Annotated in this window: 71 protein-coding genes and 2 tRNA genes (2 of these 73 only partly in view); 27 read left to right on the forward strand and 46 right to left on the reverse strand. The window is 65.2% G+C overall.

The genetic code is table 11. From position 1 onward, the window contains the following. The 7 genes in view from ACO05N_RS14070 to ACO05N_RS14100 are tightly spaced (at most 50 nt apart) and all read right to left on the reverse strand, a layout consistent with a single transcriptional unit that may run on beyond the window. Positions 1-35, reverse strand: the 5' end (the start) of a protein-coding gene (locus ACO05N_RS14070; protein WP_422057698.1) for a hypothetical protein. The gene continues 313 nt to the left of window position 1, outside the view; only the first 35 of its 348 coding nucleotides appear in the window; its start codon is at positions 33-35; its stop codon lies beyond the left edge, outside the window. Further along, complete coding sequence (locus ACO05N_RS14075; RefSeq protein WP_422057699.1) at positions 25-717, reverse strand: hypothetical protein; 693 nt, start codon at positions 715-717, stop codon at positions 25-27. The genes ACO05N_RS14070 and ACO05N_RS14075 overlap by 11 nt, the downstream gene beginning before the upstream one ends. Positions 718-764: 47 nt before the next feature. Further along, positions 765-2135 (reverse strand): hypothetical protein, encoded by a 1371-nt coding sequence (locus ACO05N_RS14080; protein ID WP_422057700.1) that lies wholly within the window; start codon positions 2133-2135, stop codon positions 765-767. Then, entirely contained in the window at positions 2132-3937 is a 1806-nt protein-coding gene (locus ACO05N_RS14085; RefSeq protein WP_422057701.1) for a hypothetical protein, read from the reverse strand. Before ACO05N_RS14085 ends, ACO05N_RS14080 begins: the two co-directional genes overlap by 4 nt. Beyond that, positions 3925-4314 (reverse strand): DUF6950 family protein, encoded by a 390-nt coding sequence (locus ACO05N_RS14090; protein ID WP_422057702.1) that lies wholly within the window; start codon positions 4312-4314, stop codon positions 3925-3927. The genes ACO05N_RS14085 and ACO05N_RS14090 overlap by 13 nt, the downstream gene beginning before the upstream one ends. Before the next feature lie 2 nt (positions 4315-4316). Continuing rightward, the gene (locus ACO05N_RS14095) at positions 4317-4877 is read right to left on the reverse strand and encodes a hypothetical protein (protein WP_422057703.1); all 561 of its coding nucleotides are present in this window, start codon (positions 4875-4877) and stop codon (positions 4317-4319) included. A gap of 50 nt (positions 4878-4927) precedes the next feature. After that, on the reverse strand, positions 4928-7825 hold the full coding sequence (locus tag ACO05N_RS14100; RefSeq protein WP_422057704.1) for a tape measure protein: 2898 nt from the start codon (positions 7823-7825) through the stop codon (positions 4928-4930). Positions 7826-7901: 76 nt separating this feature from the next. Between ACO05N_RS14100 and ACO05N_RS14105 the strand changes: the two genes are divergently transcribed. Next, positions 7902-8342: a hypothetical protein gene (locus ACO05N_RS14105; RefSeq protein ID WP_422057705.1), complete on the forward strand. Its 441-nt coding sequence runs from the start codon at positions 7902-7904 to the stop codon at positions 8340-8342. Between the two features lie 132 nt (positions 8343-8474). Here the strand turns inward: ACO05N_RS14105 and ACO05N_RS14110 are convergent, their stop codons facing one another. The 15 genes from ACO05N_RS14110 to ACO05N_RS14180 form a co-directional block, all read right to left on the reverse strand. Further along, positions 8475-8939, reverse strand: coding sequence for a hypothetical protein (locus ACO05N_RS14110; RefSeq protein ID WP_422057706.1), 465 nt, complete (start codon positions 8937-8939; stop codon positions 8475-8477). Further along, positions 8936-9448, reverse strand: coding sequence for a hypothetical protein (locus ACO05N_RS14115; protein ID WP_422057707.1), 513 nt, complete (start codon positions 9446-9448; stop codon positions 8936-8938). The genes ACO05N_RS14110 and ACO05N_RS14115 overlap by 4 nt, the downstream gene beginning before the upstream one ends. A 12-nt stretch (positions 9449-9460) precedes the next feature. Continuing rightward, complete coding sequence (locus ACO05N_RS14120; RefSeq protein WP_422057708.1) at positions 9461-9904, reverse strand: phage tail tube protein; 444 nt, start codon at positions 9902-9904, stop codon at positions 9461-9463. A 38-nt stretch (positions 9905-9942) separates the two neighbouring features. Then, positions 9943-10179: a hypothetical protein gene (locus ACO05N_RS14125; RefSeq protein ID WP_422057709.1), complete on the reverse strand. Its 237-nt coding sequence runs from the start codon at positions 10177-10179 to the stop codon at positions 9943-9945. 23 nt (positions 10180-10202) lie between these two features. Next, positions 10203-10640 (reverse strand): hypothetical protein, encoded by a 438-nt coding sequence (locus ACO05N_RS14130; protein ID WP_422057710.1) that lies wholly within the window; start codon positions 10638-10640, stop codon positions 10203-10205. 141 nt (positions 10641-10781) lie between these two features. Then, a complete protein-coding gene (locus ACO05N_RS14135) occupies positions 10782-11198 on the reverse strand; it encodes an HK97 gp10 family phage protein (protein ID WP_422057711.1) in 417 nt (138 codons plus the stop codon). A gap of 5 nt (positions 11199-11203) precedes the next feature. Then, positions 11204-11578 (reverse strand): hypothetical protein, encoded by a 375-nt coding sequence (locus ACO05N_RS14140; protein ID WP_422057712.1) that lies wholly within the window; start codon positions 11576-11578, stop codon positions 11204-11206. After that, positions 11571-11963, reverse strand: coding sequence for a DUF4054 domain-containing protein (locus tag ACO05N_RS14145; RefSeq protein WP_422057713.1), 393 nt, complete (start codon positions 11961-11963; stop codon positions 11571-11573). Before ACO05N_RS14145 ends, ACO05N_RS14140 begins: the two co-directional genes overlap by 8 nt. A gap of 66 nt (positions 11964-12029) precedes the next feature. Beyond that, positions 12030-12467 (reverse strand): hypothetical protein, encoded by a 438-nt coding sequence (locus ACO05N_RS14150; RefSeq protein WP_422057714.1) that lies wholly within the window; start codon positions 12465-12467, stop codon positions 12030-12032. Between the two features lie 62 nt (positions 12468-12529). Then, a complete protein-coding gene (locus ACO05N_RS14155; protein ID WP_422057715.1) occupies positions 12530-13624 on the reverse strand; it encodes a DUF2184 domain-containing protein in 1095 nt (364 codons plus the stop codon). Positions 13625-13634: 10 nt separating this feature from the next. Continuing rightward, the gene (locus tag ACO05N_RS14160) at positions 13635-14093 is read right to left on the reverse strand and encodes a structural cement protein Gp24 (protein WP_422057716.1); all 459 of its coding nucleotides are present in this window, start codon (positions 14091-14093) and stop codon (positions 13635-13637) included. Positions 14094-14105: 12 nt separating this feature from the next. Beyond that, positions 14106-15200, reverse strand: coding sequence for a DUF2213 domain-containing protein (locus tag ACO05N_RS14165; protein ID WP_422057717.1), 1095 nt, complete (start codon positions 15198-15200; stop codon positions 14106-14108). A 42-nt stretch (positions 15201-15242) separates the two neighbouring features. After that, on the reverse strand, positions 15243-16091 hold the full coding sequence (locus tag ACO05N_RS14170; protein WP_422057718.1) for a phage minor head protein: 849 nt from the start codon (positions 16089-16091) through the stop codon (positions 15243-15245). Between the two features lie 100 nt (positions 16092-16191). Next, positions 16192-18588 (reverse strand): anti-CBASS protein Acb1 family protein, encoded by a 2397-nt coding sequence (locus ACO05N_RS14175; protein ID WP_422057719.1) that lies wholly within the window; start codon positions 18586-18588, stop codon positions 16192-16194. A 42-nt stretch (positions 18589-18630) separates the two neighbouring features. Continuing rightward, complete coding sequence (locus tag ACO05N_RS14180; RefSeq protein WP_422057720.1) at positions 18631-19968, reverse strand: phage terminase large subunit; 1338 nt, start codon at positions 19966-19968, stop codon at positions 18631-18633. Between the two features lie 29 nt (positions 19969-19997). Between ACO05N_RS14180 and ACO05N_RS14185 the strand changes: the two genes are divergently transcribed. After that, a complete protein-coding gene (locus ACO05N_RS14185) occupies positions 19998-20363 on the forward strand; it encodes a Rap1a/Tai family immunity protein (protein ID WP_422057721.1) in 366 nt (121 codons plus the stop codon). A 4-nt stretch (positions 20364-20367) separates the two neighbouring features. Here ACO05N_RS14185 and ACO05N_RS14190 read toward each other — a convergent pair whose 3' ends face one another. From ACO05N_RS14190 to ACO05N_RS14260, 15 genes are all read right to left on the reverse strand, one after another. Further along, positions 20368-20790 (reverse strand): hypothetical protein, encoded by a 423-nt coding sequence (locus tag ACO05N_RS14190; protein WP_422057722.1) that lies wholly within the window; start codon positions 20788-20790, stop codon positions 20368-20370. Further along, positions 20790-21197 (reverse strand): hypothetical protein, encoded by a 408-nt coding sequence (locus ACO05N_RS14195; protein WP_422057723.1) that lies wholly within the window; start codon positions 21195-21197, stop codon positions 20790-20792. Before ACO05N_RS14195 ends, ACO05N_RS14190 begins: the two co-directional genes overlap by 1 nt. 61 nt (positions 21198-21258) lie before the next feature. Beyond that, positions 21259-22371 carry an AAA family ATPase gene (locus ACO05N_RS14200; RefSeq protein ID WP_422057724.1) on the reverse strand — a complete coding sequence of 371 codons (1113 nt, stop codon included), beginning with the start codon at positions 22369-22371 and terminating at the stop codon, positions 21259-21261. 131 nt (positions 22372-22502) lie between these two features. Continuing rightward, entirely contained in the window at positions 22503-23348 is an 846-nt protein-coding gene (locus ACO05N_RS14205) for a toprim domain-containing protein (protein ID WP_422057725.1), read from the reverse strand. Further along, the gene (locus ACO05N_RS14210) at positions 23345-23794 is read right to left on the reverse strand and encodes a hypothetical protein (RefSeq protein WP_422057726.1); all 450 of its coding nucleotides are present in this window, start codon (positions 23792-23794) and stop codon (positions 23345-23347) included. Before ACO05N_RS14210 ends, ACO05N_RS14205 begins: the two co-directional genes overlap by 4 nt. Before the next feature lie 82 nt (positions 23795-23876). Then, positions 23877-24137 (reverse strand): hypothetical protein, encoded by a 261-nt coding sequence (locus tag ACO05N_RS14215; protein ID WP_422057727.1) that lies wholly within the window; start codon positions 24135-24137, stop codon positions 23877-23879. Positions 24138-24139: 2 nt separating this feature from the next. Beyond that, positions 24140-25084: a DUF2303 family protein gene (locus tag ACO05N_RS14220; RefSeq protein WP_422057728.1), complete on the reverse strand. Its 945-nt coding sequence runs from the start codon at positions 25082-25084 to the stop codon at positions 24140-24142. Between the two features lie 15 nt (positions 25085-25099). Beyond that, entirely contained in the window at positions 25100-25510 is a 411-nt protein-coding gene (locus ACO05N_RS14225; protein WP_422057729.1) for a hypothetical protein, read from the reverse strand. A gap of 89 nt (positions 25511-25599) precedes the next feature. Then, complete coding sequence (locus ACO05N_RS14230) at positions 25600-26388, reverse strand: hypothetical protein (protein ID WP_422057730.1); 789 nt, start codon at positions 26386-26388, stop codon at positions 25600-25602. Continuing rightward, positions 26385-27554, reverse strand: a complete 1170-nt coding sequence (locus ACO05N_RS14235; RefSeq protein WP_422057731.1) for a DNA-methyltransferase — start codon at positions 27552-27554, stop codon at positions 26385-26387. The genes ACO05N_RS14230 and ACO05N_RS14235 overlap by 4 nt, the downstream gene beginning before the upstream one ends. Then, positions 27551-27703 carry a hypothetical protein gene (locus tag ACO05N_RS14240; protein WP_422057732.1) on the reverse strand — a complete coding sequence of 51 codons (153 nt, stop codon included), beginning with the start codon at positions 27701-27703 and terminating at the stop codon, positions 27551-27553. The genes ACO05N_RS14235 and ACO05N_RS14240 overlap by 4 nt, the downstream gene beginning before the upstream one ends. A 114-nt stretch (positions 27704-27817) precedes the next feature. Beyond that, positions 27818-28072 (reverse strand): hypothetical protein, encoded by a 255-nt coding sequence (locus tag ACO05N_RS14245; protein WP_422057733.1) that lies wholly within the window; start codon positions 28070-28072, stop codon positions 27818-27820. Further along, positions 28072-28533 carry a hypothetical protein gene (locus ACO05N_RS14250; RefSeq protein WP_422057734.1) on the reverse strand — a complete coding sequence of 154 codons (462 nt, stop codon included), beginning with the start codon at positions 28531-28533 and terminating at the stop codon, positions 28072-28074. The genes ACO05N_RS14245 and ACO05N_RS14250 overlap by 1 nt, the downstream gene beginning before the upstream one ends. Beyond that, positions 28530-28889, reverse strand: a complete 360-nt coding sequence (locus tag ACO05N_RS14255; RefSeq protein ID WP_422057735.1) for a hypothetical protein — start codon at positions 28887-28889, stop codon at positions 28530-28532. Before ACO05N_RS14255 ends, ACO05N_RS14250 begins: the two co-directional genes overlap by 4 nt. Next, positions 28886-29125: a hypothetical protein gene (locus tag ACO05N_RS14260; RefSeq protein WP_422057736.1), complete on the reverse strand. Its 240-nt coding sequence runs from the start codon at positions 29123-29125 to the stop codon at positions 28886-28888. Before ACO05N_RS14260 ends, ACO05N_RS14255 begins: the two co-directional genes overlap by 4 nt. Positions 29126-29211: 86 nt before the next feature. Here ACO05N_RS14260 and ACO05N_RS14265 point away from each other — a divergent pair, with 86 nt between their 5' ends. The 18 genes from ACO05N_RS14265 to ACO05N_RS14350 all read left to right on the forward strand — a co-directional run bounded on the left by ACO05N_RS14265 (position 29212) and on the right by ACO05N_RS14350 (position 38859). Continuing rightward, on the forward strand, positions 29212-29859 hold the full coding sequence (locus ACO05N_RS14265) for a S24 family peptidase (RefSeq protein WP_422057737.1): 648 nt from the start codon (positions 29212-29214) through the stop codon (positions 29857-29859). 28 nt (positions 29860-29887) lie between these two features. Further along, positions 29888-30406 carry a hypothetical protein gene (locus ACO05N_RS14270; protein ID WP_422057738.1) on the forward strand — a complete coding sequence of 173 codons (519 nt, stop codon included), beginning with the start codon at positions 29888-29890 and terminating at the stop codon, positions 30404-30406. A gap of 28 nt (positions 30407-30434) precedes the next feature. Then, entirely contained in the window at positions 30435-30830 is a 396-nt protein-coding gene (locus ACO05N_RS14275) for a hypothetical protein (protein WP_422057739.1), read from the forward strand. Continuing rightward, on the forward strand, positions 30811-31221 hold the full coding sequence (locus ACO05N_RS14280; protein ID WP_422057740.1) for an HIRAN domain-containing protein: 411 nt from the start codon (positions 30811-30813) through the stop codon (positions 31219-31221). The genes ACO05N_RS14275 and ACO05N_RS14280 overlap by 20 nt, the downstream gene beginning before the upstream one ends. 92 nt (positions 31222-31313) lie before the next feature. Beyond that, positions 31314-31637, forward strand: a complete 324-nt coding sequence (locus ACO05N_RS14285) for a hypothetical protein (protein WP_422057741.1) — start codon at positions 31314-31316, stop codon at positions 31635-31637. Next, a complete protein-coding gene (locus tag ACO05N_RS14290) occupies positions 31634-31852 on the forward strand; it encodes a hypothetical protein (protein ID WP_422057742.1) in 219 nt (72 codons plus the stop codon). The genes ACO05N_RS14285 and ACO05N_RS14290 overlap by 4 nt, the downstream gene beginning before the upstream one ends. After that, complete coding sequence (locus tag ACO05N_RS14295; protein ID WP_422057743.1) at positions 31849-32073, forward strand: hypothetical protein; 225 nt, start codon at positions 31849-31851, stop codon at positions 32071-32073. The genes ACO05N_RS14290 and ACO05N_RS14295 overlap by 4 nt, the downstream gene beginning before the upstream one ends. Further along, positions 32070-32936 (forward strand): hypothetical protein, encoded by an 867-nt coding sequence (locus ACO05N_RS14300; protein ID WP_422057744.1) that lies wholly within the window; start codon positions 32070-32072, stop codon positions 32934-32936. The genes ACO05N_RS14295 and ACO05N_RS14300 overlap by 4 nt, the downstream gene beginning before the upstream one ends. Then, positions 32936-33346, forward strand: a complete 411-nt coding sequence (locus tag ACO05N_RS14305; protein WP_422057745.1) for a hypothetical protein — start codon at positions 32936-32938, stop codon at positions 33344-33346. The genes ACO05N_RS14300 and ACO05N_RS14305 overlap by 1 nt, the downstream gene beginning before the upstream one ends. 91 nt (positions 33347-33437) lie before the next feature. After that, a complete protein-coding gene (locus ACO05N_RS14310) occupies positions 33438-34376 on the forward strand; it encodes a YqaJ viral recombinase family protein (protein ID WP_422057746.1) in 939 nt (312 codons plus the stop codon). A gap of 2 nt (positions 34377-34378) precedes the next feature. Then, positions 34379-35248, forward strand: a complete 870-nt coding sequence (locus tag ACO05N_RS14315) for a recombinase RecT (protein ID WP_422057747.1) — start codon at positions 34379-34381, stop codon at positions 35246-35248. 1 nt (position 35249) lies between these two features. Continuing rightward, complete coding sequence (locus tag ACO05N_RS14320; protein ID WP_422057748.1) at positions 35250-35567, forward strand: hypothetical protein; 318 nt, start codon at positions 35250-35252, stop codon at positions 35565-35567. Then, the gene (locus ACO05N_RS14325; protein ID WP_422057749.1) at positions 35567-35989 is read left to right on the forward strand and encodes a hypothetical protein; all 423 of its coding nucleotides are present in this window, start codon (positions 35567-35569) and stop codon (positions 35987-35989) included. Before ACO05N_RS14320 ends, ACO05N_RS14325 begins: the two co-directional genes overlap by 1 nt. A gap of 97 nt (positions 35990-36086) precedes the next feature. Then, complete coding sequence (locus ACO05N_RS14330; RefSeq protein ID WP_422057750.1) at positions 36087-36254, forward strand: hypothetical protein; 168 nt, start codon at positions 36087-36089, stop codon at positions 36252-36254. Further along, positions 36251-36589: a hypothetical protein gene (locus ACO05N_RS14335; protein WP_422057751.1), complete on the forward strand. Its 339-nt coding sequence runs from the start codon at positions 36251-36253 to the stop codon at positions 36587-36589. Before ACO05N_RS14330 ends, ACO05N_RS14335 begins: the two co-directional genes overlap by 4 nt. Before the next feature lie 208 nt (positions 36590-36797). After that, entirely contained in the window at positions 36798-37508 is a 711-nt protein-coding gene (locus ACO05N_RS14340) for a hypothetical protein (RefSeq protein WP_422057752.1), read from the forward strand. Further along, a complete protein-coding gene (locus ACO05N_RS14345) occupies positions 37508-37780 on the forward strand; it encodes a hypothetical protein (protein ID WP_422057753.1) in 273 nt (90 codons plus the stop codon). Before ACO05N_RS14340 ends, ACO05N_RS14345 begins: the two co-directional genes overlap by 1 nt. Next, a complete protein-coding gene (locus ACO05N_RS14350; protein ID WP_422057754.1) occupies positions 37777-38859 on the forward strand; it encodes a site-specific integrase in 1083 nt (360 codons plus the stop codon). The genes ACO05N_RS14345 and ACO05N_RS14350 overlap by 4 nt, the downstream gene beginning before the upstream one ends. A 47-nt stretch (positions 38860-38906) precedes the next feature. On the opposite strand, the gene ACO05N_RS14355 is transcribed toward ACO05N_RS14350, so the two are convergent. From ACO05N_RS14355 to ACO05N_RS14370, 4 genes are all read right to left on the reverse strand, one after another. Then, positions 38907-38983, reverse strand: a tRNA-Pro gene (locus tag ACO05N_RS14355). 46 nt (positions 38984-39029) lie between these two features. Next, positions 39030-39106 (reverse strand) — tRNA-Ile (locus tag ACO05N_RS14360). Between the two features lie 19 nt (positions 39107-39125). Next, positions 39126-40166 carry a WalW protein gene (locus tag ACO05N_RS14365; RefSeq protein WP_422057755.1) on the reverse strand — a complete coding sequence of 347 codons (1041 nt, stop codon included), beginning with the start codon at positions 40164-40166 and terminating at the stop codon, positions 39126-39128. Positions 40167-40175: 9 nt separating this feature from the next. Next, positions 40176-42596, reverse strand: a complete 2421-nt coding sequence (locus ACO05N_RS14370) for a histidine kinase dimerization/phospho-acceptor domain-containing protein (protein WP_422057756.1) — start codon at positions 42594-42596, stop codon at positions 40176-40178. A gap of 191 nt (positions 42597-42787) precedes the next feature. Between ACO05N_RS14370 and ACO05N_RS14375 the strand changes: the two genes are divergently transcribed. Continuing rightward, positions 42788-43249: an Lrp/AsnC family transcriptional regulator gene (locus ACO05N_RS14375; RefSeq protein ID WP_422057757.1), complete on the forward strand. Its 462-nt coding sequence runs from the start codon at positions 42788-42790 to the stop codon at positions 43247-43249. 113 nt (positions 43250-43362) lie between these two features. Here ACO05N_RS14375 and ACO05N_RS14380 read toward each other — a convergent pair whose 3' ends face one another. After that, positions 43363-44628, reverse strand: a complete 1266-nt coding sequence (locus ACO05N_RS14380) for a hypothetical protein (protein ID WP_422057758.1) — start codon at positions 44626-44628, stop codon at positions 43363-43365. Positions 44629-44891: 263 nt separating this feature from the next. Here ACO05N_RS14380 and gyrA point away from each other — a divergent pair, with 263 nt between their 5' ends. Both gyrA and ACO05N_RS14390 read left to right on the forward strand, forming a co-directional pair. Beyond that, positions 44892-47642: a DNA gyrase subunit A gene (gyrA, locus tag ACO05N_RS14385; RefSeq protein ID WP_422057759.1), complete on the forward strand. Its 2751-nt coding sequence runs from the start codon at positions 44892-44894 to the stop codon at positions 47640-47642. After that, positions 47639-47986: a DUF952 domain-containing protein gene (locus ACO05N_RS14390; protein ID WP_422057760.1), complete on the forward strand. Its 348-nt coding sequence runs from the start codon at positions 47639-47641 to the stop codon at positions 47984-47986. The genes gyrA and ACO05N_RS14390 overlap by 4 nt, the downstream gene beginning before the upstream one ends. Positions 47987-48027: 41 nt before the next feature. Here the strand turns inward: ACO05N_RS14390 and ACO05N_RS14395 are convergent, their stop codons facing one another. Together ACO05N_RS14395 and ACO05N_RS14400 are read right to left on the reverse strand one after the other, a co-directional pair. Next, the gene (locus tag ACO05N_RS14395) at positions 48028-48459 is read right to left on the reverse strand and encodes a DUF488 family protein (RefSeq protein ID WP_422057761.1); all 432 of its coding nucleotides are present in this window, start codon (positions 48457-48459) and stop codon (positions 48028-48030) included. Continuing rightward, positions 48460-48849, reverse strand: coding sequence for a VOC family protein (locus ACO05N_RS14400; RefSeq protein ID WP_422057762.1), 390 nt, complete (start codon positions 48847-48849; stop codon positions 48460-48462). 39 nt (positions 48850-48888) lie between these two features. On the opposite strand from ACO05N_RS14400, the gene ACO05N_RS14405 reads away from it, so the two are divergent. From ACO05N_RS14405 to ACO05N_RS14415, 3 genes are all read left to right on the forward strand, one after another. Continuing rightward, on the forward strand, positions 48889-49437 hold the full coding sequence (locus ACO05N_RS14405; RefSeq protein ID WP_422057763.1) for a GbsR/MarR family transcriptional regulator: 549 nt from the start codon (positions 48889-48891) through the stop codon (positions 49435-49437). Positions 49438-49514: 77 nt separating this feature from the next. Beyond that, entirely contained in the window at positions 49515-49889 is a 375-nt protein-coding gene (locus ACO05N_RS14410; RefSeq protein WP_422057764.1) for a hypothetical protein, read from the forward strand. Positions 49890-49959: 70 nt separating this feature from the next. Next, the gene (locus ACO05N_RS14415) at positions 49960-50421 is read left to right on the forward strand and encodes a hypothetical protein (RefSeq protein WP_422057765.1); all 462 of its coding nucleotides are present in this window, start codon (positions 49960-49962) and stop codon (positions 50419-50421) included. Here the strand turns inward: ACO05N_RS14415 and ACO05N_RS14420 are convergent. Beyond that, positions 50349-50993 carry a lysoplasmalogenase family protein gene (locus tag ACO05N_RS14420; RefSeq protein ID WP_422057766.1) on the reverse strand — a complete coding sequence of 215 codons (645 nt, stop codon included), beginning with the start codon at positions 50991-50993 and terminating at the stop codon, positions 50349-50351. The genes ACO05N_RS14415 and ACO05N_RS14420 overlap by 73 nt on opposite strands. Positions 50994-51133: 140 nt before the next feature. Between ACO05N_RS14420 and trmFO the strand changes: the two genes are divergently transcribed. Then, positions 51134-52486, forward strand: a complete 1353-nt coding sequence (gene trmFO / locus ACO05N_RS14425; RefSeq protein ID WP_422057767.1) for a methylenetetrahydrofolate--tRNA-(uracil(54)-C(5))-methyltransferase (FADH(2)-oxidizing) TrmFO — start codon at positions 51134-51136, stop codon at positions 52484-52486. Between the two features lies 1 nt (position 52487). On the opposite strand, the gene ACO05N_RS14430 is transcribed toward trmFO, so the two are convergent. Beyond that, positions 52488-52950: the 3' portion of an EF-hand domain-containing protein gene (locus ACO05N_RS14430; protein ID WP_422057768.1), read on the reverse strand. 20 nt of this gene lie beyond the right edge of the window; the window shows 463 of its 483 coding nt (coding positions 21-483); the start codon falls outside the window, past its right edge; it ends in the stop codon at positions 52488-52490.

Below are 52950 nucleotides of genomic sequence, written 5' to 3' on the forward strand. Positions count from 1 at the left end.
TGACGCGGCACTTCGATATCGAAGCTAGTCGCCATAGGTAATATGCTCCACGAAGCTGACGGAAACGGTGCCGAACAGGCCAAGGCTAATGTCAGGCGACAGGATTTGGCCGACTACTGCGCGGCATTCGACCACCGGCCAATCGAACTCGACCGCGTCGCCTTCCTGGATCGCCGCGCGCAAAGGCGGCGTGATCCTGCAAGTTGCGGTCAGCCCGTCGCGAGCCGTCACGCGCTCGACCTTGTAGGCGCGGTTGCCTCCTAACCCGAACTTCATCCCGGGCTGGATCTGGCTGCCCTGCTCTACGTCGATGACAATCGAAGTTGCGCGAAGGGCGGCATCTGCGCCAACTGTTGCAACGATATGCGGAGACGCGAACCCGACCGATGTCGGGAACCACTCGTCGTCAGCCACGATGTCGGACGGTACCGCGAACCCATTGCCAGCGATCGGCCGGGGCGCAGTCTCCAAAGACAGAAGCGGCACCAACACCGATTGCGCGCCCCCGGCAAAGTGCGCGACCCATGCATCCCAAAGCTGGCGGCTGTAGATATCGTCGAGGTCGATCTCACCCCAACTGATATTCCAGCGACCTCCGCCGTCGGTTTGGATCACATCCTCTTGGTCGTCGAGCGCGACACCACCGCTGATGACGCGCGACACCACATCGGCCCGCACCGGGTCAGGTTTCAGAACATGCGCCGGCACGATGAACATGGCGCGCACAATAGGTGCGGCCCAGCAGCCGGGTTACCGCCGTCAGCTCATCTGGCGCTCAGCGCTTCGATCATGGCGGTCAGCCGCCGCCGCTCCGCCGCTTCACAGGCGTTGAGGAACAGCGACAGTTCCTCGGTTCGGATGCCGAACACATTGCCCGCCGGTCGCTCGCGCCAGACCAATCCGTCCGCGTCGATGACCTCGCCCTTCTTCGGGCGGTAAGTGGCCGTCGCCACCCGCTGCACTGAATCGGTGATGGCGGCGTCAGTCGCGGTCGCGCGCTTGATGCACTTCTCCCGCATCACCGGCTCGCGCACCGCTTCCCATGTGTCGAACGTCAGGAACGACATGCGGAAGCTGGGGCGCTCGCCCTCGGGAATGAAAACGTCCGCCGCGAAGTCTAGCGGCTGTGGATCCTCCACACCCTCATCCATGAGGATGCGCGCCACCTGCTGCGCCCGCACGCCGACATGGATGCGGCTACCACCCACCCAGCGATACAGCCCGATCTCATCGGCAATGCGTAAACCCGCTCGAAGCATGTCAGGCGACAGCCCGCCCAGCCAATCCTTCAGCCGCTCGTCCGACGTGTTGATCGTCGCGTTGCCCGCGAAGACCTCTTTCCAGCGAAAGGAAGCGGTGCCGAGGTTGGTGCTATTGTCCACGCCGGGGCGAACGTCCGCCGTGCTGATCCGGAACACGGTCGCCGAGCTATTCAGAAAGTCGCGAAAGGTGATGACGGCATTGGCGGCGTCGAAGAACACCCCGCCCGATGTCTCGTTGCGAAAGGCAAGGTTGCCGGCTGAATCCAGCCGCATCCGCCCTGCGACCGCCGCACTATTGGCGGTGAAGTACAGGTCGGCGCTTCCAGCCGAATTGAGAACGATCTGCGTCGTAAAGCCGGGGTTGGTCGAAAGCACCACCGAACCTGTGCCGGTCGAGCTGTTGACGCCGGTCCCTCCCCGCGACGCAGGTAGTAGCCCTGCCCAACCTAGCGTCAACGACACACCCGCCAGCAGCGCGGTTGACGGCGAGCCGCCCAGCGTTAGCGTGACGTTGGTGTCATTGGTCCGCGTCAGCGCCGATGCCGTGATGCCGACCGCCGCAGCGTTCAAAGTCTGCCACGATTTATCGCCGCGCCAGTATTGAGCGGTCGTTCCTGCGGTGATGGTCGGCTCTTTGGCGCTCAGTGCCGCCTGTAGGTCCGTCTGCGCCGACAGCGTGCCGGTGATGTCGCCCCAATCAACTCCGCTGGCATAGGGCAACCCAGAATAAGCGGTGACCCCGTTGCCGAATTTGAACCTGCCCGTATCGGTTTCCAGCGCAAGTTCGCGAACCAGCGGAACGATATCATTGGCGGCCCACTCGGCAACTGTTCCGCCGATGACCTGGAATCGAGCTCTTCGGGTCGTTGTCATGGCGATGCCCCCGGATCGGATGGTGTGCCGCCGTCAAAGATGATGTCGCCTGTATCGGTGTCGACCGTCTCGGTCGTCGCCCAATCCGACACGCGCCCATCGCCGACCATGTAGGCGACCTGGAGCTCAACGATGGAGTTGACCGGCAAAACTCCGGTCACCAGTTCGACGGTCGCCCCCGGGTCAAGGTCCGGATATGGTGCTTCATTCCAACTGATATCGCCATCGACGCGCCAGCGCACAAACCAGGTCAGGTCGGCGCGGTCCGGTCCGCTTGCCTCGATCTGCGCGCGCACGGTCAGGCCACCGCCCTCGACCTGCGGCGTCACGCTGACAATCGATGGCGTGTCCAGTGCTTCAGGAGCGACCCGAGAGCCGACGGCCGCCGGCTCGCCTTCCTCGGTCGCCGGGTTCCAAGCGTCGATATTGGGATCGGCTTTGATCCATGAGAAGGTAACGCCGCCCGTTTCCATATTCCGCGTCAGTGCCGTGATCTCGGCGACGCCATCGAAAAACACTGCGCCGGCTTCTTCGATGCGCAGGTTGATGTAGCGCTGGCCCCGCGCGACACGACCGGCGATGTTGGTTGTCACGACGCCACGACCGAGCGCCAGCACCTTCGACAGCTTGCGCTTGGCCAAGCGACGCACCTGGCCGTGGCTGGGGACCTGCGGATCAAAGGTGTCGCTTAAGACCTTCCCGCGCGCTGCGATGTCCGCCTCGTCCGTCCACGCATCGGTTTCGACGGTGGCATATTTGTGCGCCGCAGAGACATAGGCGCAGACCAGTTCGTTGGTCGCTTGGTCATCGTCGACGCCAATGCCTTCCCATTCAAAGGCCACGATCTCGCTGGGGCCGATACTGACCGTCGGAGCGTAGTATTTGCCCGCGTAGACGATATAGGCTCCGTTCGGACCCTGCATCATCCAGCCGTCACACGCAGTCAGCAACGCAGCCTTGACCTGCTTATGCGTATCGGTGTGCTTGTGCGCGACACAGCTGCGCCAACGAGGCTCGGTTCCGCCCGACTTTAGCGCGACGGCCTCATCACAGACAGCCGCTGCGGCGATCCAATAGTCGATGTACGGCGCGATCTTGGTCGCATAGTCGACCCCCTCGCGAACCATCATGTAGTGCATCAGCTGGCGAATGACGTTCTCGGTATAGGTCCAGCCGCTCTCGTCGGCCGGATCTTCGGCGGAAGGATCCGGGCAAAGCTGCCAGTTCGACGCCATGGAGGCTGTCGGAGCGCCATTTGGGTATCGCTCTAGATAAACGTCATCCTTGACCGCGGCTGCCATCATACCGAGCATGACGACGCCGTCGCCGCGCCCGGACCAACTCGGCACCTTCGCCGAGATCGCAGGGAGTCCCGCCCCCGGATCGGAGCCGTCGGTCCAGTAGAGCTGAACGCAGTTGCCAGCATAGCGCTTATCGCCGAGCTGGTTAACGTTGTTCCCTGTCAGGGTGACCGCGTCGTCGTTCAGATAGAATTCCGGGCTACCGGCCATCTTTCCGTCATGGATCGGCGTCACATCGACCGCAGTGCCGTCGGTGGCGGTCTCGTACAGCCAATATCCCGCCGGAAAGAGCCGACGACGACCGTAGGAAGACACGCGCGGCGGACGTGGCGTTCTGACGCTGCTTTCGGTGGATTCGGGCTTTGGGGCTGCTGGGGCCAAGATGCCCGCCGCGACGCTACCCAGCCCGCTCGCAAGCAAGGCAAACCCAAGAGGGTTACCGGTGACGATCAGCGCAACGCCCACAATCGCCTGAAGGATGCCTCCGACTATCTTGCCCATGGGCGCCACGCTGCGATGATGGCGCTATCGGGAATTTGCGAGCAGACGACCCCACGCGGGCGCCGCAGCGCCCACTTGTCGCCGGTGTAAATCCCCCCTCCTTCAAACCCGTAGAGCGAGATGACGCCGATATCCCCTGGCATGAACGGAGCGGTCGCCTCGTCCAGACCATCGGCAATGCCCCGCGCCCACAGGATGGCCAGCCCACCGGCCTCCGCAGGCGCAGCTTCGCATTCTGCGGGATCGACAATCCCCCGCCACTGCGCCGCAAAGTCCGGGAAGCCGAGCGACATGCACCAGTCGGCAGGCATGGTCGAGCAGTTCCATGGGGACCGATCGAGCGCCGCGTTGCGCAGAAATTCTCCCAGCGCCGTCACGATCACTTCGGACCGAAGCGGCGCGTGGTGCCGGCGGAATAGGTCCCGGTGTTCGCGGCCGCGTTGTCATCAGGGCTTCGGCGCCGCTGGTCGGCATCGGTGAAATAGGCGTTGCTCGCCCGCGACCGCGTCGTGTCGCCCGCCGCGATCGTCAAGATGATCGCGCGATTGACCGCGTCGCCGTCCGCTCGCGCGCGCGCGACCTTGAGGCTGCGCGCCTCGAAGACCGCCTCCCATTCAACTGGGCCGTCGATCTGCCAGTCCGCGTCAAAGGTGACCCGGCCCACGTCGACGCGCGCGCCGCTGACACTTGCCGCGTCCTCCGCCGCCAGACGCAATGTTTCAGGGCTGACCCCGCTCACGGTGAATTCCAGCCGCTCCGCAGTGCCATTGATGAGCTGCTGAAAGTCCGGGAAGCTGACCAGCTCGCCAGCGCCGAGCGCAACCGCGTCCGCTGGAATGACGGCATCGGCCTCGAGGGGTAGCGGGCCGACACCACCCCAGAATAGCGCGGGAGGGTCGCTGTCGATGCGGACGACGATGGATTCCCGGTAGCTCGGCATGCCATCGGGCTACCCCGCCCCGCAGCCCTCGGTTACCGCCGTCAGGACCGCTACCTGACGTTGCCGGTATCCTGGAAATAGGCCTGGTCGCCGATGCTTTGGCGACGCGTTGCTATCGATGTCTTCGCGTCCATCCGCGCAGCCTCGGCGAGGATTTGCTGAGCAAGGCCCTGGGCGAATCCGGCGGGGGTGACCGAATTATCCGCGCTGACGTTGATATTGTACACCTTCTGCACCGCGCTCGCATGCCGCTGTGCACGCGCCTGCCCGAGCGGGATAACCTTGCCGCCCTGCGACCCCATGCGCAGCAACTCCACCCCGCCCGCCTGCTCGTTGACACGCACGGTCTGCCCGGGAGCGACATAGCCGCCGCTTGCCCGGCCGAAGAGACCAAACAGCCCGCCCAGACCACCGAGACCGCCCCAGAACCCGTCGTGTTCTCCGGCGACAATTCCATTGCCCCCGCCCTTGCCCCCGCTGAATATTCTGGCGATGGAGCCAAAAAGCCCACCACCCCCACCGCCTTCCATTTGGCTCAACGCATTGGCGATCGGCTTCATCAGAACTTCCTGCACCAGGAGCCTGATCAGCCCGGCAATCAGCGGATCCTTCGTCCCGATCGCCTTGCTCAGCGCGTCGGTAATCCCGTCCTCGACCGACTGCAGTTTGTCGACGACCAGCGACTCCACCTGGTCGCTGATCTGCCCATTCGTTCGATTGAGGCCCCGGGCATAGCGCTGGAGGGGAGATTCGGACTGACGCTCAAGCCCGGTGCGTTCAGCTGCTTGTCGCGCCTCCAAATTGGCACGGGCAGTCGCTGCATCCCTGATCTGCCCGTTCGCGATCGCGGTTTCGAGCAGCATCCGCTCTTCCTGCTGGCGTAGCTCAAGGATGCGGGCCTCGATCGCGGCACGGGCGCGGCGGTCGTCGACAAGATCGGCTTGCGCGGCGAGTGTATCCTGCGCGTCGCGGAGTTCCTGCGACTGGATGCGAGCGATGGCGTCGCGCTCCTCGCGAGCACGCGCTACCGAAAGCGGCGTCTCTTTGACAAGAATGCTCCCGTCAGGAAGTTCGCCAATGCCGAAGCGATCCTGCAGCGCCTTGATCTGCGCGGCCTTCTGCTCCTTGGTGAAGTTCTTGTCGTTCTCGATCTGCGCACGGCGTTCCTCGAACTCGATGCCGTCGAGCTCGGCCATGATTTCGCGCCGCCGCGCGGCATCGGTCGTGATCGCTAGCTCGTCCTGCAGGCGGTCGGCATAGATGCGCTGCAGTCCGGCTTGGTGCTCGCGCTCGATTTCTTCGGTGGTGGGTCCGGTTCGGCCTTTCGGGCCCTTTTTCGGCTTGTCGGGCTTGGGCGGTTCAGCGGGGCGCGGCTTGTCGGTCAGTAGCCCGGCGTCGGCTGCCTGCAAAGCAAGACTCATGGTCCGGCGGGCCTGTTGCTCGATTCGCTTGGTTTCATCGACAACGGCCTGCTGCTCTTTCTGCCTGCGCAGTTCAGCTGGATCAGGACCGAACGTGAAGCGAGCCTGTGCGCGGACATTGCGCTCGCGGCTTTCGGAAATAGTGCGCTCAGCCTTGGCGCGAGTCGCCTGCGCCTCGGCGATCTGCATCTGCGCTAGCCGAACCATCGTGATACCGGCCTGTGTTTCCAATTCCTTCGCGCGCTTGGTCGCGTCGGCCATCGATTGCGCCAGGTTGTCGACACCCGATTTTGCCCCATCGGCTGCCGTGCCAAGACCCTTGACCTGAACACCGGCCGCCTTCAGCCGCGCCTCGAGATCATCGGCCTGCTGTTCAAGGTCATCGGCCTGCTTGGTGAGGCGCGCTAAAGCGTCCGCTGCGGACTCGGTCTGCGTGACGAGATAGCCGATGCCGAGGGTCAGCGTAGCGACAGCGACGCCAACTGGGCCGCCAAACGCAGCGAGCAACGAAACGCGCGCCGCATTTGCGGCGGCGGCCATCGTTCCGATCGCGGTTGTTGCCCCCGCCGTCGCCGCCGTCATGGCAATCTTCGCACTCGTCGCCGCGACCAATGTGCCGACGTAGCGGGCGCCGACGACCGAAAGCACGACCACCAGCACCTTCGCCAGCGTATCGAGATTGTCCGCAAGCAGCATAATTCCGCCGGAAAGCGCCGCCGTCACCCCGTTCGCCTCTGCAGACTGGCCGATGTAGACGGTAAACCGGCTCGACAGCGCTTCCATCGCGCCGGATAGGGTGAGTGTGGCTTTCGACGCCTGCCCTTCGAGGGTCGCCGAACCGGCTAAGATGGACTGGAACAGTTCCTGGCTGCTGACCTTCCCATCGACCACCGCATTGCGCAGCTTCGCGATCGAGCCGCCGAACCGCTCGGCATTAGCCGCCGCTTGCAGCAACGGCCGCAAGCCGCCTTCGTTGATCTGGTTGAATTCTTCCGCGCGCACGGTTCCGCTGGCGAGCGCCTGCGTCAGGCCAAGGATTGCGCCCGATGCCTGTGTCGCCGATGTGCCGGTAATCAACAGCGCCTGACTGGTCGCCTCGGTCAGCGCCATGATCTGTGCCTGCGAGGCGCCCATTTCCTGCCCGGCTTGCGTCGCGTTCCCGAACAGTCCGGCCAGCGATTCGAGGCTCACACCGTAGCGCGTGGAGAGGTCGAGTAGCTTTGCCTGGACGTCGGCCAGCCCCTCCCCTTCGAGCCCGGCGACGCGCAGTGCGTTCTGTACCCGAGTGTAGCCGTCGATCGCGCCCTTGATCTGCTGCACGCTGAACGCGCCGGCAAACACACCCGCCAGCCCGCGAAGATGCCCTGCAATCTGCCCCGACGACGCCCTGATCTGACGTTCAAGATCGACCACCGCTCGCTCTTGCCGCTTGAGCGCGGAATCCACCATATTCGTGGTCGAAAGCAGTTCGGCGCGGTATTTCTGGACGTCCGCGCGCAGCTGCAGGATGACGGGATCGACTTCCACGGGCGCGCACCTCTAGATTGCGTGGGGACCCTATGCTGTGGCACCAGTCGCGGTTACCGCCGTCAGGGAGAGCGATATGATCCGCGCAGTTTTAGTCCTCGCCGCACTTGGCGGTTGCGCGAGCGCTTCACCTGAGGATGACGCGATTGCGATTTGTGAGGCGCGACTTCTTGAAAAGCTCCGCTCGCCAGCGACCTACGTGAGGGTGAAGGCGACCGTTGGGCAGACCGACCCTGGGTACAAGGTGGCTTTCATAACCTACGATGCGGCGAATGCGTTCGGCACCCCAGTGCGGGGACTCGACTCGTGCGTTTTCAAACTCGATGCAACTGGCGAGCTGCCATCCAAAGGAGAGATGCAGTTGGACGCCATCACCTCAGATACCGAGCGCCTGGAGCGCCAACAGCGGAGAGGCGGCGAATCCGAGCAATTTGTAATCGGGAACGTAATCGTCGGTGACTGCTGTGTGCCGGCCGCTAAGGCGCCCGCCCGCACTAATGCGCCCGCGCAGCCTTGAACCGTTTCAGCCTCTCCATATCCACCTCCGGGACCGGATCGCTTGCCGCGTTGTGAGCCTCCAGCGCTTCGACATATTCGCCGAGGGACAGACGTTCCCAGTCGAGGTGAAGCTGTCCGCAGTTCGCCAGAACTATTCCCCGGTTGAGGGGCTCAGGCTTTCCGCTTCCGCTTTTTTTTTAAGCTGCGGCCCGCGGATCGTCGCGTCGAGGACCGCCCAGGCAAGGTGTTGGCCCTCGACCCATCCCGACACCGGGTTGGGCAGATAGGTGTCGACCAGCTCGACCGCCTTAAGCGGCCCGACCTTGATCTCCTGCCCGGCAACCATGCCGTATCCGCCGCCGATCAGCGCGCACCGCAGCACTTCGCGGATATCGGACGGCAAGGCCTGACCACCGCCGAGATAGGTCGGCGTTTCGCCGCCGATCAGGCCAAGCCCGATCTCCAACTCGGCATGGATCTTGTAGATGGACTTGGCATGCAGGATGCCGTTCACGTCCTTCTGCCCGCAGGCGCGCTCGCACTCGACAATCCATTTCAGGGGCAGCGCCAAGGAATAGGCGCCGTCCCCGAATTTGACACTGTCGAGCTTGATCATGCCGCGGTCGTACGGCCGACAATGACGATGTCATAGCTGACGCTCGACCCCGACGAGCTGTTGGCGACATTGAGCAGGTCGCCAGTGCTCCCGGTTACGCCCCAGCCCGCGCCGTTGGTGATCATCATCGCCGCGCCCGGCGCAAGCGTGATGCCGTCCGATGCGGCAAGGATCGGCCCCGCGAAGCTGTTCGATGCCGGACGGGTCAGAACGACGCTGTTGGTATTCGCGGCCGCCGCCTTGATGTAGATCGCGACCACTTCCGCAGCCGTGATCGTCGCGCCAAGACTGTCGGTCAGGACGCCGGCAAGGTCGAGGTTTTCATTCGACGAAGCCGAAATGGTGCGCGTGTCCTTGAACAGGGCGTTTGCCTGGTTGACCGCCGCCGTGCCGGGAATGAAGCTGAGCACCTCATCGATCGCAACGGGAACGCGCGGCGTGCCGAGGTCGGCCTCACCGGTCTGCGTCAGATTGATCGCGATACGAATGTCACCACGAATGCCTGCCATGATAAGCGCTCCTTATGCCGGGGTGAAGGTCAGCGTGTCCTGACCCTCGATCGTGACCTCCATCGACGTCTCGCCCTCGCGATCGATCGACGTGTTGCGAGCGGTCAGGATGGCCTCGCCGGTATAGGTGCCGAGCAGCTCACCAGCATCGGTGCCGTCATCCTTGTAGACGGGAATCTCGTAATTCTTTCGCACGCCGATCGCGGCGCGGAGCGTCGGCACCTGCGATGCATCGGAGAGGCCCGAGCCGCTGACATCCCAGAACTTGCCGAGCACGCGGCTGCGGCGGGTAGCGGGAGCGCCGGGCTTGGTGCAGTCGCGGCGATAGCGCGTGGACGTTTCGGCGCCCTCGTTGATCGAGACGCTGGTCAGGTCACAGATGACGGTGAATACCTCGGGATCGGCACCATTGCCGATCTTCACCTGCGCAAAATCGAATTCGACCGGGGTGGACATGGATGCTCTCCGCTGATTTGCGGAGACCCTATGGCGTGTCAGCCCGGTGCGTTACCGCCGTCAGTGACCACCTCGAACCGCGCCCGCCGCCGCTCGGCCTCATAATGCGATTCCGAAGTGATGGACCCCCGTAGCAGCGCGGCGCGACAGGCGCGGGCGTCATCGGCCTCGCCGTCGGCGTCCAGGCTGGTGGCGATGGCGTGGATATCGTCGGCGTCGAAGATCCCGGTGCGGACCAGATGCTCTAGCAGCGCGCGGGTCAGGGCAGATGACACACCCCTTCATGCCACAGCCCGCGCTATCCCGCCACCACCGTCACGCGAAATTCGATGTTCGCTTCCAGCGCATCCGCTTCACCATCGACCTTGCGGCGCACATCGTTCGCCAGCATGAACTTTGCGGTGCCACCGGGGACCGCCACGCGGGCGCGATACATGCTGTCGCACAACGCCCCGACGCATCGGCCCATGTGGTCACGAGCGGTTTCCACCATGCCGCCCTGCCCGTCCATGCGTGCATCGGCGCGGATATAGAACGGCAACCGGATCGATCGCCGCTTGCGATGCCCGGTATAGGGTGCTGTGACCGCAGTCCCCGGCTTGACGAACGGACGTGCCGGGTTCGCTGCGCCGTCCGAAGTCAGCACGCTCGCCGCCGGGATGACGGCGACGAACGCGGCGTCATTCTTCAGGTGCGTCAGAGCCGCCTTTTCCACGGCGACGAGCAGGTCGGTCACGCTTCACCTCCAATGCGCCGGCGGCATCCGCCGCGGCTTCGATCTCCGGCGAGAGCGCATAGGAGCGCCCCGCGGCATAACGCGCGCTGGTCAGGGCATCGATTGGCCGCGACCAGTCCCGCGCGAATTTCCTTGTCGTCATCATCCGGCTCCTGTGCTGCGGGATCGGCGCACCGCTACGCTCAGCGCCTTTTCGACGTCGCGCACGATCTCGCCCTTCATCTTGTCGCGCGCGGGGCGCATGTAAGGACGCGCGGCGACGTTACCCCAGTCCCACTCGATGCGGGCGTGTGGCGCCGTGCTGGCGACCTCAACGGTCAAGGCCCTGACCCGCCGCGTGATGATGCCGTCAGCGAGTTGATGCGTGTCCGCGTTCGGTGGTTCGCCGGGTTTGCTCGGCACATGGTTCTTTCCGCTGACCGCGCCAGTCGTGATGCTTATCTGAGCCTCGACCTGGATCTTCTGCCCGCCAGCGAATAGCGCGCCCTCCACCAGCATCAGCGTTGCCGGGCTGGTGAGCTTCTTGAGCCGCGCGATGTGCGCCTTGCGGCCCTTCATTCCCATTACGCCGCCCTCCCCCGCCCATCGAAGGCAAAGCCCATGGCGTCGAGCGATTCGCCCGCGATCGTCCAGGTTCCGGCATGCGGACCGCGCAGGATCTGCAGACGCGCATCGGTGTCGACGCGGCGCGACAAGCCCGGCGCGAGAATGATCAGCCGGACATCCTTGTCGGTATATCCCGCCTCGCCGCGCATTGCCTCGGTGCAGATGTCGACCTGGGCCTTGCACTCGTGGGCGTCGGGTTCGCCGGGGCTGACGATCGAACCGCCTGCGTCGGTGACCGGCTCCCCGGGCCAGCGCAGGATGGCGTCGTGATACGGCCCGCCGAGCGCGTCAGAAACGGCCACCGCGATCTGGGCAAAGGCTTCGTCAAGCACCGGACTTCACCAGTCGCGGCCCGCCACGGTTGCGGCGCAGATAGACCTCGAACTGCGCGCCATAGCTGGTCGCGTCATAGCCTGCGCTCTTCGACGCACGCAGGATTTCGGCGTCGAGCGACACCGACATGCTCGCCGATTTGAAATCGGTCACCCCTAACGCGGCGAGGTTCGCGACCGCGCCGCCCGCTGTGCCAAGACCCTGCAGCGACATGTTATGCGCGGCGAGCAGCATTTCGGCGATTGCGCGGTCGTCCGCCGCCCAGGCATCGGTCACGATCAGGCGGGCATCGGTCAGCCAATAGTCGACCGTCGGGTCCGGTACCGCGGCGAAGGCGGGGTAGCGGAGCTTCAATGTGGCAGCGTCGGGTGTCGTGTAGGCCATGGTTCCTCGCAAAAAGGGCCGCCCCGTGCGCGACGAGACGGCCCCATTTCCCCGGTGACGAACTGGTCAGGCGGCGGGGCGCATGAAGTCCGGCGCCGCCTCGTTGATCTCGGCGCGGGTCACGTTGCGGCCGACGATGGCCTTGACCGCATCGACGGCGGGAAGACCAGCTTCGGTCCAGTGCGTGTCGTCCTTCGAGTCGAGCAAGCCGATTGCCGTGGCGATATCGCCAGGCTCCGCTGCGGGGTTCGGCTCGAGGCCTTCGACCGCATCGTCATCGGCATTGACCGTGCCGTCCCGTTTCGCCTGAATCGCCTCGAGCAGCCCGAGCCGCATTTCCTCGGCATCGGGAATGACGCGTTCGTCGATCGCGATCTGAATCAGCTGGGCCAGAGTTGCGCCGACCAGGTCAGGCGCGGCATACTCGTCGCCCTCCTGACCGACCGGCGCGAACCATTCGGCGTTCCAGTCGTCGGCATCTGCGATGCCCCCGGCGGGGACCATGACGATTTCCCCTTTCAGGTACGCGCCGCGGTCCCCGGCTGTGATGTTGCGAACCCGCTCCATCAGAACGAGTCCCGGTACGCCATCGCCTTGGGCAGGCGAATGTCGAGACCGCCGACGTTCATGATGCCGCCGACCTCATAGACCATGCTCGACTTCTGGAACGCGGGCAGGAAGCGGTGAGGCCCGGGCAGCATATACTTCAGCACCTGGGCGGTGTTGTCGTATGCCACCATGCGGGTCGAGCTGCCGGTGCCAGCCGTTTCGAGCGCGCGGCTCTTGAGGATGGTCAGCGACTCGCCGGCGCTGTTGTTCGCCTGCAGGAATGCGAGGATCGATGTGCCGGTGTCGGTGACGCGGGTGTTCGCGATATAGTTGTAGGCGCTGGTCGGGAGGGCCAGCGTGTTCGCGATGTGCGTTTCACCCGAGCCGCTTTCGACGGCGTTCAGTGCGGCGTTGATGTCGCGCAGAATCAGGTCCGGGGTTTTCGCCGACCACAGACGCGACGATCCGGTGCCGTCCGCCGCAACCTGCGCGCTCGGCACGCTGGCGTTGTTGACGAAGCCGGTCCAACCCTTTTCCGACGCGCCCGCAGGCGTGTTGCCGGTCATGGCGATACCGTAGTTGAAGCGGTCGGCCGCAAGAACGGCGGCGCCCGCCTTGTCGGACGACAGCGCCCGACCGAGCATGGCGGCCCGCTGGAGTTCCTGCGTGTTCCACTCATAGCCGATGCCGACCAGGTGGAAGTTGCGCGTCGCCTGCGACATCTTCGTGCTGGCATACGGCATGTCGAACGCGCCGCCGGCCATGAACTCGGCCTGCCCGACCTGATCCATCGAATAGACCAGCGTGCCCACGTCCCACATGTCGCCGGTCGTATCGACCGTGAAGAAGCGACCGATATCGAAGCTCGGGTACTTCGTCATGTAGACTTCGGTTTCGATGCGATAGAGCTGCGGCGTCAGGAAGGCATAACCGACCTGCGCGTCGCTCAGGAACGACTCCGCCTTGTCGCGGAAGGTCGCTGCAAAGCGCGCGTTGTCGGCTGCCCACAGGTTGATGACCTGCTTCTTGACCGCAGCGTCAGCCGCCATGAACGCGACGGGGTCGGTGACCTGGCCCGCCGCACTGTCGTAGAAGTTGGTGATAGCGTTCATGTCAGCCCCCTTAGCGCTTGACGATCTTGACGAGCGTGTCCGCCGCGCCGGTCGTGTCGAAAATCCAGTCGGTCGCGGCGATGTTGTCGGTGGACGTGTCGGTCCACTCGCCAGTCGCGGCGTCGACATACACAGGCGCGCCATCGGTAACGGCATCGCCGCACAGCACCCAGATGGCACCCTGCGTCATGATGTTGACGTTATCGTACTGCGCGTACTCATCGGCATCGCCGCCAGCGACGATCGCCTGCGCCGAAGTCGCGATGACCGGCCCCAAGAACGTCGCGGCGGTGCCGACCACGTTCGTGCAGCCATGGTCACCAGAACCGCGGAACGCTGCGGCGCCGAATGCGATGCCGCCCGACACTTCGCAGGTGCGGGTGATGCGGTTGGAGGTTTCGCCATTGGCGACCATGCCGGGATAACCCGCTGCCACCGTGTCGGAATAGGTCGTCTGAAGAACAGGCATGTCTCAACCTCCTTAGTAGCGGCCGGTGCGAACGAAATCGCGGACGCTGGCATTGTCGTTGGTGGTGACTGCGCGCGGCGTGCCGAGCGACTGAACCCGATCCGATTCCGTCTTGGCGTCTTTGGTCGCATAGGCGAACGCGCCAGCCACAGCTGCGTCGTCGAGCCCATCGGCAACCGCGCCCAGCGCATCCTTGCGAATTTCGGCATCAGTCTTGCCGTCCGTCACAAGGTCCGGCTTGATCGACTTCGCCTTGGCGACCAAGGCAGCGCGATCGGCGACCAGCTTGTCGAGCGCGCCGGGTGCAATCTTCGCTTCGGCATCCTTCAGCTTGCTTTCCAGCACAGCCTTCTCGCCCGTGAGCGTGGCAAATTTCCCGTTGGCATCAGCGAGATCGGCCGCAGCCTTGCTCAGCTTGCCGTCGAGGGTGGTGATGGCCTGCTCGACAGCCGACGCATCAGTCAGATTGACGGACAGGCCGTCGAGATTGGTGACCTTCACTCGGTCCTCCTTTGCTTGTGAAAGGCGCGCCACCGCCTGTGGGTTGGCATCACAGAGCGCAAAGGCATCCGCGATGCGGCATTCGGGGCCAGCGCGGCCGCGATCGACGAGGGCGACGTGATTGCCGCCGGTAATTTTGGACTGGCGCGCCTGGCAGGGCGTGCCATCCGCCGCGCGGAAGTCGCCGAATTCGAGCTCGGCGGCATAGCCGTTGCTCAACTCGCGCTTGCCCGAATCAACGGCGGCAATGGCCGACGCATCGGTCAGCAGCAGGTCGAAAGCCAGCGCTTCGCCGTCACGCAGCGCGCCCATGATGGTGCCGCGCGCATGGTTCCGCCAATTATCGGCGGTGACGACCTCGCGGGGGTGATTGTCGGTGATCGGCTTGCCGATGAACGAATGCACCGCCGCCTTGTCGAAGACGGTGGCCTCGTCGCGCAGGACGTTGACGATTGCCCGATCGCGCAGGCCATGGGCATTGTCGGGGTCAACCTCGCGGCCTGTGTACTGGTAGACCCCGGTGCGCGCGACCTTGGCGCGGACGGCAAGATAGCCGTCGCGGGTCCGGCGCGGGGCATCCAGGGTCAGGGCATCAGCGAACAACATGCCCGACGGTTTATGGGCATGCAGAGCGGCGCGTTACCGCCGTCAGTCAAACACCATCACGAACTGTTTCCGACACCCGCACCACGGCGGACGCCCAGGCTGATCGCTTGCCTCTGGTTCGGCCAGCACCGTCTGCCCCTCGACCGTCTTGCCGACCATCGCCTTGCTGCTCGAGTAGAGGTTGCCGTTGCGGACCTTGTGGTTCTCGCGCGGGTGCTTCTTGCCGCTATGCCGCCACTTCCAAGCCGTCAGCCCGACCTCTTGCGCGCGCTCATCGGCCAGCGCGGCCATCGTCTTGCTGGCCTGGTCCGCCGCGATGCCCATGGAGCGCGTCCGGCCCATGCCAGTCGCTTCCCGGATCGCCTTGGCGACATCGCGCACCGGGCTGCGATTCTGGACGCCGGCAAACACCGCGCTCGATACCCGTTGCCGGACCTGGTCCGAGACATCCCGGATCAGCGCCGAGTTCCACCGCATGTAGGTTTCCAGCGTCTCGCGCGCGCCTTCCGGACCGATCATCAGCCGCAGATCAACGCCGCTCGCCGAGAGGACAGCGCTGGTCCATTTCGCGCGCTGATACCGCTCGACGCGCAGCGCCCAGCGCTCCAGCTCGGCGCGCAGTTCCAGCACGATGCGGTCGAACTCCGATGCCGCTCCGTCGATCTGTGCCTGAATATCCGCCGGGCTGTCGGTGGTCAGCACCGACAGCGTTCGCCCATATGCCTCGACGATGCGCGCGGCGGCGCGTTCCCAGATCTGGATGACGGGGAGGTATGAGCCTCTAAACAGGTCCGTCGCCAGCGTTGCTGGGACGGGGATGTCGCGGAGAACGATCGCGCTGCGGCGAATATTGCGCCGGCGGCGGGCCAGGGCAGCGAGATCGACGGTCATTGAACATTTACCCTCAATGCGCTACACGCCGCAGATGCTGGGAGGCGGGTAATGCCGTACAGCTCGGGGTACGCTTCGGCGTTGGCATCGAGCATCCCAGTCACCCCTTCTTCCACATCGTGACCAGCGTGACCGCCTTTTTGCGGACCTCGAACACGCTGTAGACGCTTTCGCCGCGGCTTTGTGTCAGCGCTATGAAGCGCTGAGAGCCGTTGCGCGCGGGTCGGCTTGCGCGAAGCGTTCGCGCGCTGTTGAGAAGGCTGGAGGCCGATGCGATGTCTGCGCCACTGACATTACGCTGCCCACCGCGCTCGGCGCTGTGCCTCACGACGATATGCCGAACCAGTCCGGGGTCGAGCGCGACGCCGTCACCCTTCAGCCGAATTCCCCGCGCTTCGAGCGCAGCCTTTGCCTTTGCGCCGACACGTCCGACCTCGATCTGCTTGGCGTTGTTCGTCGCTCCCTTGGCGGCCGCGTCGATGAATGCGCGACGTCCTGCCGGGATCCACCGCCCATGTCGATCGCGGGGCTGTGTCGGGTCGAATTTGCCGCCGATCGCACCGCGAGCTCGACGTCCCGCTCTCCCTGTCAGCGCGTCGTCAAAAGGGCGGTCGCCGGTCGGCGCACCCCCGTCTTCGAGCTCTTCGAAAATCTCCGGGCCAAGCACGATTTTCCCGCGATAGGGCTCTACTGCGGACAGATCGACAGGTTCGCCGGTCAGCGAGATGTGCGGCTGATACTCGGGATAGTCGTGCGAAGCGCCCGCGCGCATGATGCTTTCGTGCCGCCACGACAGCGCCGACGAGGTGAACAGCAGCACCGCGGTGCGATTCCCGAGCGGCTCGACGATGCGAACGCCGCCGGGCTGAATCGTAAGCTGCCCCTTTTCATCCTGGTTCCATTCCCCGTCGATCTTCATCCAGTCGATCGGCGTTCGGCTGTGGGCAATGGTGACATGCAGCCCGTCCTGCAGCTCAGGAAGGCCCTGTGCGCGGGCCCAGGCCTTGAGGTCAGCCACGTTGACCACATCGCGGCGGACGTAAAGCGTGCGCGGCTCGGCATCATTCGCCTGCAGCCGTCGCCGGGGCGGTGCTTCCTCACCAATCCCCGGCGCCGGTAGAGAAGACAGATCACCTCCTTCCCGCTGTTGCGCCTGCAAAGCACTCGGGTCCGAACCATCGTCATCCGACGACAGCCCGAATCGCTCATCTTCCGGGATCTCGGCGAGCGCGCCCTCAAGACCCGGCATCCAGCCATTCTCGACGAGCGAGTTCTGATAGGCCTTCGCGAAGGCGGCGTCCGGGATAGCCCCCGACATCTGGACCTTCTCCGCGGCCTCGACGAACACCTTGAAGCGGTCGGTCTCTTCCTTGTCGCTGGGGACGTCGAGGTCGCCGAACCTCCACCACACTTCAGGCGGTCGCGAGCCGAGCGCGGACGGGATCAGCGCCGCGTCTATCTGGTCGAGGCAGGGCTTCGTCTCGGTGTCGCGCCCCTCGTCAACCATCTCCTTGTAGTTGCGGTCGTCGCCCTCGCCGGTGGCGTTGAGACCCTTCGCCGAAGTGCCCCACAGACGCGTGACCGGGATCTCGGCCGCCGCAGCGAAGGCCTCGGCATAGGTGCGGATCAGGTCGGGGATACCGGTCCAGCTGACCTGGTGCCGATCGATCTTCTCGCCGCCCTTTCCTTCGGAGTTGCCGAGGTCGTAGAGACGGCCCTGGAACACCGACGAGCCCTGCACCATCAGCGAAAGCCGCTTCATCAGCTGCGCCTCGCCATCGCTGGTCGCGACGAGGTCGAGCAGGCCGGTGATGCCAATATCCACGTTCAGCGCGTCCTTGATCATGGCGTTGAACGTGTTCAGCGCCTCCTCAAGGTTCTGGGCTGGCTCGATCAGCGATGGGACGCGACCGAGACCCCAGAATTCGTTGTCCCAGTTGCCGCTGCGCAGCCCTGGCAGCGATTCGCCGCGGAAACAGACGACGCGACTCGGATGGAGGGGGGTCTGGCCGCGCGTGCCGGTCATCGTCCAATAGGTCGGGGTGCCGTAATCGGGGCGCGACAGGTCCTCGACCCAGTCCTGACCGGCAAGGTTCCATCGCGACACGACATTGACCGCGATCAACCCCTTTGCCGCCGTGACATTGATCGGAAGCGCCGGGTCGCCCGCCGTTACGAGGATCAGCGCGCCGCCGCCAAGCCCGCGCAGGACCTCCGCCCGCTTGACCTTGATCTGCAGCTGGTGCCGCTCCTCCTCGGCCTCCAGCGCCTCGATCTGCTTGTCGTCGGCCTGCCAGTTGCGCCATGCCCGGATGCGGTCGATCGCGGGCATGCGGATTGCCTTGCGCAGCATCGGCGAGGCCTGGAACGCGTCCTCGATCTGGTCCGGCGACAGGATATTGCGGACATAGGTCCGCGCAGTGCGTGCGTCAGCGCGGGTACCAAGCCCGGTGATGACGTTGGTCAGCCCGTCGGCTAGTTTGCGCGCGATGCCCATGCGCGTCGTTGTGGCCTGTCGCGCCGCGCGTGGTTACCGCCGTCAGAGGGCTTTGGCGAGGGCACTGCGGTAATCATAACCTGCCCCAAGCATCAGCTCGGTCAGCGCCCAGACCAGCGCGTCGGCGCGATCGGGAGAGCCTTCACCGACATAGCCCGCCGCGGTGAAGTTGCACATCTGGTCCTCGAGGTCGGGAAAGGTCCCGACGTGGCTGACCTTGCCCTGTTCGTAGAGCGCGGCGATCGGTTCGGCACGAACCACTTTGCCGCGCGTTGCCACGACCTCCTTGAACGATGCGCGCGGGTCGGCGGTGCGGATGACGGCTGCGACCATGGCGCCGCCGAAGTTTCGTTCCGCTACGATGCGGTCTGCCCCATGCCGTGCCGCGAGGTCGACCACCCGCCTGCCCCAGCCTTCCGGCGACATCTGGCAGGTCCCATCTTCCAGCACATAGGCGCGGCCATCAATGCCCAGCCCGGCGACGACGATGCCGATATCATCCCCTGAGCCGTCACCCTTGGTCCCCGACGGATCGACTGCAACGACGATGCGCCGCATTTCCGGCGCGGTGGCGACGCGAAACCGATCGATGCCGGGAATAGCTCGGTCACCCTCCGCCTTACGGTCTTCCAGCGCCCACAGCGCGCCGTTGACCTCGCTCGCCCATTCCCCGTCTTCGAAGCGCAGGCGTTTCGCCGCGGACATGCCGGCCAGCACCTCGAAATATTCCTCGGGCAGGTTCTCGGCGTTGTCGCTCGGGTTGACCTTCATCTCGACATAGTCGCCGGGGTTGGGCAGCGCTTCCTTGGTCCCCGGCTTCACCTTCGCTCGGAACAGCTGGAACGACCAGTGCAGCTTGCTAGGCGGGTTACAGTCGAAATAGGCCTTGAGCGCGAGGTATGTCCGGCCCGTCGCCGCGGCGATCTCCGGCGCCAGCTCGCATTTCTGGGCAAGTCGTGACATCGCGGTCTCGATCGAGCCCCACGGGATCTGGCTGGACTCGTTGAAGTACAGCGTCGCGTATTCCGCACCGAGGATCTTCTCGACCCGCTCCTTGTCGTCGAGGCCGCCGATCCAGACCTGCGAGCCGTTGGGCAGCTCGAGGTAGAAATCGGTCTTGTCGAACCGCGCCCGCAGCGTCGGGAAGCACAGCTTCAGTACCTTGGGCATCGTATCGGCCCAAATGCTGGTCTTCGCGTGATTGAACCGGAATCGGAATATCGCGTGCCGGCTGCCTGGCGCGTTGATCGCGCGCTGGATGATGGCGCGGACCAGCAGGAAGGTCTTGCCCGATCGCGAGCCGCCGCGCAGCATGATGTTGCGGGCCGGGCCAGCGAGCAGGCGGTTGGCTTCGCGTTGGCGGGGGGTTAGTTGAGCCATGATGGCAGCAGGCCACAGAGGGGGAGCACATGCGTAGCTTTGCAATATTTCTGATCATTATCGGGCTCGCCGCCGGCGCTTTTCCGCAGCAAGCGAAGGCCGAATTTTACGACGGAAACAGGTTGTACGCACGGTGCACCACGGAAAAAGGCGAGGTCACCTTTTACCAGTATCAGGCGGCATGCATGGGATATATCGCGGGCGTAGCGGACGCTACCGGCACCTTTCGCGCTGCCAAAGGCAACGCTCAATGCGTGCCGCCAAACGTGACGATGCAGCAAATCACCGACGTGGTAGTTTCGTATCTGAGGTCGAATCCAGGCGAGCGCCACTACGCGGCGTCCACACTGGTGATGCTCGCGATCGGTAAAACTTGGCCATGCGGTAGCGAATAGCCGCTCACAGCCCCGCATCCTCCGAGCTGACATTGATCGACAGCTTCTCCCCGTCAGCATCAGCATGCTTGAGCAGCGTCGCCTCGCCGTACTTCTTCGGAAGTAGCTTCGAGGCGACCCACTTCCGCGCTTCGAACTTCACCTTCGCCGCGGCCGCGCTGTCGCGGTCGAACGACTTGTCGGCGATGTCGACGATCTCGTCGGCATAGGTCTCGGCCTGCATTTCGCGGGCCAAGGTGTACTCCTTCCGCAGCTCCTCGTCCTGGGCAAGCCAGCGCGCCACCGTCGCCCGGTCCGGCATTTCCGCCGCTTCGCAGATCGTGCGCAGGCTCTCGCCTTCGATCAGCCGGCGACAGATCTCCGTCATGACCTTCGGGCGGTCCCATTCGCGCGTAGTGGTCGCGTTGCCGCCGCTGTCGCCGCGCATCACTTCCCATCCTCCATCAACTCAGCATCAAAAAACGTCGGCTTCGTCATCACCCGCAGCCGCTGACCGAGCACATAGCTCCGCGCCACCGACGATCGTTGCCGGGGCCGGACAAAGCCACCGGAAACCCGGGCCCGTTCCTCCCGCAACTCGTCCCCGCCGGCTTCCTCGATCCATCGCCTGATCACACGCCAGTTGGTCCGGTAATGCTCCTCGATTTCCCGGGTCTGACCGAGGCGCAGGAACACGGCCCGGAAGTCATGGGGCAGCGGTCGCATCGGGCGTTGCAGGCCGGTATCGGGGCGTCGGCTGGGGGTCATGGCGTGCTCCAGTTCGCGTCCGGTGCCGAGGTGCTGCTCCAGTTGATTGTTTGGGCCCCCTTTAGGGGGTCCCAACAACTGGAGCACTGCACCTCCCGCGCTCCAGTTGCTCCAGTTTGCTCCAGTTGGATTTTCGGACTGGAGCAGATCATTCCGACACCCATGTTCCGACCTCCACAAACTTGCGTGACCGACGCGATTCATCGTCGCGATCGACCACCTGCAGGACGCCGTTCTTGATCCACTGCTTGAGGATATTCCCGATGCGCTTCCGGTCGTCTTCAGGGTCCATCGCCAGCACCTGGGCGATGATGTTGCCGACCCATTTGTCGCCGCTGCGCACGTCCTCGCGCCATTGCCCCTCTGCTACCGCACACTGCACCACCTTCAATTTCGCCGTTGTCACGCCATCGAACGCGTCCGGCCAAGACCACGGACAGGCAACGCCGACCTGGTCGCCGTTGGCGAGTTCGTAGCTGTTCATGCGATGCCACTCCGCCGCCTCGGGCGGGGACAGGTTCGCCTTGTCGTTCTGGGTCCGGAAATAGAAGCTGACCTGCTCGGGCTTGATGCCGGCCTCGGCTCCTTCCTCCTTGGTCATCCGGTTATAGACCACGACGCTTCTGGCCGCGCCGATTAGCGAGGATGCGCCGCGCGCGCTGTCTGCGGTCGCTTCGGTGCCGTTGGTCTTGCGGACGTGGTGCACCAGGTTGATCGAGCAGTTGCAGACGTCTGCGATGCGCGCCCATTCCTTGGCCACCATGTCGATGCTGCGATTGTCGTTCTCGCTGACGGCATGGCTGGACACGAAGGGGTCGAGGATCAGGACGTCGATCTGGCGCTCCTTGAGCGTCGCGATAAGGGCGTCCGACACCGGCTTGACGATGCGGGCCCCGTTCGGGGTTTCCTCGGCCAGCATGACGGGCTGGTCGCGGCCGGAATCGACATAGAGCCGGTCGCCGAGTTCGGACGGCGCCAAGCCGTAGTGGTTCAGTGCGGCGTGAAGCCTGCGTTCGGTCTCCTCGAACGGATCCTCGAGATTGTAGAGCCAGACCCGCAGCGGACCTTCCGGCACGTCCTTGCGCAGCAGGGAGCGTCCCGACGTCATTGCCAAGGCCTCGACGACCTTGACGCTGGACTTGCCGATGCCGCCGGCGGCAACGTCGACGCTCAGGAACTTACGCAACAGATGCTTGCCGTAGAGCCAGCGCCGCGGCTCGATCTCGCGTTCGTCACGCCAGACGAACTGGGTCGCCGCCATATGCGCTGGCCCGGCGCGCTCCTCCTCATAGGGCGCGCTAGGCGGCCATGGCCACTGCGCCTGATCCAGCGCGGCCCGCACGGCATCCGGACCGAATTCGCGGGCGTCATCGTCGAAGTCACGCGCCACAGTCATGCCGCCCTTCCGATTGGTGTTGCGACACGGGCGCCGATTTCCAGCGCCGCGGCTTCCGCCGCCTCCCGCCCGATGTTGCGTTCGAGATGGGAATCATCATCGGCACAGATGATGTAATCGAGGTCGGGCCGGGCATCCCTCCAGAGCCGGGCAACCGCCGCGATGTTCTTCGCCGAAAAGGCGACGATGCAGGGATAGCCACTAGACCGGTTGACCGCGGCCATCGTGGCATAGCCTTCCCCGATGCAGCAGGTTTCCCCGCCGCGACTGAAATCGCCGATGAAGCAGAACAGGCCATCGGTGCGCCCGCCGCGCAGGAAACGCTTCTGCCCGTCCCCATCGATGCGCTGCAGGTTCCAGATCGAGCCGGTGGCATCGAACATCGGTATCAGCAGGCGATTGTCCCGCTGGCGCAGTCGTGAAACGTCGAGCGCCTTCTTCACCGCATAGGGGTGGTCGGGCCGTGCCGGGCCGGATTGGGTCCAGAGATCGAGAGCATCGCGCGCGGCCTCGGCCTCGCTGCGTTGCCGCTCCTCAAGCTTTCGCTGCTTCGCCTCTGCCCATTCGCGTTGGAGCGCGGCGCGTTCTTCCGGCGACAGCGAGCGGTCGTCCCCGGCCTTCCATTTCCGGGAGACGCCGAGCCTGTAGTTGCCGAATGCACCGGCGGGCCTGTCGTCGAAGTAGAGGATGGCCCAGCCGTTCTGGCGGCCCTTGCCGTCGCCGTCGCACCTGAACCGGATCAGCTCGCCGGATGCGAGACGCGTCGCGATCGGCTCGACGGGCTTGACCCCCTCGATCTCCATGGCGGCGATGAAGTCTGTGACGGCATCGTGATAGCTCACAGCCCCACCCCCGTCACAAAAGGCGCCCCGATCGCGCGCAGCCAGGCAAAGAAGCTATCCTCGCGCCGGAACACCCCGCAGTGATGCCCCATACGGAACAGCATGTTGAGCCGGTCCCGCTGGTTCTGATCCGGCATGTCGGAGCCGTTCTTCCATTCCGGGAAGGCGACACCGCGCCCGGACACACCGGGATTCCAGGTCACGACCCAGTCCAGCGCACCGGCCTTCATGCCCTCACGCTTCCGCTGGTTCACTTCCCACCGGCTGCGACGGCCAGCGTTCGGGATCGCAACGATGTCCACCGCCGGGCAGATCAGACGCGCGCGGCGGATCGCGGCGGCGACACGGTCGTCCTCGCTGCGGGGGTCGTTGTCGCGCGGGTCGAGGTGCCAGGGCTCGTCCAGCAGCGGCGCTTCGAGGTCGCGGAAGAAGGAGGGCGCGTTCATGCCTCACCCGCCACGTCACGGACGGCGCGCTTGAACGCGGCCCAGCGCTGCGACCAGACGCGGATGATGCGGCGAAGACAGGTCATTGATCCCGCGCCTCCCCAGCCCGTTTCTGGCGAACGACGGTCAGCAGATACTCAACCTTCTTCCGCCCAACCTTGTTGTACTTGGCGCAAAGCTCATCCAGCTCGTACCGGTCGAGCATGTGCGGCCGGCACTCCCAGAGTTGACGGGTCAGCTGCGTTTCCTGCTGCGCGCCCGTCATCTGCGGCGCGGCGAAGCGCGATGGCGCAGCGGCGCGGCCGCGCGACATGCCGGATCGGTTATGTGCGCGGCCGGCCACGGTCAGCCCCCGACCTTCTCGGGCGAACCCGCATAGATGGGCAGCCCGGTTTCGGCGGCGACCTTGTCGAGCGCTTCGTTGAAGGCGATTTCGAACGTCAGGTCGGGCCGCCACAGCTCGTACCAGAAAACCAGCCCCTCGCCGGTCTTGCGATAGCGGAACCGCGCGATGAGGCGGAACACCTCGCTCGAGCGCGCGAACACCGGAATCGTGATCGAGAACATCGTCGGAAGCGTCAGCGGCTTGCCGTCGCCGTCGGTGTGCTCGCTGTCGAAGGTGAACTGCGCTTCGCCGGTCGAGAGGTTCTTCGCCTCCTTGATGACGGCGCGCTCATAAACCTGCAGTCCGCGCGAAATCTCGACCAGCTTCGAAGGCGTCGCGATCGTGCCGCGGTTGGCTTTCACGAACTCCTGCGACGCTGCGGCGAATAGGTCGACCGGATCGGCGGAGACATCAACGATATGGTCTTCGATGAAGCGCGCGAAATCGCCCATGCCCATCGGCTTTGCGTTGCCGCTGATCCAGGCCTGCCATTCCTTCGACAGCGGAAAGGCATAGCGGGCCTGGTGCCGCATCGCCTGCGTCGGCTCGTCATGCGCAACGCCGTTGTCGGGGTGGTAATCGAAGATCGCCGTCAGCGACGGCTTGGTGAAGTCGTCGTTGGCGAAAATCGCCGAGTTTTCGAACTTGAACCGGTTCACCAGAGCGATGAAGGACGGCAGCTGGGTCAGCGCCGCCGTGCCGGTGCGGTGCAGCGGGTGGTCGCGATAGGCATCGAAAAGCGACGCGGCAATCGGGGTGGCCGCGCCATTGGTGAGCACGAACGGCGCAACGGTATTGTCGCGCGGATCGGTGACGGTGACGACTTCGGCGCGCAAGTGCTTCTCAGCAACCTCGAACGCGGTTTCCATCACCTCGCCGGTGCGGTCTGCAATCGAATCGGACATGATAGGTTCCTCGGGTCAGCCGCGCACGGAGCGCGGTTCGGTGGTGATTTCGCGGATGGTGCCGAAGAGGTTGCCCTGGTTCGGCTTGTTCGGGCTGAGCCGGCCATCGCTGGTGAACCACGCGACCGTGGCGCCATGCTTCTCGACGGGCAGCTTGAACGCGAGCGACGGGGTCAGGACCGAGAACTCGCGGTCCGCGTCGAACTCGACGTCGATGGTCAGCGTGATCTTGCCCTTGGCCTTCTTGCCGGTGTCGATGCCGACCGCTTCCAGTTTGGTCGCGAACTCGCGCAGCGGCTCGCTGCTGTCGGCATTGAACTGGCCATCCTTCAGCATCAGCAGCAGGTCGGACAGCGTGGATGCTGCGGGGTAGCGACGGCCGCCATCTGCGGCACGTTCCTCCACAATTTCGGATTCGTCAGACATTTCATTCACTCCGGCACGCTTTCCGGGTCGCCTCGACAGGGTGCGCGCCAGTCCCCCGCCGTGAATCTCTCAGGTTCCAGCGACGCGCTTCACGCCGCGATCTCCATCCACGCGTCCGGGTCCCAGCCCTTGCTCCGAGCCCGCTCCATGATCTCGTCATCGGTCAGGACGGTGCGGCCACCGCGATTCCAGTGCGTTCCGCGCGGATCGAGGCGGCCTTCGGCATTGCAGCGGAACACCGGGCCGAACTTCTGCAGGTATTGAGCCGCCATGCCGGCGCGGCTGTTGTCGCGGGCGTCGGGTAGCGGACGTGGACCAGGTTGCCGCCACACAGACCGCGGCGTCGCGCGCTTCGGCGCTATCGCTTGTTGCTCGACGGGCTTCGTATCGCGCGCAGGCATTTCCCGCCCGCCGAACCGGCAAGCCCGGGTCCGCACAATGCCAGCTTCCGCCAGCCAGCGACGGATGGTCCTTTCACCGACACCGTAGTGCTTGCGCAGGTCGAGGACGCGGCGCGTCGCGGCGGCTTCGGCAAAATCCGAGGGCAACGGCTTTTCGCGGTCCTCCTTGTTGCGGGCGATGCCACTGCGCGCGGCGGCGGAACAGGGCCGGCACCGCAGCGATCGGCGGAAGCATTTGACGCCGCAATCGACGCAGGTGCCACCGGTCGGCTTGGGCCCGCGCTTGACTTGTTCCGCCGGGCTGTCGCGCTGCTCAACCATGAACGCGCGGATCTTCTCGGCACGCGCTGGTGTGATCTCGCGCCCGGCTCGCGCGCGGCTCATCAGGCCGTTGTCGTTCACCGACAGCGCGCCGAAGCGACTTGCGGCCATGCCGGTTTCGGCGAGGAAGGCTTCGATCTCGGCGAGGATGCTCATGCTGCTGCTACTCCTGCGAACAGGCCGCCGGGTGCTTCGACCTTGCCGCGCGCCTTTGTGACGGCGTGACGACGGGTCGCCGGACCCGCTTCGCAGAGTCCCATCCGCCGCACGATGTCCTCGAAATAGTCCGCCTCGCGCTCGATCAGGACGCAGCGGAAGCCTTCACGCCACGCGGCCTCGCCGGTCGTGCCGCTGCCTGCGAACGGGTCGAGCACGACACCCCCCGGCGGCGTGATGAGGCGGCAAAGATATTGCATCAGGTCGACGGGCTTGACGGTCGGGTGCTTGCTCCCGACTCGGTCCATTGCGTCGGCCTTGGCGGAGTAGAAGAAGCGGGCGGCGGAGCCGGCGTCGAGGCGAGGTTCGGCGCGCCCGTTTCGGTTCGGCATGTCTCCATAGACGTTCGCGAACGGCGACGATTTCTCGTTGCCGGTGACTACACCCTGCTGCCCCGGCGCTTCAGGAAACGCCCCGACCACCTCGTCGCTGCCGTCGTGGATGACGTTGGCGGGCCAGCGGCCTTTGTTGTACTCGACGCGCTGGAATGCTCCGAGCTTGCCGTAAATATCGCTATCGACAGTTCGGCCATTGTTGCGCGCGCCGGTATCGCCCACCCGACATTCGTCGATATTCAGCGCCCCCGTGCCATGCGCGAGAACATTAGCCGCGACGGTGCCGATTAGCGGCTTGCGCGCGAGCACCCACGGCTCGCACGCGGGCTTGAGCGCGGTGCCCCAGCCATTCCCCTGATTGTGCGACTTCGGAAACCCCGAACCATAGAGCCAAGACACCATGTCGCGAATTTCGAAGCCCGCATCCTCGATCGCGACGGCAAGCCGGTGATAGGTGCGCGTGCCGCTGGCGGCGATGACATGGCCACCAGGCTTGAGCACGCGCATGACCTCGGCCCAAAACGCGACCGCGAACGCCGTCTCGCCGGTGTCCCACTGGCGACCCATGAAGCCCGCCGAAGCGCGCATATAGGCGTCATTGCCCTGCGCTGGCGCGGCATTCTCGCCACCGAACCGCTTGACCATCGACACCAGCGCATACGGTGGGTCAGTGACGACGGAGTCGATCGAGTTGTCGGGCAGCGCCTTGAGCACATCCCGGCTGTCGCCGTGGTACAGCGTCGCTGCTCCGATCTGCTCGACCCGACTCACCGCACCTGCTCCCCCAACCGCGCACAGATCCGCGCCCAAAGCGCGTCACGCTTGAAGACGGAAACCCCGATGCGGCGCCCGGCAACGGCCAGCGACGCACCATTGGCGACGTGTTCGGCAAGCAGGTTCATGAGCTGATCATCCTGCACTGGGCGTCATCCATTCCGCGCAGGAACGGTGGTCGCGAAAAGGATAGGAGCCGTCCGGCTTGCGTGGCGGCAACGGGCCGGCGAGCGGACGAGGCCGGGGGGGGGTAAGTGGGGTCATGCTGCCACCACCTTGCCGCGCGCCCGACGGAGCGCGCGCTTCCCCGGCTTTGCGCGAAAAGTGCACGGTAGGGGCGTGGGCCGGCAACCGCTCGAATGGCCTGCCCCGACGACGCCACGCACACGGTCCTTGAGCGCAGGCCCGTCGAACCGCTCGCTGAGTTCGGCGTGCGGCACCAGTTCCGGCGACTTCACAAGGCCAATGCGCGTTGCTGTAGCCGCCAGCGCGACCGCGATGAGCCCGACACGCATCACGCAGCCCCCCGCAGCCCATCAGCCTCGCTCACAATCGCGACCAGGTGCGGCAAGTAGGGCCGCAGCAGCGCCGCGATTGCCAGCGTCTCGTTATGGTCGCGGTTGCCGTCTGCCAGCGCTTTGACCAGCTCGCCCATCGCATTGATGACCCCGGCGGCGGTGACCATGTCGTTCGCCGCCGTGGCGTGCAGCGGAGCGAGCCGGAGCCCGTAACCGGCGAGCACTTCGTCGAGCGACGTCGGATCTGCGGCGAGACTGTTGAGGGCGGTGTGAAGCTCCGGCGTCGTCCGTCCGGCCAGCGCATTGCCGACCGTGTTCTCGCTGACCTCCAGCGTGTCGGCAAAGGTGCCGCGGCCGATCTTCGCGATGACGCGCGACCAGCCCGCCGACAGCAGCGCGGCAACACGATGTTTCGGAAGCGGTGCGATTTGCCGCAAGACGTTTGTGCGGTGCGTCATGCTAGAAAATCCCCATGATGAGTAGGTTCAGCCCCCTGCCCTGCACCAGCCAGACGCGCGCCAAGCTCGGCTTCGGTCAGCGGGGTGTGCGGCGTTCCGTCGCGCTGGGCGAAGAAGCGCTGCCACGCGCCGGGATCGGAATCGTCGATGACGACGGTCGCGATGCGCGGACCGGACCAGGCTGCATCGGTGCAGCCGCAGATCGACTCGCCGCAGCTGGCGCAGCGCTGAGCGACGATCGCCGTGGCCTGCTGGACCGAAACGCCAAAGATGCGGGCGAGCAGTCCAGCGCTGGCCCCTTCCCATCCGTGGTGACGGCGCGCCATGACGCGGCGGGTGTTGATGGGCGGGGTCATGCGGCCTCCGCGCTGGATGGGGCAGCGGCTGCAGCTTCCTCGGCAGCCTCAACGACCGCCTTAAGCTTGTTGATCGAGGTCAGGTTGGCACCGACGGGGTTCGGGTTTCGCTCGCTTTGCTTCCAACGGCTGAAAGTCGTCGGATGAAGCTCAGCGCGCGAACACGCCTCGCCCATGGTCAGACCGGCGGCCCTTGCGCGGGTCTCCAGGTCGGCGATGATCTGCTGCTGGTCCATAAATGCTAGATATTAGCATTTCGGCTAACCGGCAAGAGCATTTATGCTCAATGCACCATTTTAGCAGCGATGCTAACCAGTGGCGCATGGATGGTCTCGAAGCCGATACGAAACTTATCAACGATCTGTGCCAGTGGGCGGGCAAGAAGCCGTCGCGCATCGCCGCAGACTTGGGGATGGCCGCGACCACGCTCGCCCGTCCAGCGAGCGGCAAGGCGACAACACGCCTGGGTCGCACCACGCTCGCGGCACTAGAGCAGGCCTATCCCGACTTTCCGGGCTGGGGTCGCTCGGAAGCCATTGCGCGCGATGACGGCGACCCCGACCTCCCCATGGTCGGCATCCAGCATATCGACCTTTCCTTCGGGCTGGGCGCGAGCTTTACCGACGGCCCGGTCGAGATTGAGGTGCTGCAATTCCCAAAAGTCTGGGTGGAGACCATCACGTCGTCACCACCAGCTTTCCTGACCTGGTCGCGCGGCCGCGGCGACTCGATGGCGCCGACCATCCACGACGGCGACCTGGTCCTCCTCGATCGGTCCCAGCGCCGGGTTCAGGAGCAGGACGCGCTATGGGCGTTCACGATCGGCGACGTCGGCGCGATCAAGCGCCTGCGCGTCAAGGGCGACCGGTTCCAGATCCTGTCCGACAACCCATCGGTACCACCGGACGAGGAGCCCATCGACTTCGTCAACATCGTTGCGCGGGTGGTGTTCGTCGGCAAGCGGACTTGAGCGATCTTGTGATAGGGGGAATTTCGACATGAAGACAATGGCGATCGCGGTGACTATGCTGCTGGGGTTCCCCGCGCTGGCGCAAGACACCGAGACCAAGGTCGGGAGTTGGACCGTAAAAAAGACGGTCGACAGCTTCAGCGATGCGAAGCGCGGGATATCCAGCACCGCCATGGATCCGACTAAGGGTATTATGCTGGTGAAGTGCGACAAGCCGGGCGCTGGTAGCCTCTATGTATCGTTCCTCACGCCGACCTATCTCGGTTCAGACCGGATCCGAGCGGGGATCAATATGGCCAAGTTTCGCTTCGATGAAGATGCCCCGGAGGCACTGCCACGCCCCCGCTATGATGGACGAGCAGCTCACCTGTTCGACGCGAACGCACATAAGCTGTTGACGCAGATCATGGCCAGGAAGCCGGCGCGTATCCGCGTTCAATTCGTTACCTATGACAGCAACTATGCAAATGTCGATATCGACGTCGCCGGCGCTGCCGAGGCCATCAAGCAGACCGCAGTGATCTGCGAGGACGCTCAGTTTCAATGATTAGGAGGGGATGACGCAAATGAGTTTATTGATCGCGATCGCGCTGACCGCAGGGGCGCAGAATGTGGACCCGACGCCCCCGCCCCCGCCCCCGACCTATGCATCGCTGATGGAGATGGATGTTCCGGTGATTGCCGGCGACATCACCGACCGCCCATATCGAGTCGTCGGAAGGGTCGAAAAAGGCGTTCGCAAGGCGACGATGTTCTCAAAGGATCCGAGCGAATCCAAGGTCTATCGGGAACTGTGGGAAGACGCCAAGAAGCTTGGGGCCGACGCCGTGGTTAACGCGCAGTTCGGCGATCCGCGCGTAACATTGATCAGCTGGGGTTCCCGCAAGGCAACCGGGCAGGCAATCAAGTTTCTCACTGATGAGGAGATTGCGGCGCGGCGGGCCACTACAGATGCCGCGCCCAAGCCTTAGTCTCGCAGTCGTCGGCGCCGATCATCCGAATCCGAAAGGCCCGACCCGGCGGTTCGGGATAAGCCTGTGCCGCCCCGGTGACGCTATCACCCTGCGTCGAGAACCCCGCAACCGCGTGGACGAGAACGCGGTTGCCGTCTTCGACAGCCGCGGCATCCAGATTGGCTACCTCACCGCCGAGCGCGCGCCATGGATCGGCGGCATGATCGCGAACGGTCGGGAGATCTGCGCCGTCTTTCAGGAACCGACGAGCTGGGGCGCGCTGATCCGAGTCGGATTCGATGGCGATGAACCGGCGCTGCCAGAGGCTCGGACGAGGCAGGATGTTGAGCAATCCGAATTCGTCGACCCCGACCCGGAATGGCAGCCGGATCAAGACTGGCCGGATTAAATTTGCAGGAATGCTAATTATAGCATTGACTGTTACAGCATAAATGCTAATTTCGCTCCCAACGCCGCACCCCGCGGCAAGGGAGCAACACCGTGGCACAGCCCACTTCATGGCACCGCACCCCGGCAGCGCAGGCGCTCCTTGCGAGCTGCGCCGCGAACCCGCCCGCATACCTGACCCGTCGCCTCGCCAGCCATGAACGCTGGACCCGCGACGATGAAACGGCGTCGCAATTCGATCCGAACGATGATCGCGTTGACGCCCTGCACCTGATCTCGGGCCGCGCCTGCGAAACGGCAATGCGTGCGTGCGGTGAGAATCGCGAAGCGCTGCGCAAGCTTGTCTATGGCTGGCCGCATGTCGATCATGTCATTGCCGATGCGATTGAGGCTGCTGGCCGGGGTGTCGCGGCATGAGCGCCACCCAACGCGACGCCCGACTGCTTGAAGCTGCTGCTCGCGACGGCATCACCGTTTACGATCTGCGCGGCGAGAGCTTCGACACGATCAAAGCATACTGGCGCGACCCTGCGCCGTTCGATGCCGAGACTGAACGCAACCGGGCAACTGCGAACGCCGCGATCGATGCGGCTGTGCGCAAGAACCATCCGCATATCGGAGGTGACGCATGAGAAACGCAAGTCGCCGCGCCGCCGCTCAAATGGAGCGTGACGGCATCCGCAAGCTGTCGGCTTGGTCGAAGCCCCGCAACGTCGGGTATGCGCACGTCCAGCACCATATCGGCCTTCCCGCTTGCGAGCATCCGGGCTGTGCCAAGCACGCCCGCTACGCCACGCCGGACGGCAATCGCTGCTTTCCGCACGCTATCGCCCGCAAGGAGATGAACCCATGACACACGTAGATGAGGCGCTGCCCGAGGGCATGGTGCCGAGCGATGGGATGGCCGCGCGCGCGGTGATGGGTGAGATGGGCTGCGGCTCGCAGTTCTACCTGATCCTCAAAGATGCCTTCCGTCTCCATCGCGTCACTACAGAGGCCGCACTCGCCACCCCCTCCCCTGCCCCCTCTGACACGCTGCGCGAGGCGCGTCGTAAATACGCAGCCGAAGTCGAAGGTGACAGCGACAATCCGCTGCGTGTTGCCAAGGCGAACGCGATTATGCGCGGCGAGCATGACGACGAAATCGCTATCGACCGCGAGCCTGATCCGGCTCACATGACTGACACGATGGAACAGCGGGAGGCGATTGACGACCTGGTCGCGATGTTGTCCGCGATCACTGTCGAAGAAGGCTGCACGATCTTTGAGCATACCGCCGAAGAAGTCGGCGTCGCGGTTCTCGAAAATCATCATGCCATCCTCGCCGCCCTCACCACTTCACCCCGTATCGAACAGGGGGAAGAACGGGCGCGGGAGGCGGCTGAATACGTGATCCGCAAGGGCGGCTATTACTATCGCCCGAACGCGCAGGGTTACACGCCATCGGTTCATGAGGCGGGGCGCTACACCCTTGCCGACGCGATCAGCTTGACGCACCCGAACGGGCCGGATGGTCCGCGTGATGGCCTGTCATACATGCCCGCGCCCGCCGCCCTCGCCACCGAGGCAAGCGCTTATCCCCGTAAGCTGGAAGCGATCGTCGAGCCTGCACGCCAACTCCTGATCGTCGCGCAGATGACGACGTTCTCGGACCGGTATCCGCAGCAATGCCATGAGCTGGAAGAAGCCCTCTCTCGCCTGACGGGAGGGGAGTGATGGAGGTCAACCGCTATCTGAACGATAAGGCAATGGATCATCTCGACCATGCCCTTGGCCGTCCGGTCGATCCATTGGGCGAAAGCTACCGCAACTATTTCTACGTCATCGGCGAAACCGATCTGCGTCGGGAAATGGCGGCGTCTGCGCATTGGGTTAGCCGGGGCGAAGCTGGGGATGGCGAGTATTTCGCTGTCACGGATGAAGGTCGCGCCGCGCTTGCTGCCCACCTGAAGGCTATCGGCGACATGCATCGGCGGTGGATCGTCTCCTATGGCGGTTACGATATGCCAACCGTCGCCGAGACGGCATCCAAGGCGCGTTATGCGAAGTGGCTCGATATCAGCGACGTGGACGGAGACCTGACCTTCGCCCGCTTTCAACGCCAGAGCAAGGTGAGGGCCGCATGACCCGCGCCCTCTCCACCCTTCGCAATGCCTCCCCCGATGACATCTGCGTCGGGCTGGCTGTGGCTTTCCTCTTTATCGGGATGGTGATGCTGTGACCCAGCATGATCCTGCGCTGAGTGATGCGGCTTTCCGCGCGAGCGTCGTCGGTGCGTCCGAAGTCGCGGCATTGTTCGACCTGTCGCCCTGGCTGACCCATTTCGAGCTGTGGCACCGCAAAAAGGGCTCGATCGCGACGCCCGAGTTCAACGCCATGCGCGACGACGGTACGCCGGAAAACGAGCGGATCTACTGCGGCGTGATGCTCGAGCCGGTCATCATCAAGATGGCGTGTGAGCGCTGGGGCTATGAGCCGATCGACACGCCCAAGCGGCTCGACAACGGCAAGGGGATAGGCGGCCATCCCGACCAACTGGTGCGCTGCCCCGTGCGCGGGCGCGGCGTTCTCGAGGTCAAGACCGCCGATTGGCTGGTCGCCAAGCAATGGGGCGACGAGCCGCCGGCCAACTATCTGCTGCAATCACAGACCTATCAGGGGCTGGCGCGCGTGGCATGGGGCGACGTGATCGTGCTTGTCGGCGGCAACGAACTGCGCCGCTACCAATACGACTTCCGACCCAAGCTGTTCGCCGAGATCGAAGCGCGCGTCGCGGCGTTCTGGCAGACGATCGCAGACAACAAGCCGCCCAAGCCCGACTATTCGCGCGACGGCGGCACGCTGGCCGAACTGTTCAACGATCCCGCCGACACGCTGATCGACCTGCGCCGCGACAACCGGATGCCGGACCTGTGCAACGAGTATCTCGCCGCGAAGGAAGCCGAGCGCGCCGCCGCGTGTCGTGTCGATGCCGCCAAGGCCGAACTGCTCGAAAAGCTGGGCAACAACGCCGCCGCGATGGTCGAGGGGTTCAGCGTGCGGATCCCCGAGGTCGCGGGCAAGCCTGACCAGGTCATCACTGCGGACATGGTGGGCAAGACGCTCCCCGGCCGCAAGCCGCACCGCCGTTTCTACATCAAGATGAAGGAGATTTGACCATGGCAACCCAGCTTGCCGAGCGCCGGGAAAACCCGGTCGCCGTGATCCGCCAGAACCTCAACGCGATGGCACCGGAGTTCAAGGCCGCGCTGCCTCCGCATGTGCCGGTCGAGAAGTTCACCCGCGTCGCGATGACCGCGATTCAGGCGAACCCGGACCTGCAGAATGCCGACCGCCGGTCGCTTTTCGGCGCGATCGTCCGCCTGGCACAAGACGGTCTGCTCCCCGATGGCCGTGAGGCTGCGATCGTGCTCTTCGGCGGCAAAGCGCAGGCGATGCCCATGATCGCAGGCGTGCTCAAGAAAATCCGACAGAGCGGCGAGGTCGCGAAGGTGTCGGCGCATGTCGTCTATGAGCGCGACCATTTCGTGTGGTCGCTCGGCTTCGACGAAACGATCGAGCACCAGCCCCCTGCGCTTAACGAAGACCGCGGTAAAGCGATCGGCGCTTATGCCACCGCCGTGCTCAAGGATGGCTCGCAGCTGTGCGAGGTAATGACGTTCGAGCAGATCGAGAAGGTGCGCAACGTCAGCCGTGCGAAGGGTAGCGGGCCGTGGGTGCAGTGGTGGGACGAGATGGCCCGCAAGACCGTGATGCGCCGGCTGTCCAAGCGCCTGCCCATGTCAACCGATATCGAAGATGCCGTCGACCGCGCCGCCGGTGTCGATCGCGACGCGCCGCTGGTCGAGCACGACGCCACTCCCGCGCCGGTTGTCCCGCTGTCGCGCCTGGACGCCATCGAAGCGTCGCTCGAGACCAACGACGGCACGCTGGACGCCGACAACCCGACCGCCGCCGAAGGTCGCTCCAACGACCAGCACGGCGACCAATTCCCCGGCGATGAATCCGCCGCCCAGCAGGAGGACTGACATGTTCGGACTGACCACCACCGCCAAGCTGCGGGCCGCCGAGGAAGCGGCGCTGCAGATGCACCGCGAGAACAGCGAACTGCGCTCCAAGCTGCGCGCAGCCGACGCCGCCTACGAAAAGGAGCGCGCGGAATCGATCAAGAAGGGCCGCCTCGCCTCCGAACTCCTCGCCGAACGCGACGCCGCGCACGACAAGCTGCGCGAGATCGTCGCGGCGGAAACCCCGGCGTGCGCTGGCATCGGCAAGAAGATGGCCCGGATCGCGCGTGAAGGGCTGCCCGAGTTCGCGGTGCCGGTTGAGACGGCGGAGGCGGCGTGATGGACAAGCGCATCGCTGAATGGCTCGCGAGCCGGGACACCGGAGCATCGTCCAAGGCGATTATGCTGTGGCTGTCGGCGGGCGTCGTTGAAAGCGACTGGGGCGCATCTACCCCCTCAGATCCCGGTGATCTCGCTCGGTGCCTTCGCCTGCTTGACCGCGTGCCGGAATGGAAGGCGCGGATGGCCGAAATGGCTGGCGCTGGTGGGTTGTGGCCGACTTTCGCGCGGCGGTGGGATGAGATCACCACCAGCTTTCTCAGCGAAGTCGGCGGCTCCGTTCCGGCCTATCGCAGCGATTGGTCGGCACCCAAGACCTACGCCCTGATGAAAGCCATCCATGCGGAAGCATACGCCGCGGACAGGCCGAACTTCACCGAAGTCGACCTGGGCGGCGCGACCGTTCGTTTCGCGAAAATCTAACCTTCCCCCGGTGCCTCGCGCTGCCACGCCCCCTTGCAGCGAACCGCCACTGCCCATGCACCGTCGAGGCCGGTGCTGGGCGACAGGATTTGAGACGATGAGCGACAATCCTCTTATCATGCACCCGCCGCGCCTGTCGGACCTCAAGGGTGATGCCCTGCGCAGTGCTTTGAAGCAGCGTCACGAGGACAACAAGGGCCGCTGGCTCGTGGTCCGGAAGCAGCGCAGCGTGCTGGCCCGCATTCGTGATTGGGTGTTCGGATGAGCGCGCGTTTCGGCCACGAGAGTCGCTTCGACGGGCAGCATACGATGCGCCTCGATTTCTGGCTGACCATCGGACGCGGCCAAAGTGGCAGCGATCGGCCCAGTGTAAGGGTGTCCGCCGGATATCCGAAGCTGGCGCGCAACGAGCGCGCTCTGAACCTCAAGATCGATCTGCCTATCGCGCTCTTCGAAACGCCGTCCCTGTCTGCTTCGATCAAGGTCGAGCATCCGACGCAGGCGGTCCACATCGACGCCAGTGCGGTCGCAGAGGCGGTCCGCCAGGTCGTCGGCATGGATGTCGATATCGCTGTTGCGCAGCCGGAGAGGGTGGCATGAGCGAGCAAACCGCCAACGTTCGCGCGTTCATCGAGGCGAACAAGTCGAGCGGCGTCATTTCTGACGCAGCGCATGAACAGGGCGGCGGGCGCTATACGCTCGCCAGCGGCAAGTCATTCCGATTCACGCTGGCCGAAATGCGGTCGATGCCAGAACCTCGCTGGGATTTTGGAGCAGGACCGACCGCCCCATCCTGTTCTCCGCCCCGATGGTCCGCGCGCTGCTCGACGGGCGCAAGACGCAGACACGGCGCATCATGAAGGTGCAGCCACCGAAGAACGAGGACTTCCCCGGCTCGTGTTTCGGTGTGGGTCGCAAGGTCGCCGATGGCGTGAAATGGGTCAGCTTGAACCAATACCCCAGCCTTCCAAAGCATCCGACCAAATGGGATCTGGACGGCAGCGTCGGGGTGGCGCGCGCTGCGGGCTTTCCCATGGAGTATGACGCTCGCTTCGCCGTTGGCGACCGCCTCTGGGTCAAAGAGACATGGCGCGGGCATAAAAGCTGGGACGACCAAAAGCCGAGCGAAATCCTCGCCTGTACGCGGGTGTGGCATGAAGCCGACCGCGACAACTGTGACCAGCACGGCAAAATCCGGGTCGCCATCTTCATGCCCCGCTGGGCGAGCCGCATCACGCTGCTGGTGACCGATGTCCGGGTCGAGAGGTTGCAGGATTGCAGTGAAGCGGATGCGATCGCTGAAGGCATTGAGGCGCGCGGCATGGGTTCGCTGTGGGGCTGGATCGACTATTTGGAAACCAACCCGAACCTGACCCGCCACTTCGCTGATCCGCGCCGGTCATACGAATCGCTTTGGGACCGCATCAACGGCCCCGGCGCATGGGAAGCGAACCCGTGGGTCGTCGCGGTGACGTTCGAAGTCGTGCGCGGGAATATCGACCAGGTGGCGGCCAGCTGATGGGCGCCTTGGAACGCCTCGACAAGCTGCCAGACTGGCCGGCGCGGATGACCGCACCGGTGGCGGCCGCATACATGGGCGTTTCGCAGAACACCTTCACGGCGCGCTACGCCGCCTATAGCCGCCGCGAGGGTGCCAACGTGTTCTGGGCCAAGGCGCAACTCGACCGGCTCATTGCGCAGCAATTCGAACTCGAGGTGCCCGCCCTGCCCGTCAGCCCGGTGATGGACAGCGCCTATGATGCGTGGAAAGCTGGGAGGCGGGAGAAATGAAGATGCCCGCTGGCCTCCACATCGTCACCAAGCGACCAAAGGGAAAGCCGGTCGTCCATTACGTCTATGCCTGGCGCGGCGGTCCGCAGATCGCGCGCAAGGAAGGCGGCACGAAACCGGCGGTGACAGCCGAACTGGCAGACCTCGCCGCTGCGGCCCGCGCGGGAAAGCCCGAGGTCGCGTTCGCCGACACCATCGCTGGCCTGATAGACCGCTACACCGCCTCGCCGGAGTGGAAGTCGCTCTCACAGTCGACGCGCACCGACTATGCGACCTGGCACAAGCGAATCGATACCGAATTCGGCACCGCGCCATTGCGCGCCTTCGCCGACCGCCGGATCCGCGCCGATGTGCTGGAATGGCGCGACCGCTGGGCCAGCCAGCCCCGCAGCGCCGATGCGGCTATCACGGCGTTCTCGGCGCTACTCTCATGGGGGTTCGATCGCGGCTATCTTCCCGCCAACGTCCTGCTCGGCACCAATCGGCTCTATGAGGCCGATCGCTCCGATGTGATCTGGGAACCGCACCACTTCGCCGCGTTCCGCGCCAAGGCAACCCCGGAAGTCATCGAGGCGGTCGAGCTCGCCGCCGCAACCGGCCTGCGTCGCGGCGACCTGGTCAAACTGCCATGGGCAGCGGTTGGTGAGCACGCCATCGTCTGGAAGACCAGCAAGAGCCGGGGCCGGACCCTGGTCACCATTCCGTTGATGCCGGAGACCAAAGCGCTGCTGGCGCGGATCAAGGCGAGGCAAGAGGCCGCGATGCTGGCACGGCGCCAGGACAAGCGGAAACCGCTGCCTGAAACCGTGCTGGCGAGCAGCTATCTTCGGCCCTGGACCGCGACCGGGTTGGGTTCGCGCTTCCACGACTTCAAGCTGGAAAGCGGTATCGATGTGCACCTGCACGACCTGCGCGGTACCTTCGCGACCCGCTGCATGATCGCCGGGCTCACCGATCAGGAAATCGCCGACATCTTGGGCTGGGACACCAAGGATGTTGCCGCGATTCGCTCGAAATATGTCGATCAGGCCCGCGTTGTCATCGCCATCGGCGAGCGTATCGCGCGGGCAAGCGTGTAAACCGGGTGTAAACCGGAAAAATGGAGGTCAGCTAAGTGCTTGAAAAGTGGTCGGGGAGACAGGATTCGAACCTGCGACATCCTGCTCCCAAAGCAGGCGCGCTACCAGACTGCGCCACTCCCCGACGCGAGCGGCTCGCCTATACAGGTGTAACCCGAAAGGCAATGCGCTGGTGGGCCCGGCAGGACTTGAACCCGCAACCTAGCCGTTATGAGCGGCCAGCTCTAACCAATTGAGCTACAGGCCCCGCCAGCGCGTTTCGCCGATTACGGGCGATCCGTCGCCTCGGCAAGCGCCGTGAGGATCTGATCGTGCGACGCGGGTGCGATGCCCAGCTTGTCGAGCATGTCGAATGCGCGCTCCCACCAGCGACGAAATTCCGCCAGTTCGGCGGCGTCGCGGACATAGGGGGTGTAGCCCGGCGCTGCGGACGGCGAATGATAGGAAAACATCAGCAAGCGCACATCCGAATCCGCCGCAACCTTGATCGCCTTCAGCGCCAGTTCGATCGGCATGTCCTCGGGCGTCAGCGCGACCCGCGACGCGAGCCGCAGCCGGGACGCGATCCCGCGTCCGCGCGGCACCCGGCCCAGCGCTTCGTGCAGCCCGATCCCGCCACGCCGCAATGCACCGGTATAAACCGTGGTCAGCGGGATCTCGATCAGCTCCCCCTCCCCCGCCTTAAAAGCCTGGTTCGGAATCCTGCGGTAATCGGGACCGCCCTCCGCAGCATAATTATAGCCCGAGCGCATCGACGTATCGACGCGATATCCGGCCGCCGCGAGCAGCCCAAGCGTGTCGGGGCCCAGCCCGTAGCGCCCGGTCCGCATCATTACCGGACGCCGCCCGAACGCCGCCGCGATGCCATCGGTGAGCGCGGCGATCTTCGCCGCCTGCAGATCGCGGGGCAGGTTGCCAAGAAAGCTGTTGCGCGGGCTGACCAGTTCGTCATGCGGCGGGTTGACCCACGGGTGCAGCTGCGACCCGATCGCCGATCCGCCATCGGCGATGATCCCTCTGAGAATATCGACCGACCGCCCACAGCGGACGATCGGATCGTCGATCATATAGGTCGCTGGGACGCCATGGTCGGCGAACAGCGCATGGATCCCCGGTAGGGCGTCCATCGCCTGCGTGCCCCGGTTTTCGCGCGCCAGGGGCTGCGACCAGTCAAACTCTTCCTCGGTATCGACGAACACGGCAAAGCGCGTGCCGAAGCTGTCGGGCCACCGCACGGCGGCATCCGGTGGCGGTGCGGACGGTCGATAGCCGGCCGGTTCGGGCTTGAGTTGCGCTGCGCGTTTCACGCCGCGAGTTTAGCGCGCCTGTTCCAAAGACTTGGTTACCATGGCGGGAAGTTCGATCGTAATCGCCGCGTCGGTGACCGTCAGGCTCCCGCCAAGCTCGCGCGCGATGTTGCGCACCAGCCGCAGTGCAAAGCCGGTGCCGAGCAGAGCGGCATCCTGATCCTCGTCATCCAGGTTGAACAGCGCATCGCCGTCAACCGCCGTCAGCGCGTCGGGCCGGTCGAACGCGATCGCGATCAATCCGCCGGTCGCGTGCACCTGTATTCCCACGCGTTCGCCGTCGCGCGCTGCGGACAACAGGGTGGCAAGCAATCGCGACATCATCCGCTCGATCGCACGGCCGTCGCCGCGTACCACCGGATCGTCGATCGGCAACGAAATCCACGCGCCGCGCAACTCCGCCAGCGCGGCCAGATCATCTGCAATGCGCGCCAGCAACGGCCGCAACGTCACCTCGCCCGATCCCAGCGTAAGCGCCGACGCCTCGATCCGCGCCGCGATGTCCAGGTCGTCGATCGCCGCGAGCAGCGCGCGCGCATGCATCCGGATCGTCCCCGCACGCTCGCGATAGACGGGCGGCGCGTCGCCCAGCATCTCGCGCTCGATCATCTCGGCAAAGCCCGCGATGGCGTTGGTCGGGGTGCGCAATTCGTGCATCAACTGGCGCAGCGAATCCGCCGCCGGGCTGGCGGGCGGCGGCGTCGACGGCGCTGCGCTGTCATCCCGGCGAGGGCGGCGTGCGGTTCCGCGATATCCCGAAAAGCGGCCGGTCGCGCGGTCGAACGCGGGCGCGGCCGAAATGCGCCATTCGCCAGCGGCATCCGATTCGCCGACCACCATTAGCCGTGCATCGCTGAACATCGCCCGCTGGCGCAGCGCCCCCGCCGCAACGCCATCCGCGCGCGACGCGTCGCTCGACGCATTGAGTTCCAGCGACAGGCCGATCAGCGGCGCGCGCGAAACCCCTTCGACCCATCGGATCACGCCCTGTTCGTCGGTCTCGAAGCGGAACCCGTCGACCCGCGCCGGCAACGGGGCGTGCGCCGCACGCTCCTGCTGAAGCGTGTAAAAGGCGTCGATGCGCGCGACGACGTCGGCAATCTCAAACGGACCGGCCGGCTCGTCGACCGACGCTTCGCCCTCGATCGCGTCGGCGGGCGAAGAACCCAGAATGAAGACGTCATCCATGTCTGGGGCCTGCACGTCGCCGGACTCGGCAGCAAGGGGCAATGCGACGGACGGAGCCGTGTCGGTCCCGCTTTGGGCCGCTGCTGCCTCGGCCGGGGAATCTGCTTCTGCTGCCGGCTCGGCTTCGCGCGCCGGCCCGGACGGTCCAGCGCTCTCCAACGCACGCACCACTGCGGGAATGGCCAATGCAGCCGCACCGACCTGGACAAAGGGCAAGGTGTTGGCAGGGACTTCGGTAGCCTGGGGCGGCTCGACCCGTTCGAGCACCGGACGCAACCGCATCCGCACGCGCGATTCGACCCGCGCCACGGCGTCGAGCACCGATCCGGCACCGGAAATGGCGACAGCGTCTCCATCGGCATCCTCGGTCCCGACCGGCAAGGCGACCAGTGCCGGGTCGTGCATCGCCCCGGCGGCTGCATCGCTCGCGCCCGTCTGCGCAGAATCGCCAGCCGGGATCGCCTCGGGCGCCCCTTCTGCCTCGCCAGGCTCGATTGCCCCCCCCGCGTTTCCGGCCGCAAGCGGGACGGCGGGAGCGTCAGCATCGGGCCCCGCGTCGCGCTGCGGGACCGACGCGGAATCGTCTGCATAAGCCGGCAGGGGCGCGCCGACCGCGTCCACGCGGAACGGTTCGGCCTCGACCGACTGCGCCGGGGTATCGACTGGATCAACCCCGCTCGCTTCTGGCACGGGTTCGGGCGCCGACACCACCGTGGGGGCGTCGTCGGTTTCCACGGCTGCAGCGACCGGCGCATCGCCGTTGCCCGCTGCAACCGGATCGAGCGCGGCGGCAATTTCCGCGGACTCGGCGACCGCCCCCGTCACCACGAAATCGACCGGCCCGAACGTCTCCAGCGCCCGCTCGATCCCCGGGGGCAGGTCGCGACGGTCGCGCAGCACCGCTCGCCCCGCGGCAGACAGGCGCGGCAACAATTCGACCCACTCGCCCGACGACATGCGTGCCGTGCGCAGCAACGGTGCGGCGACCGAGATATGGTCGAGTGCGCACAATGCCACCAGCGGCGCGGGAGGATTGGCATGTTCCAGTGCGCGCGCGCTGGCCGCACGTACGCCGATCGGGACATCGTCGCGAATCCGGCGCAGCAACTTGAACGCGCGCACATCCGCGGCTACCCGGCGCCGGCCGATCAGGTCGACCAGCTGACGCCACGCAGACGCCTTTCCGAACGATGTTGAAACATCGCCGGCCAGCACGGTCTCCAGGGTGTCGTCGTAACGCAAAAAACGGTCTGCCCAGTCGGGCCGGAAATCGGCCGGTAAGGATTCCTTAACCCGCCCGAACCCCCCGTGGAAACAGGAGAATTGGACCCGCAACGGCGGCGTCGCATAGTGGGACAATTGCGCTTGCAAGTAATTATATTATGTCTCAATCGCGCGTTGCGACCGAATCATGTGGCGCAGGGGAATCATCAATGGCTTTCGACGATATCGACCGTCAGATCATGGCGCATCTCCAGAATGATGGGCGCATGACCAATGTCGAGTTGGCCGATCGGGTCGGCCTGACGGCCCCGCCATGCCTGCGCCGGGTCCGGGCGCTTGAGGACAAGGGGGCGATCCGGGGCTATCACGCCGATCTCGACCCCAATTGGCTGGGCTATACGATCATCGTCTTTGCCATGGTCAGCCTGAAAAGCCAGGCCGAATCCGATCTCGAAGCGTTCGAGGCGCACGTTGCCGCGATTCCCGAGATCCGCGAATGCTACATGCTCAACGGCGATATCGACTTCATCCTGAAGATCGTCGCCCGCGACCTCAGCAGTTTCCAGCAGTTCCTGACCACCCGCCTGACCACCGCGCCCAATGTCGCGCATGTCCGCACGTCGCTCACCATCCGCACGTCGAAATCGCATCCGGGCGTTCCGGTCGACTGACACGAAAAAGGGGCGGCACAGCGGCCGCCCCCTTCGTTCGGTCCGGATCCAGCCAAGCTGGATCACGGCACCGCCGTATCCGCTTCAGCGAAGCTGAACCGGGCCAGCCGCCGTCAGGCGGCCGGAGCCTGGTCGATCCAGGTCGTCCAGAACCGGGCAATCTCGGCGCGCGGCGACGCGGTCACCGCCTGGAACGCCGCCTTTGCCTCGGCCTTCTGGCCCAGCATCGCCAGCGCGATGCCCAGGCGCGTGTTGACCAGATTGGCGTCCACGCCGCCCTTCTGCAACGCAACGCGATACAGTTCGGCGGCCTTGGTGAAGTTGCGGCTGCCCAGATAGGCGTCGCCGACATTCTTCGCCGTAGTGCCATTGGCCGCCGCGGTTGCGGTCTTTTCCTCCGCCGCGAGCGAGCCCTCGGCCTTTTCGCGGACGACGGCCGAGCGATACAGTTCGTTGATCGCCGCGTTGCTCGCCTGGATCTTGCCCGCCGCGCGACCTTCCTCGATCACCGCCTTGGCCTCCCAGGGCAGACCACGACGCTGCGCCAGATCGGCATATTCCTGATAGTCGAACTCGCCGCCCATCGCCTTGGCCGCGCGCATCAACCGCATGACATCGAGCTGGAGGTCGGCGTCCATCGCGACACCCTTTTCGCGCGCCTGCTCCAGGTACACCAGCAACGTGGCGCGCCAGCCCTCCGCGCTGGGATAGGCAGCCATCTGGCGGCTCAGCCACTCGCTCGCAGCGGCCTTCTTGCCGCCGCGATACAGGCGGTCGACCGCGAAGCGATACCATGCCAGCGGCGCCTTGCGGCCCGCCGCTTCCTCGGCCTTGATCGCGGCGTCGATGCTGGCAACCCCGGCGTCGAGCTGGCCGGCGTCAAGCTGCGCCTGTGCGATCAGCAGGTTCAGGTTGGCGCCATTGGGAACATAGCCCAACTCGCGCGCCTTCAGCAGGAACGGGATCGCCTCGGCCGGCTTTTTCTGGCCCAGCGTCTTGTCGCCGCGGAAGAAATTGTACTGACCCAGGTTCGCCGGCTCGGTCTTGGGATTGGCGATCAACGCGTCGAGCGCGCGGATCGTCGTGGCATCGTCCTTCAGATTTGCCGCGGTGGTCAGGCGGAAATTGGCGACGAAGAATTTTTCGTCGTCATTGGTCGCCATCGCCTCCAGCGCATCGAGCTTGCCCGCGGCGCCCTGGAAATCCTTGGCCTTGATCAGGTTCTCGACCTCGACCGCAGCCTTGCGGAACGCGTCGCTCACCTTGAACTTGGGTGCTTCTTCCTTCTGCTTCTTCTGTGCGGCTGCGGGTGCCGACACGGCAAAAGGCACAGCCAGCAGAACCGCCGCGGCAAGCGCAGCCTTGGAAACAGACTTCATCCGGAACTCTCCTCACGCATCTGTGCGTAGCGGTTGACGCGACCCGCTCTAGTAATCCGTCCCGCCCGGTCAAGGCGGTGTATCGCGGTTTCGGGCTTTCGCACGCGTTCGCTGAACGCATTTTGAATGGTCTGGCTCCCGAAATGAAACGCAGCGCCGACGCTCTCGCGTGCGCGCGCACGCGGGTGCGCGGGCTTGGCAGGTGGTCGCGGGGCGGCTAGAGCGGTCACAACACTGAAACAACCCTTCGAAAGCACCGATTCTTGACCGACGAGACCGTCCTCGCGGACCCTTCCGATATCACTCCCATCTCGATCGTCGACGAGATGAAGACCAGCTACCTCGATTACGCGATGAGCGTGATCGTGGCGCGCGCGCTGCCCGACGTTCGTGACGGCCTGAAGCCGGTCCACCGCCGCATCCTCTATGCGGCGCAAGAGGGCGGCTATCTCCCCGGCCGCGCCTATCGCAAGTCTGCCCGCCTGGTCGGTGACGTGATGGGTAAATACCACCCGCACGGCGACAGCTCGATCTATGACGCGATGGCGCGCATGGCCCAGGACTGGGCGATGCGCGTGCCGCTGATCGACGGCCAGGGCAATTTCGGGTCGATGGACCCCGATCCGCCCGCCGCGATGCGCTACACCGAAGCGCGCCTGGCCAAGGTCGCGATGTCGCTGCTCGACGATATCGACAAGGACACGGTCGACTTTCAGGACAACTACGACGGCTCCGAAAGCGAGCCGACGGTCCTCCCCGCGCGCTACCCTAACCTGCTCGTCAACGGCGCGGGCGGCATCGCGGTCGGCATGGCGACCAACATCCCGCCGCACAATCTTGGCGAAGTGGTCGACGCCTGCCTCGCCTATATCGACAATGGCGCGATCACGATCGAAGAGCTGATGGAGATCGTGCCGGGGCCAGATTTCCCGACCGGCGCGCAGATTCTCGGTCGTTCGGGCTGCCGCAGCGCCTACCAGTCGGGCCGCGGCTCGATCATCGTGCGCAGCCGCTACATCACCGAACAGCGCGGTGAGCGCCGCTCGATCGTCCTCACCGAAATCCCGTACCAGCAGGGCAAGAACGCGCTGGTCGAGAAAATCGCCGAGGCTGCCAAGGAAAAGCGGGTCGAGGGGATCAGCGACATCCGCGACGAATCGTCGCGTGAGGGCGTACGCATCGTCATCGACCTCAAGCGCGACGCCACCCCCGAAGTCGTGCTCAACCAGCTGTGGCGCAACACCCCGGCGCAGCAGAGCTTCCCGGCCAACATGCTCGCGATCCGCGGCGGCCGCCCCGAACTGCTCAACCTGCGCGACATCATCGAAGCGTTCGTCAAGTTCCGCGAGCAGGTGATCACCCGCCGCTCGAAGTTCGAACTCGCCAAGGCGCGCGACCGGGCGCACATCTTGCTGGGCCTGGTGATCGCGGTCACCAACCTCGACGAAGTCGTCCGTATCATCCGCGGCTCGTCCAGCCCGACGGCGGCGCGCGAATCGCTGCTGATGCGCGACTGGCCGATTGCCGAGATCGCGCCCTATATCCGCCTGGTCGAAGCGGTCGAAACCGAAGTCACTGGCGACACCTATCGCCTGTCGGACGTTCAGGTCCGCGCGATCCTCGACCTGCGCCTCCACCGCCTGACCGCCCTGGGCCGCGACGAGATCGGCGACGAGCTCAAGGAACTCGCCGATTCGATCGCCGAGCTGCTCGAAATTCTCGCCAACCGCGCCAAGCTCTACGAAGTGCTGCGTGAGGAACTGGTCGCGGTCCGCGAGCAGTACGCGACCCCGCGCCGCACCGAAATCGCCGCCGCCGCCGACGGGATCGAGGATGAGGACCTGATCGAGCGTGAGGACATGGTCGTCACCGTGACCATGCAGGGGTACATCAAGCGCACCCCGCTCGACGCCTTCCGCGCCCAGGCGCGCGGCGGCAAGGGGCGCGCCGGCATGGCGACCAAGGACGAGGACGCGATCACCGAGCTGTTCGTGACCTCGACCCACACCCCGGTGCTGTTCTTCTCCACCCTCGGCCGCGTCTATCGCATGAAGGTGTGGAAGCTGCCCGAAGGCGGCCCCGCTACCCGTGGACGCCCGATGATCAACCTGCTGCCACTCGCGGCGGGGGAAACTATCTCGACCGTCCTCCCCCTGCCCGAGGACGAAAGCGAGTGGGGCTCGCTCCACGTCATGTTCGCGACCGCCAAGGGCAATGTCCGCCGCAACAGCATGGACGCGTTCACCAACGTGCCCAGCAACGGCAAGATCGCGATGAAGTTCGAGGGCGAGGATGAGGACGATCGCCTGATCGGCGTCGCCCTGCTTGACGAAGGCGACGACGTGCTGCTCGCCAGCCGCGCGGGCAAGGCGATCCGCTTCGCCGGCGACGAGGTCCGCGAATTCCAGAGCCGCAACTCGACCGGCGTGCGCGGCATGCGCCTGCTTGGCGACGATCAGGTCATCTCGCTGTCGATCCTCCACCGCGTCGGCACGACCGCGGAAGAGCGCGAGGTCTATCTCCGCTTCGCCCCGTGGAAGGCGGAGAAGGAAGGCGAACCCGACCTGTCGCCCGAACGGTTCGAGGAGCTGCGCGCCAAGGAGCAGTTCATCCTCACCGTCTGCGCCAATGGCTATGGCAAGCTGTCCTCGGCCTATGAATATCGCCGCACCGGTCGCGGCGGTCAGGGCATCACCAATATCGACAATATCGCCCGCAATGGCGCGGTGCTGGCCAGCTTCCCGGCGACCCAGTCCGACCAGTTGATGCTCGTCACCGACCAGGCCAAGATGATCCGCCTGCCGCTCAGCTCGCTGCGCGTCATCGGCCGCGGCTCGGCCGGCGTGCGCCTGTTCCACGTCGCACAGAACGAACATGTCGTCTCCGCCGCGCGGATCGAGGAGAGCGAGGAGGACGCCGAGGCCAATCTGGGTGACGGCGAGACCGAAACCGCTCCGCTGCCCGACGCCACGCCGGGTGACGATCTCGCATCGGGGCCGGAGGGCGGCGAATGACCCGCCCGACGACCGCTTACAAGGTGCTGACCGCGCCCCAGATGGGCGATCTTGAGGCGGGCAGTTTCGAAGGCGCGCCGATCGATATCCAGGACGGCTATGTCCACCTCTCTACCGCTGCCCAGCTGACCGAGACGGTGGACAAGCATTTCGCCGACCAGCCCGATCTGTGGGTCGCGGCGGTCGATCTCGACGCGCTCGGCGACGCGATCAAATGGGAGGTATCGCGCGGCGGCGCGGAGTTTCCGCACCTCTATGGCCCACTGACGTTGGACATTGTGGTGGCCTATTCCCCGCTCGAACGCACGGAAGACGGCTCGGTCGTGCTGCCCGTCACGGGCTGAATTTCCCCTCCCGCTTGCGGGAGGGGCAGAGGGAGGGCCGGTCAGGCAAACAGGTCCACGACCTCGACCCCCTCACCCTCGGCCGCCAGCAGCAGCGTTCGGTGACAAACGCACGGGTCGCGCTCGAAGCACAGCAACGCGCTCGGCGTCTCAGCAATCAGGTCGCGCATCCGCGCCGCCTGCGCCTGTGCTTCGGGGAGTTCGAGCTGCCCGGCATAGACCGCCTCCAGCGTCGCCCGATCGCCCTTCTTCGCCGCATCGCGCCCCGGCTTGGGCGTACCCAGAGCCTTCAGGTGCACATAGCCGATATCCCGCTCGGCCAGCGCCGCCGCCAGTGATGATTTCGAAAATCCCGGTCGTCGCGACAGTGGCAATTGCCGCACATCGATCACTTGGCGCACGCCCGCGCGTTCCAGCGCGGCAAGGAACGACGCGACTGTCGCCCCCTCATATCCGATGGTGAAGACCTTCACTCATTCCTCCGCGTAACATACCGCCTCGATATTGATCCCGTCGGGGTCGAACACGAAGGCGGCATAGTAGTTCGGCCCGTAATTCGGCCGCAGCCCCGGCGCGCCATGGTCGCGCCCGCCCGCCGCGATCGCAGCTTCATGAAACGCATCGACCTGCGCGCGCGTCTTGGCGCGAAACGCGACATGCGTCCCCTCCCCCACGTTCTCATTGTCGCCGACCCAGAACTCGCCGCCGCCCTCGACGCCAAAGCCATAGGCAGCACCGCCTGAGCCATTCTTGTCAGCGAGCACTTCGGTCAGGCACTTCATGCCCAACGGCTTCAACGCCGCCTCGTAAAACGCCTTGGACCGCGCCGCATCGGCGACCGCCACGCCCATATGATCGATCATGTTGACTCTCCTTATTTCTGTAATTACAGAAATTACATCATGACCCGTTTCGCAGAGCATCCCGACGCAAAGGCCTTCATCCTCCACTGGGGTGAGATGGGAACGCATTGGGGCGTCAACCGCTCCGTCGCGCAGATCCACGCCTTGCTCTACCTCGCCGACCGCCCGCTCCACGCGGACGAGATCGTCGAAACGCTCGGCCTCGCCCGCTCCAACGTCTCCACGGGGCTGAAGGAGCTGCAAGGCTACAGCATCGTCCGCCGCGTCCATGTCGAGGGCGACCGCCGCGACCATTTCGTCGCGGAAACGGACCTGTGGGACATGCTCATGCGCATCGTCGCCGAGCGCAAACGCCGCGAGATCGACCCCACGGTCCAGCTGCTCGGCGAGCTCGCCCAACGCCTCGCCGCCGACCAGAGCGCCCCGCCCCAGGTTCGCGAGCGGATCGGGCGGATGCACGAATTCATCGGCACCCTCGGCGGCTGGTACGACCAGGTCCGCGTCCTGCCCAAGCCCACCCTCGTCACGCTGATGAAGCTGGGCGGCAAGGTCGCGCGGTTCATTCCGGGGACTTCGAAGAAGGACTGAACGTCAAACCCCCAAAGACGAACTTCGCACAGCCAATTGTTTCTGGATTTACAGAATATACAGCAAGGAGAAGTACGATGATCGAGACCGTCTATGCGCTCTATCTCGCGATCACCATCGCGCTCACCATCTGGGTCGCACGAACGCTGAGCCGCAACGGGATCGTGTTCCTGATGCAGTGCTTCGGCCAGAATGAGACGCTTGCGAATTCGACCAACCACCTGCTGGTCGTCGGCTTTTACCTGATCAACCTCGGCTTCATTACCCTAACACTCAGCCTCGGCAACGAACCGACCACCGTTCCCGAAGCGATCCGGTTCCTCAGCAGCAAAGTGGGGCTGGCCGTCATCGTGCTCGGAGCGATGCACTTCTTCAACATGGGCGCGATCGCCCAGTTCGGGCGCAAGGTGAACAGCTGGCTCAATCACGAAACCCGGCCAGCGGTCGCCTGAACGGCTGGCGGCGCATCTCGCAGGGGATGCGCCGCTTGCCCTTTATCCCCGCCGTGGATGGAGACCATCGATGTACGTCCGCTTTTATCGCGGTGGCTTCCTTGCCACCCTGCTCGCCGGTCCGATCTTTCTGCTCACCCTCGGCCTCGCACCGCTGGCGCTGGACGCGGCCCGGCCACTGACACTGCATCCCGCCGTCGCCGATGGCGCGGGGATGCTGCCGATAGCCGCGGCTTCTATCGTGCTCGGATCCGTGCTTGCGGTGATGCCGGTGTGGCTGGGTGGAACGACGATGGGCTGGATCGCGGCCCGCAATCCGGGGCTGGCGCATCCGGCGGTCTGGGGCCTTGTTGGCGCGGCAATCACTGCTGCTGCTGCGATAGCGCTCGATTTTGCCCCCGACACGCCGATCGGCTTCGCGTTGATCGCGACCGGCGCAATTTGCGCGACGATCGTCCGCTACGGCACCCGCTGGTCCGACGAGAGCGCTCCGCTCACCCCCCACGCGATCAATGCCTGCGCTGCAAAATAAGTGGGCCAGATCAGCAGGCTAGGCACCACCGACTCTGCCAGCGGCCCGAAGCGCGAGAAAATCAGCAGGTCCGACACCACAAACACCACTGCGCCCAGCCCGACGCGATAGCGCGGAAAGCGGCTGGTCCATGCCAGTGCCGCCATCACGCCAAGGAACGCCGAATAGGCCCCCGCCTGCACCGCCCCGCCCGCCGGAGCCGCGAACAGCGCCGCGATCCCGATCGTCGCCGGGGCCAGCAGCCACCCGAACGCCTTCTGGCTTGGCGTCAACGCCGCCCGCCGGTTACGCAGATACAGCACGCACGCGACCAGATGCCCCGCCGCAAACGCCGCGCCGCCGACCACCAGCCCATGCGTCTCCAGCAACAAATCGCCCAGCGCGCCCAACGCCAGCGCTCCTGTCAGCAACCACCCGTCCGTGCCGCGCGCCCGCGTCGCCACCCAGATCGCGAGCAGCGCCACGCCACTCGTCTTCCACACCGGTCCCCACGCACCGGGATCGACCAGCCCCCACGCCTCCAGGCAATAGCTCGCTCCCGCGACCACCGCCGCCCCGAACAGCCACCCCATCGCTTCCCCTTTCCTACAAGCCTCCCCTTGGCGTAAGGGCGTCACAGGGGTCCGGCACCGCCGGACACGTGTCAAGCACGCGCATGACAACCCGCATTTTTCGTCAGTTTCCCCACCAAAGGGTGTCAGGCTCGATCCTCATGAATAGCCATCAAGTCCATATCATCGGCGGCGGCCTCGCCGGATCAGAAGCGGCGTGGCAGCTCGCCAATGCCGGCATCCGCGTGAAGCTGTCCGAAATGCGTGGGTCCGGCGACATGACCCCCGCGCACCAGACCACCGGCCTTGCCGAACTCGTCTGCTCGAATAGCTTCCGCTCCGACGATGCCGAGCGTAACGCGGTCGGCCTGCTGCATCAGGAGATGCGCGACCTCGGCTCGCTGATCATGTCGCAGGGCGACGCCCACAAGGTCCCGGCCGGCTCCGCGCTCGCGGTGGACCGCGACCTCTTCTCCGACGGCGTCACCGCCGCACTCGAAGCGCATCCCAACATCACCATCGTGCGCGAACGCGTCGACCAGCTTCCGGCCGAGGGGCTGACCATCGTCGCCACCGGCCCGCTGACCGCCCCCGGCCTCGCCGACAGCATCGGTGCGGCCACCGGCAGCGACGCCCTCGCCTTCTTCGATGCCATCGCCCCGATCGTCCATTTCGAGAGCATCGACATGGACAAGGCGTGGTTCCAGTCGCGCTGGGACAAAGTCGGACCCGGCGGGAATGGCAAGGATTACATCAACTGCCCGATGACCAAGGACGAGTATCTGGCCTTCCACCAGGGCCTGCTCGATGGCGAGAAAAGCGAGTTCAAGGACTGGGAAAACGTCCCCTATTTCGAAGGCTGCATGCCGATCGAGGTGATGGCGGAGCGCGGCGTCGATACGCTGCGCTATGGCCCGATGAAGGGCGTCGGTCTCGACGATCCGCGCACCGCGTGTGACGAATTCCCCAAAGGCCGCTGGCCCTATGCCGTGGTCCAGCTGCGTCAGGACAACGCCACCGCCACGCTGTGGAACATGGTCGGCTTCCAGACCAAGCTCAAATATGCCGAGCAGGTCCGCCTGTTCCGCACGATCCCCGGCCTTGAGAATGCCGAGTTCGCCCGGCTGGGCGGCCTGCACCGTAACACCTTCATCCGCTCGCCCGAACTGCTCGACCCGACGCTGCGCCTGAAAAGCCGCCCGCATATCCGCTTTGCGGGACAGGTAACGGGGTGCGAGGGCTATGTCGAAAGCAGCGCCATCGGCCTGATGGCAGGCCGCTTCGCCGCTGCGGAGATCCTCGGCCGTGACCTGACGCCGCCCCCGGTCGAAACCGCGCTCGGCGCGCTGCTCGGCCACATCACCGGCGGGGCGGAGGTCGAGACCTATCAGCCGATGAACGTCAATTTCGGCCTGATGCCACCGATCGAGGGGCGTACCAAAAAGGCCGACCGCAAACTTCTCTACACCGCGCGCGCCCGCACGGCCTTCGCGGAATGGGTCAAGGCGGCGTAGTTTACTCCTCCGCCTCGGCCAATGCCTTGGCAACCTCGGCCCGGCAATCGCAGCGCGGGGTCGCCTTGGCCTTGCGCTTCGGCGCGGTGGTGGCGAATTCGGCGCGGGTCAGCGTGCCAGACTTGTCCTTGTCGGCGGCGGCAAACTTGTCGCTGGTCCGCGCCGCCCATTCCTCGAACGACAGCCGCCCGTCGCCATTTTTGTCCAGCTTGGCAAAGGCCCTACGCCGAGGCTGCTGCAATTCGGCGAGCGAGATCAGCCCGTTCTTGTCCTTGTCGTTGCGATCGAAGCGCTTTTCCTCCCGGGTCCGATCCGGTGCCTGCGGCACTTCTGCCAGCTCGGCCTCCGGTTCGGTTGCAGTCTGCCCGGCCCTGGCCGGCGGCGGCGATGGCAAAGGATCCGGTGTCGCCTGGCTCTGGAACAGAAACACCCCCGCCCCCGCCATCAGCAACGCCGCCAGACCG

Origin of the sequence: Sphingomonas sp. (assembly GCF_965227385.1) — a bacterium.
In the GTDB taxonomy this organism is placed as follows: domain Bacteria; phylum Pseudomonadota; class Alphaproteobacteria; order Sphingomonadales; family Sphingomonadaceae; genus Sphingomonas.

Coding starts and splice junctions, on each gene's coding strand:
- ACO05N_RS14075 (WP_422057699.1), bottom strand. CDS start 717: ATGTTCATCGTGCCGGCGCATGTTCTGAAACCTGACCCGGTGCGGGCC.
- ACO05N_RS14080 (WP_422057700.1), bottom strand. CDS start 2,135: ATGACAACGACCCGAAGAGCTCGATTCCAGGTCATCGGCGGAACAGTT.
- ACO05N_RS14085 (WP_422057701.1), bottom strand. CDS start 3,937: ATGGGCAAGATAGTCGGAGGCATCCTTCAGGCGATTGTGGGCGTTGCG.
- ACO05N_RS14095 (WP_422057703.1), bottom strand. CDS start 4,877: ATGCCGAGCTACCGGGAATCCATCGTCGTCCGCATCGACAGCGACCCT.
- ACO05N_RS14105 (WP_422057705.1), top strand. CDS start 7,902: ATGATCCGCGCAGTTTTAGTCCTCGCCGCACTTGGCGGTTGCGCGAGC.
- ACO05N_RS14110 (WP_422057706.1), bottom strand. CDS start 8,939: ATGATCAAGCTCGACAGTGTCAAATTCGGGGACGGCGCCTATTCCTTG.
- ACO05N_RS14115 (WP_422057707.1), bottom strand. CDS start 9,448: ATGGCAGGCATTCGTGGTGACATTCGTATCGCGATCAATCTGACGCAG.
- ACO05N_RS14120 (WP_422057708.1), bottom strand. CDS start 9,904: ATGTCCACCCCGGTCGAATTCGATTTTGCGCAGGTGAAGATCGGCAAT.
- ACO05N_RS14135 (WP_422057711.1), bottom strand. CDS start 11,198: ATGAAGGGCCGCAAGGCGCACATCGCGCGGCTCAAGAAGCTCACCAGC.
- ACO05N_RS14145 (WP_422057713.1), bottom strand. CDS start 11,963: ATGGCCTACACGACACCCGACGCTGCCACATTGAAGCTCCGCTACCCC.
- ACO05N_RS14150 (WP_422057714.1), bottom strand. CDS start 12,467: ATGGTCCCCGCCGGGGGCATCGCAGATGCCGACGACTGGAACGCCGAA.
- ACO05N_RS14155 (WP_422057715.1), bottom strand. CDS start 13,624: ATGAACGCTATCACCAACTTCTACGACAGTGCGGCGGGCCAGGTCACC.
- ACO05N_RS14160 (WP_422057716.1), bottom strand. CDS start 14,093: ATGCCTGTTCTTCAGACGACCTATTCCGACACGGTGGCAGCGGGTTAT.
- ACO05N_RS14165 (WP_422057717.1), bottom strand. CDS start 15,200: ATGTTGTTCGCTGATGCCCTGACCCTGGATGCCCCGCGCCGGACCCGC.
- ACO05N_RS14170 (WP_422057718.1), bottom strand. CDS start 16,091: ATGACCGTCGATCTCGCTGCCCTGGCCCGCCGCCGGCGCAATATTCGC.
- ACO05N_RS14175 (WP_422057719.1), bottom strand. CDS start 18,588: ATGGGCATCGCGCGCAAACTAGCCGACGGGCTGACCAACGTCATCACC.
- ACO05N_RS14180 (WP_422057720.1), bottom strand. CDS start 19,968: ATGGCTCAACTAACCCCCCGCCAACGCGAAGCCAACCGCCTGCTCGCT.
- ACO05N_RS14185 (WP_422057721.1), top strand. CDS start 19,998: ATGCGTAGCTTTGCAATATTTCTGATCATTATCGGGCTCGCCGCCGGC.
- ACO05N_RS14190 (WP_422057722.1), bottom strand. CDS start 20,790: ATGCGCGGCGACAGCGGCGGCAACGCGACCACTACGCGCGAATGGGAC.
- ACO05N_RS14200 (WP_422057724.1), bottom strand. CDS start 22,371: ATGGCGGCGACCCAGTTCGTCTGGCGTGACGAACGCGAGATCGAGCCG.
- ACO05N_RS14210 (WP_422057726.1), bottom strand. CDS start 23,794: ATGAACGCGCCCTCCTTCTTCCGCGACCTCGAAGCGCCGCTGCTGGAC.
- ACO05N_RS14220 (WP_422057728.1), bottom strand. CDS start 25,084: ATGTCCGATTCGATTGCAGACCGCACCGGCGAGGTGATGGAAACCGCG.
- ACO05N_RS14225 (WP_422057729.1), bottom strand. CDS start 25,510: ATGTCTGACGAATCCGAAATTGTGGAGGAACGTGCCGCAGATGGCGGC.
- ACO05N_RS14230 (WP_422057730.1), bottom strand. CDS start 26,388: ATGAGCATCCTCGCCGAGATCGAAGCCTTCCTCGCCGAAACCGGCATG.
- ACO05N_RS14245 (WP_422057733.1), bottom strand. CDS start 28,072: ATGCGTGTCGGGCTCATCGCGGTCGCGCTGGCGGCTACAGCAACGCGC.
- ACO05N_RS14250 (WP_422057734.1), bottom strand. CDS start 28,533: ATGACGCACCGCACAAACGTCTTGCGGCAAATCGCACCGCTTCCGAAA.
- ACO05N_RS14255 (WP_422057735.1), bottom strand. CDS start 28,889: ATGACCCCGCCCATCAACACCCGCCGCGTCATGGCGCGCCGTCACCAC.
- ACO05N_RS14260 (WP_422057736.1), bottom strand. CDS start 29,125: ATGGACCAGCAGCAGATCATCGCCGACCTGGAGACCCGCGCAAGGGCC.
- ACO05N_RS14265 (WP_422057737.1), top strand. CDS start 29,212: ATGGATGGTCTCGAAGCCGATACGAAACTTATCAACGATCTGTGCCAG.
- ACO05N_RS14270 (WP_422057738.1), top strand. CDS start 29,888: ATGAAGACAATGGCGATCGCGGTGACTATGCTGCTGGGGTTCCCCGCG.
- ACO05N_RS14280 (WP_422057740.1), top strand. CDS start 30,811: ATGCCGCGCCCAAGCCTTAGTCTCGCAGTCGTCGGCGCCGATCATCCG.
- ACO05N_RS14290 (WP_422057742.1), top strand. CDS start 31,634: ATGAGCGCCACCCAACGCGACGCCCGACTGCTTGAAGCTGCTGCTCGC.
- ACO05N_RS14295 (WP_422057743.1), top strand. CDS start 31,849: ATGAGAAACGCAAGTCGCCGCGCCGCCGCTCAAATGGAGCGTGACGGC.
- ACO05N_RS14300 (WP_422057744.1), top strand. CDS start 32,070: ATGACACACGTAGATGAGGCGCTGCCCGAGGGCATGGTGCCGAGCGAT.
- ACO05N_RS14305 (WP_422057745.1), top strand. CDS start 32,936: ATGGAGGTCAACCGCTATCTGAACGATAAGGCAATGGATCATCTCGAC.
- ACO05N_RS14315 (WP_422057747.1), top strand. CDS start 34,379: ATGGCAACCCAGCTTGCCGAGCGCCGGGAAAACCCGGTCGCCGTGATC.
- ACO05N_RS14320 (WP_422057748.1), top strand. CDS start 35,250: ATGTTCGGACTGACCACCACCGCCAAGCTGCGGGCCGCCGAGGAAGCG.
- ACO05N_RS14325 (WP_422057749.1), top strand. CDS start 35,567: ATGGACAAGCGCATCGCTGAATGGCTCGCGAGCCGGGACACCGGAGCA.
- ACO05N_RS14330 (WP_422057750.1), top strand. CDS start 36,087: ATGAGCGACAATCCTCTTATCATGCACCCGCCGCGCCTGTCGGACCTC.
- ACO05N_RS14335 (WP_422057751.1), top strand. CDS start 36,251: ATGAGCGCGCGTTTCGGCCACGAGAGTCGCTTCGACGGGCAGCATACG.
- ACO05N_RS14340 (WP_422057752.1), top strand. CDS start 36,798: ATGGTCCGCGCGCTGCTCGACGGGCGCAAGACGCAGACACGGCGCATC.
- ACO05N_RS14345 (WP_422057753.1), top strand. CDS start 37,508: ATGGGCGCCTTGGAACGCCTCGACAAGCTGCCAGACTGGCCGGCGCGG.
- ACO05N_RS14350 (WP_422057754.1), top strand. CDS start 37,777: ATGAAGATGCCCGCTGGCCTCCACATCGTCACCAAGCGACCAAAGGGA.
- ACO05N_RS14375 (WP_422057757.1), top strand. CDS start 42,788: ATGGCTTTCGACGATATCGACCGTCAGATCATGGCGCATCTCCAGAAT.
- ACO05N_RS14380 (WP_422057758.1), bottom strand. CDS start 44,628: ATGAAGTCTGTTTCCAAGGCTGCGCTTGCCGCGGCGGTTCTGCTGGCT.
- ACO05N_RS14390 (WP_422057760.1), top strand. CDS start 47,639: ATGACCCGCCCGACGACCGCTTACAAGGTGCTGACCGCGCCCCAGATG.
- ACO05N_RS14400 (WP_422057762.1), bottom strand. CDS start 48,849: ATGATCGATCATATGGGCGTGGCGGTCGCCGATGCGGCGCGGTCCAAG.
- ACO05N_RS14405 (WP_422057763.1), top strand. CDS start 48,889: ATGACCCGTTTCGCAGAGCATCCCGACGCAAAGGCCTTCATCCTCCAC.
- ACO05N_RS14410 (WP_422057764.1), top strand. CDS start 49,515: ATGATCGAGACCGTCTATGCGCTCTATCTCGCGATCACCATCGCGCTC.
- ACO05N_RS14415 (WP_422057765.1), top strand. CDS start 49,960: ATGTACGTCCGCTTTTATCGCGGTGGCTTCCTTGCCACCCTGCTCGCC.
- ACO05N_RS14420 (WP_422057766.1), bottom strand. CDS start 50,993: ATGGGGTGGCTGTTCGGGGCGGCGGTGGTCGCGGGAGCGAGCTATTGC.
- trmFO (WP_422057767.1), top strand. CDS start 51,134: ATGAATAGCCATCAAGTCCATATCATCGGCGGCGGCCTCGCCGGATCA.